The organism is Paenibacillus sp. IITD108 (genome assembly GCF_036541265.1).
Lineage (GTDB): Bacteria > Bacillota > Bacilli > Paenibacillales > Paenibacillaceae > Pristimantibacillus.
In genome coordinates, this window is record NZ_JAZHCT010000032.1 from 1 (window position 1) to 57,671 (window position 57,671).

The 57,671-nt window shown below is 44.5% G+C and carries 55 protein-coding genes and 1 pseudogene (1 of these 56 running past the window's edge); 35 read left to right on the forward strand and 21 right to left on the reverse strand.

What is annotated here, in order from left to right; genetic code table 11:
- Positions 1-219: 219 nt before the first annotated feature.
- Positions 220-594, forward strand: coding sequence for a VOC family protein (locus V1L65_RS22255; RefSeq protein WP_331701520.1), 375 nt, complete (start codon positions 220-222; stop codon positions 592-594).
- Between the two features lie 16 nt (positions 595-610).
- Here V1L65_RS22255 and V1L65_RS22260 read toward each other — a convergent pair whose 3' ends face one another.
- The 5 genes from V1L65_RS22260 to V1L65_RS22280 all read right to left on the reverse strand — a co-directional run bounded on the left by V1L65_RS22260 (position 611) and on the right by V1L65_RS22280 (position 4,456).
- Complete coding sequence (locus tag V1L65_RS22260; RefSeq protein WP_331701463.1) at positions 611-1,333, reverse strand: ABC transporter ATP-binding protein; 723 nt, start codon at positions 1,331-1,333, stop codon at positions 611-613.
- Positions 1,326-2,651 carry a hypothetical protein gene (locus V1L65_RS22265; RefSeq protein WP_331701464.1) on the reverse strand — a complete coding sequence of 442 codons (1,326 nt, stop codon included), beginning with the start codon at positions 2,649-2,651 and terminating at the stop codon, positions 1,326-1,328. Before V1L65_RS22265 ends, V1L65_RS22260 begins: the two co-directional genes overlap by 8 nt.
- Complete coding sequence (locus tag V1L65_RS22270) at positions 2,651-3,421, reverse strand: hypothetical protein (RefSeq protein WP_331701465.1); 771 nt, start codon at positions 3,419-3,421, stop codon at positions 2,651-2,653. The genes V1L65_RS22265 and V1L65_RS22270 overlap by 1 nt, the downstream gene beginning before the upstream one ends.
- Positions 3,422-3,472: 51 nt before the next feature.
- Positions 3,473-3,847 carry a GntR family transcriptional regulator gene (locus tag V1L65_RS22275; RefSeq protein WP_331701466.1) on the reverse strand — a complete coding sequence of 125 codons (375 nt, stop codon included), beginning with the start codon at positions 3,845-3,847 and terminating at the stop codon, positions 3,473-3,475.
- A gap of 135 nt (positions 3,848-3,982) precedes the next feature.
- Positions 3,983-4,456: a GNAT family N-acetyltransferase gene (locus tag V1L65_RS22280; RefSeq protein ID WP_331701467.1), complete on the reverse strand. Its 474-nt coding sequence runs from the start codon at positions 4,454-4,456 to the stop codon at positions 3,983-3,985.
- A gap of 180 nt (positions 4,457-4,636) precedes the next feature.
- Between V1L65_RS22280 and V1L65_RS22285 the strand changes: the two genes are divergently transcribed.
- The 5 genes from V1L65_RS22285 to V1L65_RS22305 are packed head-to-tail and all read left to right on the forward strand — an operon-like array spanning position 4,637 to position 11,161.
- Positions 4,637-5,647 carry a LacI family DNA-binding transcriptional regulator gene (locus tag V1L65_RS22285; RefSeq protein WP_331701468.1) on the forward strand — a complete coding sequence of 337 codons (1,011 nt, stop codon included), beginning with the start codon at positions 4,637-4,639 and terminating at the stop codon, positions 5,645-5,647.
- A 20-nt stretch (positions 5,648-5,667) separates the two neighbouring features.
- Positions 5,668-6,369, forward strand: a complete 702-nt coding sequence (locus tag V1L65_RS22290) for an ABC transporter ATP-binding protein (RefSeq protein WP_331701469.1) — start codon at positions 5,668-5,670, stop codon at positions 6,367-6,369.
- A complete protein-coding gene (locus tag V1L65_RS22295; RefSeq protein ID WP_331701470.1) occupies positions 6,350-7,363 on the forward strand; it encodes an efflux RND transporter periplasmic adaptor subunit in 1,014 nt (337 codons plus the stop codon). Before V1L65_RS22290 ends, V1L65_RS22295 begins: the two co-directional genes overlap by 20 nt.
- A gap of 22 nt (positions 7,364-7,385) precedes the next feature.
- Complete coding sequence (locus V1L65_RS22300; protein ID WP_331701471.1) at positions 7,386-10,238, forward strand: ABC transporter permease; 2,853 nt, start codon at positions 7,386-7,388, stop codon at positions 10,236-10,238.
- Between the two features lie 32 nt (positions 10,239-10,270).
- Entirely contained in the window at positions 10,271-11,161 is an 891-nt protein-coding gene (locus V1L65_RS22305; protein ID WP_331701472.1) for an ABC transporter ATP-binding protein, read from the forward strand.
- 44 nt (positions 11,162-11,205) lie between these two features.
- On the opposite strand, the gene V1L65_RS22310 is transcribed toward V1L65_RS22305, so the two are convergent.
- Positions 11,206-11,862, reverse strand: coding sequence for an SGNH/GDSL hydrolase family protein (locus V1L65_RS22310; protein WP_331701473.1), 657 nt, complete (start codon positions 11,860-11,862; stop codon positions 11,206-11,208).
- Positions 11,863-12,040: 178 nt separating this feature from the next.
- Between V1L65_RS22310 and V1L65_RS22315 the strand changes: the two genes are divergently transcribed.
- The 15 genes from V1L65_RS22315 (at position 12,041) to ald (ending at position 28,607) form a co-directional block, all read left to right on the forward strand.
- Positions 12,041-12,739, forward strand: coding sequence for a response regulator transcription factor (locus tag V1L65_RS22315; protein WP_331701474.1), 699 nt, complete (start codon positions 12,041-12,043; stop codon positions 12,737-12,739).
- A gap of 1 nt (position 12,740) precedes the next feature.
- The gene (locus V1L65_RS22320; RefSeq protein WP_331701475.1) at positions 12,741-14,135 is read left to right on the forward strand and encodes a sensor histidine kinase; all 1,395 of its coding nucleotides are present in this window, start codon (positions 12,741-12,743) and stop codon (positions 14,133-14,135) included.
- Positions 14,136-14,204: 69 nt separating this feature from the next.
- Entirely contained in the window at positions 14,205-14,891 is a 687-nt protein-coding gene (locus V1L65_RS22325; protein WP_331701476.1) for a PepSY domain-containing protein, read from the forward strand.
- Positions 14,892-15,028: 137 nt separating this feature from the next.
- Positions 15,029-15,817: a PepSY domain-containing protein gene (locus V1L65_RS22330; RefSeq protein WP_331701477.1), complete on the forward strand. Its 789-nt coding sequence runs from the start codon at positions 15,029-15,031 to the stop codon at positions 15,815-15,817.
- Between the two features lie 749 nt (positions 15,818-16,566).
- Positions 16,567-17,601, forward strand: coding sequence for an ABC transporter substrate-binding protein (locus V1L65_RS22335; protein WP_331701478.1), 1,035 nt, complete (start codon positions 16,567-16,569; stop codon positions 17,599-17,601).
- A 6-nt stretch (positions 17,602-17,607) separates the two neighbouring features.
- On the forward strand, positions 17,608-18,612 hold the full coding sequence (locus V1L65_RS22340) for a FecCD family ABC transporter permease (protein ID WP_331701479.1): 1,005 nt from the start codon (positions 17,608-17,610) through the stop codon (positions 18,610-18,612).
- A gap of 1 nt (position 18,613) precedes the next feature.
- Entirely contained in the window at positions 18,614-19,393 is a 780-nt protein-coding gene (locus V1L65_RS22345) for an ABC transporter ATP-binding protein (RefSeq protein ID WP_331701480.1), read from the forward strand.
- 52 nt (positions 19,394-19,445) lie between these two features.
- On the forward strand, positions 19,446-19,952 hold the full coding sequence (locus V1L65_RS22350; protein WP_331701481.1) for a HugZ family pyridoxamine 5'-phosphate oxidase: 507 nt from the start codon (positions 19,446-19,448) through the stop codon (positions 19,950-19,952).
- A 12-nt stretch (positions 19,953-19,964) separates the two neighbouring features.
- Positions 19,965-20,423, forward strand: a complete 459-nt coding sequence (locus V1L65_RS22355) for a DinB family protein (RefSeq protein ID WP_331701482.1) — start codon at positions 19,965-19,967, stop codon at positions 20,421-20,423.
- Positions 20,424-21,203: 780 nt separating this feature from the next.
- On the forward strand, positions 21,204-22,760 hold the full coding sequence (locus V1L65_RS22360; RefSeq protein ID WP_331701483.1) for an aminotransferase class III-fold pyridoxal phosphate-dependent enzyme: 1,557 nt from the start codon (positions 21,204-21,206) through the stop codon (positions 22,758-22,760).
- Complete coding sequence (locus tag V1L65_RS22365; protein WP_331701484.1) at positions 22,757-24,181, forward strand: xylulokinase; 1,425 nt, start codon at positions 22,757-22,759, stop codon at positions 24,179-24,181. Before V1L65_RS22360 ends, V1L65_RS22365 begins: the two co-directional genes overlap by 4 nt.
- Before the next feature lie 16 nt (positions 24,182-24,197).
- A complete protein-coding gene (locus V1L65_RS22370) occupies positions 24,198-25,256 on the forward strand; it encodes an amidohydrolase family protein (RefSeq protein WP_331701485.1) in 1,059 nt (352 codons plus the stop codon).
- On the forward strand, positions 25,253-26,653 hold the full coding sequence (locus tag V1L65_RS22375) for an L-arabinose isomerase family protein (RefSeq protein WP_331701486.1): 1,401 nt from the start codon (positions 25,253-25,255) through the stop codon (positions 26,651-26,653). Before V1L65_RS22370 ends, V1L65_RS22375 begins: the two co-directional genes overlap by 4 nt.
- Positions 26,654-26,670: 17 nt before the next feature.
- On the forward strand, positions 26,671-27,474 hold the full coding sequence (locus V1L65_RS22380) for a DeoR/GlpR family DNA-binding transcription regulator (RefSeq protein WP_331701487.1): 804 nt from the start codon (positions 26,671-26,673) through the stop codon (positions 27,472-27,474).
- A 14-nt stretch (positions 27,475-27,488) separates the two neighbouring features.
- Positions 27,489-28,607: an alanine dehydrogenase gene (gene ald / locus V1L65_RS22385; RefSeq protein ID WP_331701488.1), complete on the forward strand. Its 1,119-nt coding sequence runs from the start codon at positions 27,489-27,491 to the stop codon at positions 28,605-28,607.
- Positions 28,608-28,741: 134 nt separating this feature from the next.
- Here ald and V1L65_RS22390 read toward each other — a convergent pair whose 3' ends face one another.
- Both V1L65_RS22390 and V1L65_RS22395 read right to left on the reverse strand, forming a co-directional pair.
- Complete coding sequence (locus V1L65_RS22390) at positions 28,742-29,761, reverse strand: HAAS signaling domain-containing protein (protein ID WP_331701489.1); 1,020 nt, start codon at positions 29,759-29,761, stop codon at positions 28,742-28,744.
- A 5-nt stretch (positions 29,762-29,766) separates the two neighbouring features.
- Positions 29,767-30,111 (reverse strand): PadR family transcriptional regulator, encoded by a 345-nt coding sequence (locus V1L65_RS22395; RefSeq protein WP_331701490.1) that lies wholly within the window; start codon positions 30,109-30,111, stop codon positions 29,767-29,769.
- A gap of 294 nt (positions 30,112-30,405) precedes the next feature.
- Here V1L65_RS22395 and V1L65_RS28785 point away from each other — a divergent pair.
- Positions 30,406-30,501, forward strand: a pseudogene (locus V1L65_RS28785) (ABC transporter ATP-binding protein); the annotation flags it as partial.
- A 1-nt stretch (position 30,502) separates the two neighbouring features.
- Here the strand turns inward: V1L65_RS28785 and V1L65_RS22400 are convergent.
- The 3 genes from V1L65_RS22400 to V1L65_RS22410 all read right to left on the reverse strand — a co-directional run bounded on the left by V1L65_RS22400 (position 30,503) and on the right by V1L65_RS22410 (position 32,255).
- Positions 30,503-31,255, reverse strand: a complete 753-nt coding sequence (locus V1L65_RS22400) for an HAD-IIB family hydrolase (protein WP_331701491.1) — start codon at positions 31,253-31,255, stop codon at positions 30,503-30,505.
- Positions 31,256-31,339: 84 nt separating this feature from the next.
- On the reverse strand, positions 31,340-31,834 hold the full coding sequence (locus tag V1L65_RS22405; RefSeq protein WP_331701492.1) for a PCYCGC motif-containing (lipo)protein: 495 nt from the start codon (positions 31,832-31,834) through the stop codon (positions 31,340-31,342).
- A 31-nt stretch (positions 31,835-31,865) separates the two neighbouring features.
- The gene (locus tag V1L65_RS22410; protein WP_331701493.1) at positions 31,866-32,255 is read right to left on the reverse strand and encodes a hypothetical protein; all 390 of its coding nucleotides are present in this window, start codon (positions 32,253-32,255) and stop codon (positions 31,866-31,868) included.
- Between the two features lie 255 nt (positions 32,256-32,510).
- Between V1L65_RS22410 and V1L65_RS22415 the strand changes: the two genes are divergently transcribed.
- The 3 genes from V1L65_RS22415 (at position 32,511) to V1L65_RS22425 (ending at position 34,361) form a co-directional block, all read left to right on the forward strand.
- On the forward strand, positions 32,511-33,674 hold the full coding sequence (locus V1L65_RS22415) for a response regulator (protein ID WP_331701494.1): 1,164 nt from the start codon (positions 32,511-32,513) through the stop codon (positions 33,672-33,674).
- Between the two features lie 121 nt (positions 33,675-33,795).
- Positions 33,796-33,933, forward strand: coding sequence for a hypothetical protein (locus tag V1L65_RS22420; RefSeq protein ID WP_331701495.1), 138 nt, complete (start codon positions 33,796-33,798; stop codon positions 33,931-33,933).
- 77 nt (positions 33,934-34,010) lie between these two features.
- Positions 34,011-34,361: a winged helix-turn-helix transcriptional regulator gene (locus V1L65_RS22425; protein ID WP_331701497.1), complete on the forward strand. Its 351-nt coding sequence runs from the start codon at positions 34,011-34,013 to the stop codon at positions 34,359-34,361.
- Here V1L65_RS22425 and V1L65_RS22430 read toward each other — a convergent pair.
- From V1L65_RS22430 to V1L65_RS22440, 3 genes are all read right to left on the reverse strand, one after another.
- Positions 34,340-35,200: a pirin family protein gene (locus tag V1L65_RS22430; protein WP_331701498.1), complete on the reverse strand. Its 861-nt coding sequence runs from the start codon at positions 35,198-35,200 to the stop codon at positions 34,340-34,342. The genes V1L65_RS22425 and V1L65_RS22430 overlap by 22 nt on opposite strands.
- 199 nt (positions 35,201-35,399) lie before the next feature.
- Positions 35,400-36,455 carry an LLM class flavin-dependent oxidoreductase gene (locus V1L65_RS22435; protein WP_331701499.1) on the reverse strand — a complete coding sequence of 352 codons (1,056 nt, stop codon included), beginning with the start codon at positions 36,453-36,455 and terminating at the stop codon, positions 35,400-35,402.
- Between the two features lie 270 nt (positions 36,456-36,725).
- Positions 36,726-37,448, reverse strand: coding sequence for a FadR/GntR family transcriptional regulator (locus tag V1L65_RS22440; RefSeq protein ID WP_331701500.1), 723 nt, complete (start codon positions 37,446-37,448; stop codon positions 36,726-36,728).
- Between the two features lie 108 nt (positions 37,449-37,556).
- Here V1L65_RS22440 and V1L65_RS22445 point away from each other — a divergent pair, with 108 nt between their 5' ends.
- The 3 genes from V1L65_RS22445 to V1L65_RS22455 all read left to right on the forward strand — a co-directional run bounded on the left by V1L65_RS22445 (position 37,557) and on the right by V1L65_RS22455 (position 41,297).
- Complete coding sequence (locus V1L65_RS22445; RefSeq protein ID WP_331701501.1) at positions 37,557-38,972, forward strand: FAD-binding oxidoreductase; 1,416 nt, start codon at positions 37,557-37,559, stop codon at positions 38,970-38,972.
- A complete protein-coding gene (locus V1L65_RS22450) occupies positions 38,965-40,341 on the forward strand; it encodes a (Fe-S)-binding protein (RefSeq protein WP_331701502.1) in 1,377 nt (458 codons plus the stop codon). Before V1L65_RS22445 ends, V1L65_RS22450 begins: the two co-directional genes overlap by 8 nt.
- A 176-nt stretch (positions 40,342-40,517) precedes the next feature.
- Complete coding sequence (locus V1L65_RS22455) at positions 40,518-41,297, forward strand: squalene/phytoene synthase family protein (RefSeq protein WP_331701521.1); 780 nt, start codon at positions 40,518-40,520, stop codon at positions 41,295-41,297.
- Positions 41,298-41,450: 153 nt separating this feature from the next.
- Here V1L65_RS22455 and ant(6) read toward each other — a convergent pair whose 3' ends face one another.
- Complete coding sequence (gene ant(6) / locus V1L65_RS22460; RefSeq protein ID WP_331701503.1) at positions 41,451-42,305, reverse strand: aminoglycoside 6-adenylyltransferase; 855 nt, start codon at positions 42,303-42,305, stop codon at positions 41,451-41,453.
- A gap of 638 nt (positions 42,306-42,943) precedes the next feature.
- On the opposite strand from ant(6), the gene V1L65_RS22465 reads away from it, so the two are divergent.
- The 4 genes from V1L65_RS22465 (at position 42,944) to V1L65_RS22480 (ending at position 47,849) form a co-directional block, all read left to right on the forward strand.
- Complete coding sequence (locus V1L65_RS22465; RefSeq protein WP_331701504.1) at positions 42,944-43,630, forward strand: PspA/IM30 family protein; 687 nt, start codon at positions 42,944-42,946, stop codon at positions 43,628-43,630.
- Between the two features lie 123 nt (positions 43,631-43,753).
- Positions 43,754-44,104 (forward strand): hypothetical protein, encoded by a 351-nt coding sequence (locus V1L65_RS22470; protein WP_331701505.1) that lies wholly within the window; start codon positions 43,754-43,756, stop codon positions 44,102-44,104.
- Between the two features lie 149 nt (positions 44,105-44,253).
- Positions 44,254-45,984 carry an ABC transporter ATP-binding protein gene (locus V1L65_RS22475; protein ID WP_331701522.1) on the forward strand — a complete coding sequence of 577 codons (1,731 nt, stop codon included), beginning with the start codon at positions 44,254-44,256 and terminating at the stop codon, positions 45,982-45,984.
- Positions 45,981-47,849 carry an ABC transporter ATP-binding protein gene (locus V1L65_RS22480; protein ID WP_331701506.1) on the forward strand — a complete coding sequence of 623 codons (1,869 nt, stop codon included), beginning with the start codon at positions 45,981-45,983 and terminating at the stop codon, positions 47,847-47,849. Before V1L65_RS22475 ends, V1L65_RS22480 begins: the two co-directional genes overlap by 4 nt.
- A 35-nt stretch (positions 47,850-47,884) precedes the next feature.
- On the opposite strand, the gene nagZ is transcribed toward V1L65_RS22480, so the two are convergent.
- Together nagZ and V1L65_RS22490 are read right to left on the reverse strand one after the other, a co-directional pair.
- Positions 47,885-49,192 carry a beta-N-acetylhexosaminidase gene (nagZ, locus tag V1L65_RS22485; protein WP_331701507.1) on the reverse strand — a complete coding sequence of 436 codons (1,308 nt, stop codon included), beginning with the start codon at positions 49,190-49,192 and terminating at the stop codon, positions 47,885-47,887.
- Positions 49,193-49,309: 117 nt separating this feature from the next.
- Entirely contained in the window at positions 49,310-50,095 is a 786-nt protein-coding gene (locus tag V1L65_RS22490) for an AraC family transcriptional regulator (RefSeq protein WP_331701523.1), read from the reverse strand.
- Between the two features lie 179 nt (positions 50,096-50,274).
- Here V1L65_RS22490 and V1L65_RS22495 point away from each other — a divergent pair, with 179 nt between their 5' ends.
- Together V1L65_RS22495 and V1L65_RS22500 are read left to right on the forward strand one after the other, a co-directional pair.
- On the forward strand, positions 50,275-51,279 hold the full coding sequence (locus V1L65_RS22495; protein WP_331701508.1) for a Gfo/Idh/MocA family protein: 1,005 nt from the start codon (positions 50,275-50,277) through the stop codon (positions 51,277-51,279).
- A 27-nt stretch (positions 51,280-51,306) separates the two neighbouring features.
- The gene (locus V1L65_RS22500) at positions 51,307-52,257 is read left to right on the forward strand and encodes an aldo/keto reductase (protein WP_331701509.1); all 951 of its coding nucleotides are present in this window, start codon (positions 51,307-51,309) and stop codon (positions 52,255-52,257) included.
- Between the two features lie 91 nt (positions 52,258-52,348).
- Here the strand turns inward: V1L65_RS22500 and V1L65_RS22505 are convergent, their stop codons facing one another.
- From V1L65_RS22505 to V1L65_RS22520, 4 genes are all read right to left on the reverse strand, one after another.
- Positions 52,349-53,281: a ribose-phosphate diphosphokinase gene (locus tag V1L65_RS22505; protein ID WP_331701510.1), complete on the reverse strand. Its 933-nt coding sequence runs from the start codon at positions 53,279-53,281 to the stop codon at positions 52,349-52,351.
- 183 nt (positions 53,282-53,464) lie between these two features.
- The gene (fabV, locus tag V1L65_RS22510; protein ID WP_331701511.1) at positions 53,465-54,655 is read right to left on the reverse strand and encodes an enoyl-ACP reductase FabV; all 1,191 of its coding nucleotides are present in this window, start codon (positions 54,653-54,655) and stop codon (positions 53,465-53,467) included.
- 203 nt (positions 54,656-54,858) lie between these two features.
- A complete protein-coding gene (locus tag V1L65_RS22515) occupies positions 54,859-55,068 on the reverse strand; it encodes an alpha/beta-type small acid-soluble spore protein (RefSeq protein ID WP_331701513.1) in 210 nt (69 codons plus the stop codon).
- Between the two features lie 192 nt (positions 55,069-55,260).
- A complete protein-coding gene (locus V1L65_RS22520) occupies positions 55,261-56,559 on the reverse strand; it encodes an alpha-glucosidase/alpha-galactosidase (protein WP_331701514.1) in 1,299 nt (432 codons plus the stop codon).
- Positions 56,560-56,743: 184 nt separating this feature from the next.
- On the opposite strand from V1L65_RS22520, the gene V1L65_RS22525 reads away from it, so the two are divergent.
- Positions 56,744-57,671 carry the 5' portion of an AraC family transcriptional regulator gene (locus V1L65_RS22525; protein WP_331701515.1) on the forward strand. It continues 5 nt past the right edge of the window, so only the first 928 of its 933 coding nucleotides appear in the window; it begins with the start codon at positions 56,744-56,746; its stop codon lies beyond the right edge, outside the window.

A 57,671-nucleotide genomic window follows, 5' to 3' on the forward strand; every position in this document is an offset into this window, starting at 1 on the left:
GGCATTGGTATTGGTACTGATATTGGCATTGGTATTGGCACTGATATTGGTGTTGGTATTGGCACTGATATTGGTGTTGGTATTGGTACTGATATTGGTATTGGTATCGGTGTTGGTATTGGTATTGGTATTGGTTTTATTTGGTTTTTATTGTACAATAAAACTGCGAATATGAAACCTAGTTTCATCAAGTGGAACAGGGGGCGTGCATGCGTGCATATGACTTATCACTTTTTAGGTATTGATCATGTTCAATTGGCAGCTCCGGAGGGATGCGAAACAGCGGCCCGTCATTTTTACAATGGCTTATTGGGCTGGCCTGAAATCCCAAAGCCGGAAGCTTTAAAAAAACGCGGCGGAGTCTGGTTTCAATGCGGTACGCATCAAGTTCATATCGGAATCCAAAAACAATTTGTGCCTGCTACGAAAGCTCATCCGGCATTTCAAGTGAAAAACCTAGATGAGCTTCGCAGTCATTTAATTCAAAAAAACATTCAAGTTATCGATGATGAAGCGAGGATGCTGGAAGTAGTAAAACGCTTTTATATCAACGATCCTTTTGGAAACCGAATCGAGTTTTTAGAATGGCTTTAATACAGGCACAAATTGCTCAATCAATAAACTTATTTATTCGATTTGGCTTGTAGCCAGTAATATCAGCCATCTTGTCGGCAAGCGAAATCCCTTGCTCACGCAGCTCATCCACCGTAATATCGGCCTTCACCAAACCTTGATGCAAGATGATGGCGCGGTCAATGACATTTTCGATTTCATCTACAATATGTGTCGTTAATAAAATCGTTTCCTCTTCCTTCAAGCTGGCAATCATCAGCTTCAAAAAATCGCGCCGTGTAAACATATCTTTACCGTTAAAGGGCTCATCCATAATGATGTATTCCGCATTTTTAGAAAATCCCGCACAGATTTCAAGCTTAGACCTTTGGCCGGTAGACATTGTTTTTATAACCTGATCGGGGGCCAGTTCAAAGTATTCAAGTAAATTAGCAAATCGAGCATGATTGAAGGCAGGGTAAAAATCTGAGAGAAATAAAGCGTACTGCTCAGGTGTCATATGCGGCAAATAGCTGCCTTCCTCGGTAATAAACGAAAGCTTATGATACCTCTGTTCGGGCGGTTTGCCATCGATAAGAATATGGCCATACGGATATTTAGCGCCACCAATTCCCATAATCGTTTTGAGCAGCGTCGTTTTACCGCTGCCGTTTGCTCCTACGATTGCGACGATTTCCCCTTTTTGAAAGCTCAGCTCATTAATATTCAGGCGCATGCGTGAGCCTGGATAGCGCTTTTCCACATATTTCAGCTCAATCATTTGTTTGCCTCCTTAGGTTTAAGGATTGGAAGCTGCGGTGCTCCCTTTCATCTATACTAAAAGAAGACTGGTTGAAGTTTTTCCACATAATCCGGTCATCGTTAATGTTGGTCATTAGCTCGCCCTCGTACACTAGTTTATTTTTTTCATAAACATATACAAGCAAATGGCTAATTTGACGCTGGTCGATATGTCTCATTTCTGGGGCAATAATTTCTTTTATTTCGGCCACATAGTAGAGCTTGCCCTTAATAAAGGCGGCATGCCGCTTTCCTGTATACAGGGCGTAATCCTCTTGCATTTTTTCAGTAGTATTTGAGAACGTGGTCTTATCTACAATGGTTGCGCCTTGTGATAGATCAAGCGTGATGTAGGTTTTACTTGCGATAGAATGATCGCTGCTGAATGCCAGAATAAGCTGCTGTTCTTCTTTGTTGCGGAATGCTTCATACAGCTGATTATATTTATGTTCAGAAGACGAAGCATCATTAGGATTAGGATCCATAAGATTGAAGTGTGGGACAATTGTTTTGCCGAGCTGTTTCCCATAGGCGTTGAACACCCTTAAATGCAGCTCATTGTTTTGCTCAAGTATAAGAATGAGCTTATCGTTAACAGCTTCCAGGCCAAGTACATTGATTCCTTTCTCTAGGGCAGCGCCTTGAGGCTTTAAATCGAAAGAAACAAACTGCTCAGACTCAGGATAGTCTTGCATGTAAGGCATTGTTGATTTAAACCCTAGCTTATATATGCCATTGCTGCCAGTGTACAGCTTGGAGGTCGCTAGAGTGAAAAATACATCATCACCGATTGTAGCGACTCCGTATTCTAATGGATTAGCGAAAGTCGAGTCGTAAGAGTCAGCAAGTATAGGTATATCTACTAGCGCTTCATCCCTTTGCAAAGTTTTAAAGCCTTTTAGTTTCTCCTTTGTTATCAGAAATTCCCTTTGATATGGAGAGCCGCTAACTGAAAACGCTAAATCTTGTATTCTTTGTTTGATATCTCCGTTAATGTAGCGATAAAATGTTACCATTTCTACAGAAGGATGAATTGTGGTTTTGTTCGTTACTTTTGACCCTTCCCAGCTAAAGCTCGTTTTATGATAGCCGTCGATAATTTTGCCGCTAATTTGGATACCGTTAAGAACGGAGCTGTCGCCGGTAATATGCTCTACTTGCATATAAGCGTTATTCTTCCCGGCAATTATAGATGCGCCAATTGTGATAATAAGGGTTAATGCTGCAACTAGACAGGGAAGAGCTGCATGTCTTTTTACGGAAAACAACATCTGTTTAAATGTGAAATTTCTGTTCATCAGGCTACATCTCCTTTCTTTAACAGCCATACGGTATGCCAGATAAACAGTAGGCTTAAGCAAAGCAGGATGAGACTGGGCAAAATTAATTTGTGTTCATCATAATTCATAAGCGGACTGCTTTGAATGCCAATCATGCCAATAAGCAGCGAAGGGATCACAGCAATCGGAACAAGCCGCCAGCGTTTATTGCTTTGAATAGCCAAATGGCCGTAATATATGGCTGTTATGCTGACTAGAATAATGCTTGCTGTTGATAGCAGGCCAATAAAACTGAACGGCCATATGATCCGCATAAAATCTGAACGAATGAAGGAAAGAAAAAGGCCGTTATGCATAACGAATTGCCCATCGCCATAGCTGCTAATATGCTGCTCCATCAGCTTATAACCGATAACATAAGCGACAAGCTGTGAGCTTAGCAATAACACTATGCTTATTAAAAAAGAAGATACCTTGCTGATATATAGCCATTCGCGCCTAACCGGGAGGGTTAGAAAGGTGTATATGCTTTTCCCGCCTGTATAAGGAGCCCGTAGAGAAAGTATGAAAGCGAACATAAGAACCAGATAGCTTATCATGAAAATCAGCGGCCCATTAGCAGTCGAAAACAGATGCTCATAGCGTTCATTTACGCTGTAAGGAGTGTAATTTTTCAGTTCGGATTTAATGAATATAACAGTCATAACAATTAATCCGGCGCAAACGATCAATACTTGGCGAAGCAGCTGGCCGAATTCGTAATTAAGCAAGCGGTAAAAATGCTTCATAAAATCACCTCATCATTGTATTATTCGAGTAGTACAGTATAAGCAAAAAAATTATTCCTCCCATAGCTCGCTGATCAAATCAACGACCTTTTTGAAGGATAGATTCACTTCTTTTGCAGAACCGATAAAGCTAAGTACCATCTCTTTCATCAATTCATCTTCAATGCGAGCGATGATGGAAGTATCGGTATAAATAACACTGCCCTGCGTGCTCGTCGTATGGACAAATCCTTCCTCTTCCATCAGCTTAAATGCTTTCTGAACCGTATTCGGATTAATATTGAGCTGGGTGGCAATTTCCCGTCGCGAAGCCAGCTTATCGCCAGAAACAGCTCTTCGAAGTAAAATTTGCCGCTTAACATATAGCGCCAGCTGTATGTATACAGGATCTTTGTTATTTAAAGATAGCTCATAAAAATTCAACATGCGGCTTTCACCTGCCTTATGTATTAACTGTATTATGCGAGTAGTACAGTGATTGTGTCAAGAGTAAAACGCGGATTAGAATTAGCTCCTCCGGCAGAAGATTTAACACTTTGAAGAGAGGCAAATTCCTTTCTCTTAACTTAACTGTTTCTCCATCTTATAATTGTTTAACTCGATTCCATGCCTGTAAACGGTTTGAGCAGCGATGGTTTGGAAGCCATGCCGTTCAAAAAATGGTTTGGCTGTTATGCTCGCGTCTGTCGTAATCGTTGTAATATGTAGCTGACGGGCTCTATTTTCAAGAGTACGGAAAATAGCGGAAGCTGCGCCGCGACGCTGGTAGGCTGCATGAACGTACAGTCGATCTAAATAGCCTGTTTCCGCCATATCTCCAAAACCTATGATCCGGCCGTCTGCAACCGCAACATAAGTAATATTTTGCTCTAAGGATTGCTTCCAGCCTGCCAGCTTTTCCTTCTGCTCGTCCCAATTTGCCCAAGCATTTAGCTGTTCTTCTGTATAATCAGCCTTATTAATGGTGTGAACGGTTTTGTAGAATAAATTGATAATTTCTTCAAGATCTGATTCTTGATAAGGACGAATGAGCATAGGTACACGCCTTTCAAACGATGGATGGTTTGTATTCTTATTAGAGTACTATATATTAGTTTGCTCCAGTATAAAAATAATTGCAAACGTTTCCGAAAAAGTGGTTTACAGTCGTTGCATATTTTGTGTATGATAACTTTGCAAACGTTTGCGAAAGCGAGAAAAAGGTGGGCCGTAGCTATGCAAGTCAGTATAAAAGATATTGCCAAAGCACTCGGAATTGCACCGAGCACGGTATCGCGTGCTTTGCAGGGAGCTTATGGAGTCAAGGAAGAGACAAGACTCAAAATACAACAAAAAGCAGATGAAATGGGCTATGTCGTCAATATTGGCGCTCGTGAGCTTGTGCAGAAAAAAACAAATTTAATTGGCATCATCATTTGTGATTACGAACAAGAAGCCCGCCCGCCGCTTTTTGAAACCTTTTCGGTTATGAAGAGGCAGCTAAGTTTAAGCGGCAAGGAAACCATTATTTTGTCAGCGGGCCTATTCGATTACAAAGCAGGCCAATACGAGGAAATGTGCCGTTTGCGCAGGTTGGAGGGAACGATTATTTTGGGGCCCTTCGGTCATAAGCACCCGTTAATACTGGAGGCTCAACAATCGGCGGTGCCTTCTGTCATCCTTAATGAGCCGATTGTCGGAGTGCATTGCTCCTCCATCGGAATAAATAATGAGCAGGGTGTCTATGAAGCGGTAACGTATCTTATCCGGCAGGGGCATCGCCGCATCGGCTTTGTAAATGGTTTTCCAGGTGTATACATATGCGAGCAAAGACTTGCAGGCTATAAACGAGCTTTGGCGCAAGCAGGCTTGGCGTACGAGGAGCAGTACGTGATTGACAGTGATTTTTCTGGAAAAGGCGGAGCAAAGGCGGCAGCAGCGCTTTATGAAAGAGACAAGTCGATAACAGCGATCATGTTTGCCAATGATATTATGGCGATGGGAGCAATATCGAGCTTTCATAGGAACGGGATTTATGTACCTGAAACGCTGTCCGTTATCGGTTTTGACGGGCTGTTTATTGGAGAGTTTTATAATCCCCCGCTTACGACTGTCCAAACAAAAGCACATCAATTAAGCATGCAGATCCCTGAGATGCTTATGGAGCTGATTGCCGGTGATGCAGGTGCAAGGATTTTAATTCCATGCGATTTAACTATTCGGTCAACAGTTCGCACACTTCATTAATAATCCAAGGGGGTTGCAACATGATTTCTATTTCAAGTGAGGAAGTGCTGCTGCAGGCAGTAGCTGTTTCACGAACCTACAGAAGCGGGGCTATTGAAGTAGAGGCGCTGAAAAACGCAAACCTTTCTGTAAGGCCCGGACAGCTTGTAGCTTTAAAAGGACGCTCCGGATCAGGCAAGACAACATTGCTAAACATTCTTGCAGCTTTGGATGATCCCACAAGCGGAGAGGTGTACTATAGGCAGCAAAGTATAAAGAAGCTTACAAGCACTCAGCGAGATGTTCTCAGAAGCAAGGAAATCGGACTTGTTTTTCAGTCCTTTGCGCTTGTTCCTTATATGACAGCATATGAGAATGTCGATTTTGGTTTGCGGGTGGCAGGCGTACCGGCAGCGGAACGGAAAATAGAAGCCCGTCAATCGCTTGAATTTGTTGGGCTTAAGCAGCGCATGCATCATTATCCGCAGGAACTGTCGGGCGGGGAGCAGCAGCGGGTAGCTATCGCACGTGCTATTGCGCATAAGCCAAAGCTCTTGCTCGCAGATGAACCTACTGCAGAGCTTGATACGCGGATGGGCATTCAGGTGATGAATGTGTTCAAGCAGCTCGCACATAAGGAAGGTTTAGGCATTATTTTAACGACGCATGACCCTAATATGATGGATATTGTCGATGTTGTATACGAATTGGAGGATGGTTCTATTGTTAACCACGCTTCATAAAGGATTGGCGATACTTGGTTTAAGCCTGCTGCTGTCCGCCTGTTCATTATTGCCCAAGGAAGAAGAGGCACTGATTCCCCCGCTGGTGAAGCCGGCAGCTGTCAGCTCCACGACAGTACCAGCTAAAAAAGATAAATTGGTTAAGGCAGTGACCGGAAGCGCAGTGTTTGAGTCTAATCTGGTCGTTCATCAATATTTTCCAGAGTATGGAGGAAGATTGGATGAGCTCTATGTAAAAGCTGGCGATGCTGTGAAAAAAGGTGATATTTTGCTGCAATTAAAGACGGAGGGTTTGGATATTGAACTGCTGCAAAAACAAGTGAATGCAGAGAGAAAAAAGCTGGCGCTTGATGAGGCGAAGAGCACATCGCAAGCAAGGCTAATTAAGATAGCCGAGTTGGATCTGAAAATAGCAACGATGGAATTGGAAAAGATAGAAGAGCAAATGAGCGGCAAGCAGCTGTTGGCGGAAAAAGACGGCATTGTTACTTATGTTACCGATTTGGCTGTCGGTGAAGCGACAGTGCCTTATTCCCATGCAGTTACAATAGCTGATCCTGCTCATATGAATTTGACGCTAAGCTCATTAAGCACTGAAGCTGTCAAGGATGTGAAGGAAGGAATGAAAGTAAGCGTTACCTTTGAGTCGCAGCAATTGGAGGGAAAGGTTGTGCAAACACCTTCTTCAGCCCCATATACGGATGACGTTATGCTCAAGGAAAAATATACAAGAAATGTTTATATCGCTATGGATAAGCTTCCAGAACAAGCCAAGCTTGGCAGTCTTGCTAATGTAGAAATTATTACCGCACAGCGTGAAAATACAATTATTATCCCTGCCGCTGCCCTGCATCGCAATTTTGGGCGCACCTATGTGCAGGTGCTTGACGGCGAGAGACGCAGAGAGGTTGATGTGCAAGTTGGCCTGGAGACGGCTTCCTCTGCTGAAATATTGGAAGGGCTGGAGGAAGGGCAAGAAATTATCATCCGATAAGGTTTTGGGAGGCACAATATAGATGGCCATTATAACGATGCTGTTTAGAAAAATGGTGAAAAATCGATGGCTTGCCATTAGCATGCTTGTCGGCATGATTTTATGCACCTCATTAGCCAGCTGTATTCCAATATATAAGGATGCCATACTTGAACGTATGCTTGTAAAGGAAATGGAGCAGCAATATAAGCAGTCAGGCATATACCCAAGCAGCCTGGTTGCGGTCGCTAATCCAGCTTTTCATCCTGGCAATGTAGAGAAGCAGACAGCTTTTATAGCACAGTTTGACCATTATTGGAATGATATGATGGTTAAGTACAATCAGTTTTCTTTTATTGAATATATAAAAATCCGAGATACAGCGCCGCTGGCATTCCGATTTGCGGATACTGCAGCAGCACCTAATACTAAGCACAAAATAACTTTAAATATGCGCTCGAATATTGAGGAGCATGTTCGGCTGCTGGATGGCAGACTGCCTGCTTCTGAAGTTGTAAATGGCGTATACGAAGCGCTTGTAACGGATAGTACGCTGGTCCAGCTTAAAACTGTACTTGGGCAAGAAATAATAGTGGATACTCCGCCTGCAGCCGAGCCGCTGCGAATGAAAATAGTTGGCGTTATTGCCGAGCAAAATTTGAATGACATTTATTGGAATCACTCGAACCTGACACGATACAATGGAGCCTTTTTCTTGAATGAACAGGTATTTCAGCAGCAAATCATTGAAAAGGGAATGGTGCCTGTCCATTCGTTGGCGTGGTTTGGCGCGGTCGATTATTATGCATTAAGCAGCAAGAAAACAGCGGACTTTACTTCTATGAAGCAAGATATGGAAACCTACTATAAGAGCAAATACGCTTCAGCGTATGTACAGCAGCCGGCGCAAGATATTCTCAAGCAATATAGCAGCTATGAAACTCGGCTGAATGCGTTATTATGGATGCTGAACATTCCTTTATATGTTCTTATTATATTTTATATGTATATGGTATCGACACTGCTTATTGATATGCAAAAAAGCGAAATTGCATTGCTGCGCAGCCGCGGTGCTAGCCGTCTGGCCATAACGATGCTTTATGCTGTCGAATTTCTGCTGCTTGCTTTGGTTGCCTTTATTGCAGGACCGATGCTCGGCAAAATGTTTACTGCTGTTTTAGGCTCCAGCGATAGTTTTCTTGGCTTTGTACAAAGGACTGCTTTAAATACAAAAATTAGTCTAGAGAGTTATATATACGCATTAATTGCAGCATTAGGCGCGGTTATTATTCATCTGCTGCCGGTTATTTTCGCCACAAGGTTTTCGATCGTAGAGGAAAAAAGAAACAATGCTCGTCAGGAAAGAAAGCCGTTTTGGGAAAGATTCGGACTGGATTTCCTTATTATAGCTGTTTCATTATATGGCTTGTATAGTTATCGCAACAAACTGAGAGAGCTTGCGGAGCTTGGCCTGGACAGCCAGGAGCTATCTTCCGATCCGCTGTTATTTGTAGTGCCTTCGTTATTTATTCTTGGAGCCGGACTTTTATTTCTCAGGCTGTATCCGCTTCTGATTAAAGGGCTGTATTTGCTCGGAAAGAGCATTTGGTCTCCCGCACTATATGCATCATTTTTATTAGTAGGACGACGCAGCAAGCATTATCATATGCTGATGATTTTTTTAATTCTGACGATTGGTACGGGAATCTATAATGCGAGTGCCGCAAGAACGTTGAATCAAAATACCGAGGATCAAATATGGTATCGCAGCGGAAGCGATATCGTGCTTCGTCAATACTGGATCAATGATGCCGGAGCAGGCGGGCAGGATAGCAAGCCTGGAGCCGAGAATGCAAATCAAAAGGTGAATTATAAAGAGCCGGATTATGACGTATTTAACTTTATGCCTGGCGTAGAGCAAGCGGCCCGTGTTTTTAAGCAGGATAAGGTTTCTTTTTCGGGCGCAAATGGCAACGGAATGACACAGCTGATCGGCATCGACACTTATGAGTTTGGGCATGCGGCATGGATGAAGGAAGGACTGCTGCCTTATCACTTCAATGAATACTTAAATCTGATTGCAGGCAATCGCAGCGCTGTTTTAGTGTCGAGCTCCATGGCCGAGCAATTCGAATTAAAACCAGGTGATACGCTATCTATTTCCTACTCTGGAAGCAGATCAATACCAGTAACCGTATACGGCGTTATTCCTTATTTTCCAAGCTTTAATCCGAACCCGGCTCCCGTAGAAGGAGGCAAGCAGACTTTCGTTCCTAATTTAATAGTAGGTCATCTGGAAATGCTCCAAGACGAAGCGGGCCTTCAGCCATATGATGTATGGCTCAGCATGGAGTCGAGTGAAGCAAGAATCGCTTTCTATGAGGAGCTTGAAGCAAGAAGGATACCGCTGGAATCATTAACGGATACCTATGAGGCTATTTACAGCAGTCGCAATGACCCATTCCGAATGGCTATGAATGGCGTGCTAAGCTTAAGTTTTATTTTGTCTTTAATGGTTACTGCGATCGGATTTTTATTGTTCTGGATGTTTTCGCTAAAAGCAAGAGTACTGCAAATCGGTGTATTTCGGGCGATGGGTATTTCCTTCCGTTCACTTGTGTCGATGCTTGGCGTTGAGCAGCTTCTAACAACAGGCTCCGCTCTACTTCTTGCACTATTAAGCGGGATGCTTGCCAGTCTTCTCTTTGTTCCCTTGTTTCAACTATCCTTCGATCCTTCGCAGATCGTCCCTCCTTTTAAAGTGGTGACGGAGTCCGGGGATACTTGGCATTTATTATTGGCGACGTTCGGAATGCTTATTATCGTGCTGCTTATTTTAATTGGAATGCTGCGCCGCATCAAGGTTCATCAAGCCGTCAAGCTAGGGGAAGATTAAGGTGCTTATGCTATGTTGAAAGGGGGGAGCCTATGATTCTGTGCGAAAATTTAGTGAAAATATATAAAACCGCTTCTCTTGAAGTCGTTGCTTTACAGGGGCTTGATCTCCAGATTGAGCAGGGCGAACTGGTGGCCATTATTGGTAATTCCGGCAGTGGAAAATCGACACTGCTCAATATGCTCGGCGGTTTGACGCAGCCATCTGCAGGCAAGCTGTTTGTAGATGGCAAGGACATGTCCAAGTTTACGGAAAAGGAAATGACACGCTATAAAAAAGAAACGGTCGGATTCGTATGGCAAAATAAAGCAAGAAATTTAATACCTTACTTAAGCGCTCGTGAAAATGTAGAAATTCCAATGCTGCTGACAGGCAAACGTAAAAAAGAACGTGCCCTTGAGCTGCTTGCGGCTGTAGGTTTGCAGCATCGCAGCAATAACCGCTTGAATCAATTGTCAGGAGGCGAGCAGCAGCGGGTTGCTATAGCGATTGCCCTTGCCAATGAACCCAAGCTTTTGCTGGCAGATGAGCCTACAGGTGCTGTAGATACAAAAACAGCCAAGCAAATTATGGAGCTGTTCGAAAAACTAAACTCAGAGCTTGGATTAACGATCGTGATCGTCACACATGATCAACAGCTTGCCAAGCAGGTGAACCGAGTTGTCGCCATTCGCGATGGCCGTGTATCTTCAGAGCTGATTAGGCGCAAATCGTATGCTGAGGAGCTATTAGAACTGGAGAAGGAGCAAGATAAGCAGCACACGCTTGAAGTTGACTCTCATGAGGAATATGCGATTATGGATCAAGCTGGACGGTTGCAGCTGCCTGATCATTATATGGAAGCTGCTCAGCTTAAGGGGAAGAAAAAAGCAAAGCTTATATTAGATCAGGGCAAAATTATTGTACAGTCACCTGATCAATAAAAAATAGACCGAAAACAAACTTGTTTTCGGTCTATTTGCGTAATCTATTGCTTATTCCACTCAAAGCCGACATGATTCAAAAACGCTTTGGCAAGCACCATATGTCCAGTGTAGGAAGGATGAACGCGATCCCAGGCCAGCGCAGCAGCGTAACGGTGTTCAAGCACCTTGTCGAAGGCAGCCTGTGTGTCGACAAAAATAGCGCCATGCTCCTCCGCGACAGACTTGACGATCGCACTGTATGTATCCATTTTGCTGCGCATTTTATCCTGACGGTTTTCTTCTAAATAGAAAGGTGACATTAAGACTAGCCCTGTGACAAGCGGCTTGGTTTCCTGTACAAGCTTGCGCAATGTAGCTGCATATTCCTCTTCGTAAACATGACACTCAGGAATTAATGGAGTGTCGAATTGCCGCCATACATCATTAATGCCGATTTTGATGGCGAGCCAGTCCGGCTTTTGTTCAATAACGTCCTGCTGCCAGCGGCTATTTAAATCACGCACTGTATTTCCGCTGATGCCTTTGTTAACAATACGAATATTGAGCTCTGGATAGGTTGCTTGTATAAGTGCATCAACAAGTGCAACATAACCATTGCCAAGCGCTCCGCCACGGCCTTCGCCAATCGGCTGGCTGCGGCCGCAATCTGTTATGGAGTCCCCAATAAATAATAGCTTTTGATTCTGAGAAAATAGCATGTTTATTATATCCCCTCTCTATTAAAAGCAAATGTCACTTCAATATTTTACAGCAAATTAGTATAAAATCAATGAAATAACGTGCGGTCACAGTCAATAAACCTATTAAGTTTTTTTCATGCTAAAGTTTGAATTGTGCTAATATTAAAGGAATGCTTAAAGCGAAAGGAGCAGTTTTGTGGACTATTCATTATTAGTAGTGGAAGACGAGGAGAAAATTGCAAGACTGTTGGAGATTGAACTTGAAATAGAAGGTTATAAGGTCAAATGCTGCTCTAACGGTCTGCAGGCACTGGAAGAATTTCGAGCTGCCAAGTGGGATTTAGTGCTGCTTGATATAATGCTTCCAGAGATGAGCGGAATTGAGCTGTTAAGGCGTATTCGGGCTAATGATTCTGCAACGCCGGTTATTTTGCTTACAGCAAAAGATTCAGTAGAGGATAAAGTGTCGGGCCTGGATTATGGCGCGAATGATTATATTACAAAGCCGTTTCAGATTGAAGAGCTGCTGGCGCGAATACGTGCTGCATTAAGGCTCAGAGCTGCTGCGGTGCCAGCAGACAGCGATACGGAAGAGTGGCTTCAGGCTGCCGACCTAAAAGTAAATGAAAAAACGCGCGAGGTCATTCGCGGGGGCGAAGCGATCGAGCTTACGCCTAGAGAATTCGATTTGCTCGTATATTTGCTGAAAAATAAACGTCAGGTGCTTGGGCGCGAGCAAATATTGGAAGCCGTATGGGGTTATGATTATTATGGAGAAACGAATGTAGTTGATGTATATATTCGCTATATTCGTAAAAAAATTGACAGTGGCAAGCAGCCTGAGCTTATCCAGACGGTTCGCGGAGTCGGATATGTGATAAAGGAAACGAGCTAGAATGAGACTAAAAAGCAAAATTCATTTGTATACGTCCATTTTGTTTGCTGTGCTGATCATATTGATGAATATTTCGATTTATTTGCTCTTTAATCATTTCTCTTTGAAAAGTGAAATAGGTCAAGTGGAGACGAATGCTGCCTCCATTGCTCAAGGCATTCAATCAAGCTCTTCTTCAATCCCGTTGACTGATTTGCTGCGCGCATATGTCCCTGTTGACGGTAAGCTGCAAATCGTATCGCAAAGCAATACTCGCTATCCGCCGATTACATCGTCTTCTCAATCTAAGCTAAGCAAAAGGGAAGCTGTCTATTATGCCCAGAAAAAAACGCAAATCGTGAAATTCGGGAATGAAAGTTACGTTCTCGTATCGATTCCGGTTATTTGGAGTAATGGCGAGGTTGTCAACATTCAAATTACGGAAAGCTTGCGTGAAACGATGAGCAATTTGCAGTCTTTGCGCTTTGTGTTAGTAGCTGTTACTCTAATTGCTTTAATACCTGTGGTTATGTCCGGACGGTTGCTGGGCAAGCTGATTATGCAGCCCATACGCACGTTGACAACTACGATGCGCGATATTCAGAAAAGCGGTGAATTCAAGCAGCTGCCTCTCGATCGAAGCTCCAAGGATGAGCTAGTCGAGATGGGGGAGACTTTTAACAGGATGATTGAGCTTTTGCAAAGCAACTTTGCCAATCAGGAAAGCTTTGTTGCCAATGCTTCTCATGAGCTGCGTACGCCTTTGACTGTCATCGAAAGTTATGCAAGCTTACTGAAGCGCAAAGGGCTGGAACGCCAGGATCTGTTTCAGGAATCGATCGAGGCGATTCATTCAGAGGCGATAAGAATGAGGGAAATGACCGAGCAGCTGCTGCTGCTGGCGAGAAATAAAGAGCAATGGCTAATTAATAAGGAGCAGCTTGACGCAGCTGAGCTTGCATCTGCCAGCGCCAGCGCTTTTCAAAGCGCTTATCATCGCGATGTCCATGTGGAGGGCGAAGCGCCGCTTTTTGTACATTCAGACAGACAGCTTCTGAAGCAGTTATTGTTTATTTTTCTTGATAATGCTTATAAATACAGTAAGGAACCTATTACAATCACCTTGGGCATTGCCAATCATGCAATGAAATCAGATAAGACTGCAAAAACAAGCCCATCAGCTAAAAAGGCATGGATTCGAATAACAGACCGCGGCGTAGGCATACCGAAGACAGAATTATCCAAAGTGTTTGAACGATTTTACCGAGTCGATAAAGCAAGAAGCAGGCAAAACGGAGGCTTGGGACTAGGATTGTCGCTAGCCAGAGAAATTAGTGAAGCAATAGGAGCAAGGATTGAAATGGACAGCCTGGAGAACGTTGGCACAACAGTAACAATTATGTTGAATCAAGAATAGCATTCGCGCTGTTTTCTCATCAAATTCTCATGTTGATCCGTTATAATGGTGAGCTAAGAGGTGACGAATTTGAATAAACGATGGAGATGGATTGCCACTACCGGCATATTTGCCGCGGCCATTTTTATATTGCTGCTAGCCTTCAAGCCTTGGGAAGGACAAGCCAGGGTGTTAACGGAGGATGCAGTAAAAAGAAATTTGCTTGCGCAATATCCAGGGAAAATAAATGAATCCCTAAAGAAGGGCAGCTTGTATAGAATGGAGCTGGAAACAAATCACGGAATCTATGAGGTAGAGTTAAACGCCCACGATGGAGAAATAGTAGCACTGCATCAACTAAAAGCTTACACGCCGCAGCCGACAAAACCTACAGCGGTGCCAACAGCCACTCCAAAGCCGACTGAGGCTGTTACAACGAGCCCAACTGATACAGGAGCAACTGCAACTCCTTCGCCTACTGCAAAGCCTACCGCCAGTCCTAATAAACCAACACCTTCTCCTTCTGTCAAACCTAGCAGCAAGCCTTCTAATAATGGAAAGCTGCTGGGCGAGAAAAAGGCTGGCAAGCTGGCAGCCGCACATGTCAAGGGCAAAGTAAAGGATGTCGATTTTAAAAGGTCGAAGAATGGCAGCTCGTATTATCTTGTCGAAGTAGATGTGAAAAAACGCGGTGATGCAGTTGTGCAAGTAAATGCCATCTCAGGAGCGATCATGTCGGTCGTTTGGGAGGATGAGGACGATGATGATGATGATTAATCGTTTTTATCCAAATCAAGCATTGTCTTAATTAACGCACTTCTAATCATTTTTTAATGTTTTTCACGCACTCCTCTCATTTCTGCAGTTTAAAGTAAAGCTATACCGACAAAAGGAAAAAGGAGAGCGACTTTAATATGAAGATGAACATTCGAGCAAAAGTATTAGCATTATCTGCAGCCATTATAGCAGCTGGCGCAATAGGAATAGGAGTATCCTCTTCAAATGCAGCAGAAAATAGCACGAGCAAGACAAATACGCAAAAAATTGGTATTGAACGTGCCAATCAGATTGCGCTTGAGGCTGTGCCAGGCAAAATTAAAAGCGTAGAGCTGGAGAAAGAAAATGGAAAAACGTACTATGATTATGAAATCATTAAAGATAATAAAGAATACGATGTGCATATCGATGCGTATAGCGGACAAACGCTAAAGGTGAAAATTGATGATGATGCTATGGAACAAAAGCAGCAAGGTACAGTAGCAAACGGCAATAAGCCGGTAACGAGCCCATCAAGCAAGCCGTCGAGCACACCTGCAGCCACGCCGGCGCCAACCAGCAAACCATCAAGCACACCAGCAGCAACAACTGCTCCAACAAGCCAGCCAGCTCAAAAGCAAATGATTACAGTTGAAAAAGCAGCAGAATTGGCAGCAAAGCATGTAGAAGGAACCGTTAAAAAAATTAAGCTGGAAAAAGAGGATGGCAAGCGGATCTATGAGGTTAAGCTGAAGTCCAGCCACGGCAAGGTTGAAGTGGAAATCGATGCTTATACAGGCGAAATACTAGAAGTTGATTACGATAATTATAAAGAATATTATAAAGAACAAAATAAATATAAAAATAAAAATCCAAAAAGAGATTTCAATAACAAGAAAGACAAGGACGAAGACGACGACGATGATGATGACGATGATCGCGACTAATATGCAACGTCGTGCTTAAAAAAGAAAGCTGTGCCGCACATAGTGTGGCGCAGCTTTTTTTAAATATAAGCGTTTATAAGTTTTGAGCACACGAAGAAGAATGGACAATCCCTCATGGGCAGGATGTCCACTGTCGGAGCATTGGGTTCAACAAAGTAACAAAGCTAAATACATTTTATACATCTAGTTTCATTGAAAACTCGAATTTTGCAAATGCTCCAAACTAAATGTAGTTTTTAGTTTTTAGTTTTTAGTTTTTAGTTTTTAGTTTTTCAGGCTGTTGAAAAAGTACTTTGGAAACTCTAACGAATCCTAGGAGGGTGTCGATTAATTGTGGGCAACTATTAAAAAGCAATAAGAAAGGGGAAACGGAGAGCAAGAATGGGAATGGAGAAGCGTCAGCGTCCGCCTTTGTAGGCCAATTTTATCCTTAACAGGGTTTATTTATTAGAAAAATTGGAATACAACAGCGGTCGGAATCCTAATCTTGATCGCAGTGGCACCCCTTTTTATTGCTTGTTGCCCTATCCACAATTAATCGACATGAAATTTCTAAAAACTAAGTACAGGAAAAAATAAGCGAATATGACTTAAAAATGATCATAAAATAGGGAGAGCACGAATCGGGAAATAGTTCAAGACCAAAGCAACAGACGAAAAATATGGATTGACAAACGATAATGATTATCATTATACTGTTTTTGATAATCATTATCAAAGAAACATATACATATTTGGAGGGATTGGTTTTGAGAAAGGGTCTATTGGCATTATTTATTATATTTACATTGGTGCTGTCAGCATGCTCCTCTAATAGCAAGGAAGGGGGAGCTAATAAGCCGACGGAATCTCCCAATGCACAACAAGAGCAAAACAATGGAGAAGCGGATAAAGATAAAGAAAAAGACAAAGAAAATCAAGGAACTGACACTGGTCAGACATTCGATGATGGCGTCGATGAAGCCAAGCTGAAGGAGACGCTGGACCAATTCCCGGCAGCTGCAGTGGAGCGAGTAGTCACAACATCTGTACCTATTACTGAAATGCTGCATGTACTAGGCGTAACGCCAGTTGGCGTACCTACTTCAACGAATCCGATCCCAGCGGCATTCGATCAAGTGGAGCGTATCGGCTCCCCTATGCAGCCTGACCTAGAGGTTGTTACAGCACTGCAGCCTCAGCTGCTTATCGGTGCAGAATCGCTGCGCAGCACGCTTGAGAAAAACTTGGAAGGCATTAAGCTCGAAAGAGCATATATGCGCACAGAATCTTTTGATGATCTAAAGCTAAGCTTTAAAGCGCTCGGCACTTATTTCAACAAACAAGAAGAAATGAACGCAGTTCTAAAATCCATCTCCGATAAGGAAGCAGAGCTTGAGAAAAAAGCTGAAGGCAAGCAGCTGCCAACAGTTATGCTTATTATCGGCACCTCGGATTCCTTTATGGTGATGAGTGAGAAATCTTATCTTGGCAGCCTTGTGAATAAGCTTGGCGCAGATAATATTGCGACTTCTGTTCTTAAAGTGTCAGATACTTATTCTCCAATCAATATGGAAAATGTCGTTGCGGCTGACCCGGATATTATTCTAGTGCTGGCATCCGGCGACCATGGCGCTACGGAAGATAAGTTCCAGAAGGAAGTTGAGAAGAACGAAATCTGGACGAAGCTGTCCGCGTATCAAAATAAAAAAGTCCATATTTTAGATTACAGCATGTTTGGGGTAACATCGATCAGCAATGTTGAGAAGGCCCTAACCAAAATATCGGAGTATTTCTATCAATAATTGAAGGTGAGTGCAGTGCAAGTAGTTACGAAATCGAAAGGCTGGAGCATTATACTTGTAACGGCTTTGCTTGTATTCATCGCAGCAGTTATTGCGATTGGATTAGGCAGTGTTACCGTACCGGTCCCTGAAATTATAAAAACGATATTCGGCATTACGACGGAGTCTGTTCATCGAACGATTATTTTGGATATTCGATTGCCCCGTGTTCTGCTCGCTATTATTATCGGTGCTAATATCGCAATTTCAGGCGCATTGTTGCAAGCTGTCATGGGCAACCCGCTGGCAGACCCGGGTCTTACAGGGGTAACGAGCGGAGCCGCCTCGATGGTTCTGCTGATTATGCTGGCAGCTCCGCAATTTGTAGATCTTATTCCTATCGCAGCGTTTGTAGGCGGCATTATAGCCGCGGGAATCGTATATGCACTGGCTTGGCGCAAGACGGGCATATCTCCTATAACGATTATTTTGTCCGGTGTTGCAGTTAATGCGATGTGCGGCGGTCTAATTGGATTTCTCTCCATTATGTACAGTGACAGATTGCCCTCTGCCGTGCAATGGATGAATGGGAGTCTTGCTGCTAAAGGCAACCACACGCTTTATATGGTTTTACCTTATGCTGTTGCAGGCTGGATTCTATCGATTTTTGCAATACGCAAAGCAAATATTATAAAGCTTGGCGATCAAGTAGCATCCAATCTGGGGGAGAACGTTAATCGCATTCGCATTCTGTTATCGCTGCTCGCCGTTTTTCTGGCAGCTATTTCTGTAGCAGCTATTGGCATGATTGGCTTTGTAGGTTTAATCGTACCGCATATGGCCAGAATATTAGTCGGCTCCAACTACAAATTTATGCTGCCGATGAGCATGGTGCTTGGCGCGCTTGTACTGCTGATTGCCGACACAGGAGGAAGAACGATATTTGCTCCGCTTGATATTCCTTCGGGGATATTAATGGCGGCAATTGGGGCGCCTTACTTTTTATATTTAATGCGCAGGAGGTCATTCTAACATGTTTACTGTTGATTCCATTTCGATACGATATGAAAAAAAATGTGTCATCAACAATTTTTCGTTTTCTGTGAAAAAGGGCGAGATTGTATCGATTATTGGACCAAACGGCTCTGGCAAGTCCACTCTGCTGAAGGCAATGAATCGCATGCTGCCTTGCGATGCGGGAAGAGTAGTTTTGGAAGGTAAAAATATGAAGGAAATGAACGCCAAGGAAGTTGCGCGCGTCATGTGCATGCTAAGCCAGAAAAACCAGGCACCCGGCGATATGTCTGTTGCAGATTTAGTGTCATATGGGAGATTCCCTCATAAAAAATGGTATGAGAAGCTTAATAAAGAGGATATGGACATTGTAGATTGGGCGCTTGAAAAAACCTCGTTGACGGAATACCGAGACAGGCCAGTCGGCGCATTGTCAGGCGGGGAATCACAGCGGGCATGGATTGCCATGGCGCTTGCTCAGCGTCCAAAAATCTTGCTTTTGGATGAACCGACAACCTATTTGGATATTTCGCATCAGCATGAAGTATTAGAGCTCGTCCGTGAGCTCAACCGCGATATGGGGATGACGGTTGTCATGGTGCTGCATGATTTGAATCAAGCGTCTTATTATAGCGACCGGATTATCGTTGTGCAGGGCGGACGCAACTGCATGTGCGGAACGCCGAAGCAGGTCATGACCTCCGCGATGATTCGTGATGTATACCGTATGGATGCCGACATTCAATATTTGGGGAAGGAAGCATCGCCGCGGATTCATTTGTTAAGCACAGCGAAGTAGCTGATGAATGGAGATTAAATTAGTTCGGCAAAGAATGAAGGGGGAAGAAACATTGAAAAAACCGGTTGATATTGAGAAACAGCGCAGCAATTATGAGCAATTTTTGAAATCACGCAAACAGGTTATACTATCATTGATAGACGAGGAGGGCAGGCCATTTACTAGTTACGCGCCATTCGTAATGAAGGACGGCAAGTTCTATATTTACATAAGCAAAATTGCTGATCATTATAGCTTGATGGAAAAAAATGAATTTGCAGATGCATTTTTTATTGCGGATGAAGCTGAGACGCCGAACAAATTCGCTGCTGAACGGGCTCGCTGGCGCTGTACTTCTGCTAATATTGGCAATGAAGGACATGATGATATTTTCGATTTATTTAATGAATCATTTGGAGAAAAGATGATGGATGTATTGCGCGGGCTGGATTTCTCCTTGTTTGAGCTGACACCGATTAAAGGACGTTATGTAGTCGGCTTTGGGCTGGCGTTTGATTTGGATGTGGAGTCAGGCGGCTTCCATCATGTTGTCATTGATAAAAAAAATGATAATCAGTAAGGAGCGATTAGCTTGAGTTTTGAAACGGTGCTGCCCATTTGGGAGTCAATTCAACAACGATTTTACAAGCTGGTAAAAGCGATTCCAGAAAATGACTTAACGCTTAGGCTTGATTCAGTTTCTATTATTTCACTTGTCCGGCATACGGCTGAGGCGGAATTTATTTTTATGGAGTGGTTTTTTGGCAAAAGTATTCCGGAAGGCATGAAAGAGCGAATGAGCGGCAAACCCGATCCCGCGAATGCCGGCAAGGAATGTTTGGAAGAATTATTGGAGCTGCTGAGCGCCTCAAATCGCAATGTTATCGAAGCGATGCGCAGCTTGCCTCAGGAATCATGGCATAAGCTGGTTGAGTCGCCAATGGGCACATCCACGCCTCTCGAAGCGATCGGACGCCTTATGTATCATACAGGCATTCATGCCGGTCAAATATCACTTATTCAAAAAACTGCGAAAAGCGCGCATCAGTAAAATTAATAATTGTTTGTTGCCCTAGCCCTTTAGCTGCTTAGATGCAGTTAAGGGGCTTTTTTGAAATATAAGAAAGTATAAGTTTTTGTAACCTTATATCTGTTCTTATATTTCATCGGTAAACGCGCCTGTCCAAAGGACGGCGGAGCCGTTTATCCTTGGTTGATTAGGACAAGCAAAGCTGCAAATGGCGGATAGTGTGAAGGGTAATGCTACCAATGTATATGATGTGAAAAGCAAGACTACCTAAGTATATGGTCAGTCGTTCCGTTATTTTGATGAAAAGGCTAGTTTAGCCAGGTGAAAGTGACAGACGTTCCGCTATTGACCCGAAAAGCGGTGAAAAAACCGATAATTAAAGCGAATAGCGGAACGTGTGACCACGAAAACTTAAAAAGTGCTGTTTTGATAGGAATAGCGGAACGTGTGACCACGAAAATCCCAAAGCGGTGCTATGAGGCGAATAGCGGAACATGTGACCACGAAAACTCAAAATCGGTGCTTTGAGGCCAATGTGTAATGGGTGACCGCCGAATCCACAAAACCTGAGTTTTCTGGTGTAAAGCTGAACAAAAGTTCGTCAAACTCCAATTCAGCATGTTAGTCGTTTTGAACTGGTTGGGTACTATTTCGCAAACTTGAACTTGGCATGAAGTTTCGATCACATTGCGTCCTATAAATAAAATAGAAACAAAAGAGAAACTAATTGACAACATAAACGAAACATAATAATATTTTAATCATAATACAAACGGAAATTAAAGGAGTGGGGAGAACAAAATGAAAACGGTTAAAAAAACGTTGGCGCAGCTGCTTGGAAAGGAATATACGGATTCGGTAGTTGGCGGAGCAGTGCTGCTTAAAGATATGAATCAAGCAGAAGCCGAGAGGCTTGCGCATGAAGAAGTAGAGTTTATGCCTCAGGCATTTCAAGAGAAGATGGATCGATTATTAACTAAGGTAGGCACTCAGGTTATTCCCGAGCTGCAAACATCCAGCCCTGGCGCACCTACGATTTCCTTCGGCAAGGCTGCTAATCGAAAGGCGAGCCCGCTGGGCGGATTGGGCTATCTTCGACTCGGTGAGGACGGCAGGTTGTATCTTGCCGCCAAGAGCGAGCATTATCATACACCGCTCGGGCATCAGTTTCCAGGGTATAAGCTTATCGATATCGCAAGAAAGCTGGGCATTACGAATGCAACACATAACAATACTAGAGGTCATATAACGCGACTGCTTGAAAGAGAGCTGATTCGAACAGCGAACGGTTTATCGAAGGAAAGTACAGAATCGCTTGACGAGCTGATTGAAAGCCAAGAGCCGCATGTGCTGAACCGGGTTATTAATTTGGATACGGGGTCACTTGCCTGCGAAGCAGGCATAAAGATGATGCTGTCGAGATTTTATAAGCTTGAGGAACAAAGCGAAGAGCCGAAATATAACGGGCGCACACCGGTATTTTTTGTAATGGGAGATAAGGAAGGCAAAGGGAGAGCCAATTATCATGGCACGACTGTCATAGCCCAGACGATGCGCAATCTATGGCCGGACATGTACGACAAGCTGGAAGCGGCAGGAATTATGCAGGTTTGTCCCGTAAATATAAATGATATCGAGGATTTTAAAACTAAATTCGAACAGTATAATAAACCTCCTTTCAAGGTTGCCGGATTCATACATGAGATTATTTTGATGAACTATGGCGGAATTAAACTTGAGCAGAATTATTTGAAAGAAATTTATGAGCTGTGCCATGCAAATGATACGCCTGTAATGTGCGATGAAATTCAATCCTGCATGTGGTATCCAGGCATGTTTTTATTTAAAGAATATAAGCTCAATCCCGATTTTGTTATTATTGGCAAAGGCTTCCCGGGCGGCGAATATTGCGCCTCTCGTATTATTACCACCTACGAAATGGACACACTCAGCCAATTTGGCGCGCTAGTCACGAACGGGCAGGAGGAGCTGGCAGCGCTGGCATATCTGATTACGATGTGCTTTGCAGAAGAGAACGCGGCTTACACGCAGCAAATCGGAGATAAGTATGAGATGAAGCTGAGGGAACTAGGCGCACGTTATCCATCGCTCATAGAATGCGTTGAAGGCAAAGGGCTGCTATCTACGATCTTCTTCTATGAAGCAGCGAAGACTGTCGCTTTCACAAATGATCTAAACAATCAGTGCATCGATGTCAGCGCTCAGACCTATAAAGCTAAATGTCCGCCAACAGCGCTGACGAAGCCGCCTATTATTGCAACTCCAGTTATGATTGATTATTTAATAGATAAAATGGAGGCAGCACTAATCAAAATAAATGGAGAAGCCTCATTATGACGTATTTAATTGGACTTGATATCGGCACATCAGCAATCAAAGGAGTGCTTATCAGCTCTGAGGGGAAGATTGTATCAAGAGAGCAGAGCAAAACACAGATTGAAATCCTGAAAGATGGACAGATGCAGTTCGATGAAGATGACTTATATAGATTGGTAACAACAGTAATAAGAGGATTAATACAACTACTTCCAGCAGGAGCTTCTGTTGCGGGTATCAGTATATCATCAGCAAGCGGCAACACGCTGCTCGTTGATCAAGAAGGGAAGCCGATGACTCCCGTGTTTAGCTGGATGGATACACGTGTGAAGGATGAGATTGCGACTGTATTCGGCAAGCTCGATGAAGAGGAAGTACATCGGCTCATAGGCTGGCCGCTTCTCAATACGTTTCCGCTCGCTCATCTATCCTGGCTCAAATGCCACCAGCCTCAGCTATTGCAGCAAGCGGCGCGGGTTTGCATGAGCACAGACTATATCCTGTACCGGCTTACTGGAAAATGGGGCATTGATAGCTCGACAGCGACTACGTTCTACTTGCAAGATCAAAGCTCTTCAAGCTGGCATCTTCCTTATTTGCAGCAGCTCGGGATAGACATAGAAAAGCTGCCAGTCATTCATAAGCCGGGCAAGAAACTAGGGCAAATATTGCCTGAGGCTGCAAAGGAAACAGGTCTTTCTACCAAAGCTGCCGTAATACTAGGGTCATTTGACCACCCGAGTGCGGCTAGAGGAGCAGGAGTACTGGATGCAGGTCAACTGCTTCTCTCCTGCGGAACATCTTGGGTAGGCTTCTACCCATTACTGAAAAGAGAGACGGCAATCGGACAGAAGCTGTTGACTGACCCCTTTCTTCAGCCGGAAGGAGCGTGGGGCGGCATGTTTTCTCTGCCGGCTATTGCGGCCTCTGTAGACAAATTTGTATGCCAATATATATCTGATGCATCAGATCGCAATGAGCAGTTCAGCAAACTGGCTGCTGCGGCAGATGCAGGAGCAGGCGGACTGATGATTCATCCGTTGCTGGAGTGTGACAACTCCGCGTTGGAAGGACGAGACCCAGCACATATTGCGCGGGCACTCATGGAAGGAACAGCCTATTTGCTTCGAATGAAGCTGGAGCAATTGCAGCATGCAGGATTGCCGGCACATACCATAACGATGGTAGGCGGACCATCGGAGACGTTCCCTTGGCCGCAAATTGTGGCAGATGTGATAAGTAACGAGCTGCATATTGTTAATGGTTCCTGTGCAGGCGCGGTTGGAAGCGCTATATTGGCTGGGATTGGTATAGGGCTATACAAAGATGAGAGAGACGCTTGGCAGCGAGCGGCATTTGATAGAACGACAAGAACACCTAATAAAGAAGTAACTCAGAAATATGAGGAGCTGTATCGAAAGTTTTTAGCGAAGTACAATTAAAATGGGGGTGCTTAGTATGGGAAGCTTGTTTGAAGTGAAAGAAGTAGATAAATTGTTTTACGAACAAAAGCTTAAGGATTTTTTGCCTAATCGGATTATTGATATTCATACTCATGTATGGCTTGGTGAATTTATTAATGAAGCGGCTGGTGAGCCCGTTAGAGCAGTTACTTGGCCTTGGCTTGTGGCGGCAACGAATTCCGTAGAAGACCTGATGGAAACCTATGAGCTGATGCTGCCAGGCAAACAAGTAACACCGCTTCTTTTTTCACAGGTTTCCACGAACACGAATCTTACCTTGGGCAATGACTATGTAAGTGAATATGCTGCTAAAAATAATTTCCCGTCTCTTTTGGTTGCCAAGCCAGACCAAAGCGCCTCCGAATTTGAAGAAAGCATCGAAAAAGGCGGCTTTTTAGGCTGTAAAGTGTACTTGAATTATGCCGCTTCCTATATCCCTGAGAAGGAAATTAGAATCTATGACTTTTTACCGCCGCATCAGCTGGAGGTGTTGAATAGAAGAGGCTGGATTGCCATGCTTCACATCCCTCGAGATGGACGGCTTAAGGATCCGGTCAACCTTGCGCAAATGCTGGAAATCGAGCATCAGTATCCGAATGTAAAGCTTATTATTGCACATGTCGGAAGAGCATACTGTAACGAGGATTTAGGCAACGCTCTCGAAATTTTAGCAGAAACACGCAATATGTTGTTTGACTTCAGCGCTAATACGAATGCTTACGTTTTCCAACAGCTAATTAAAGCAGTCGGTCCAAAACGAATCTTGTTCGGAAGCGATCTTCCGATCGTCCGAATGAGGATGCGGCGAATATATGAGCAAGGAAAATATATTAATCTTGTTCCAAAAGGGTTGTACGGCGATGTATCAGGCGACAAGAACATGCGTGAGGTCGAGGGGGCTGAGGCTGATGCGCTATCCTTCTTCTTGTACGAGCAGCTGGAAGCATTTAGAGTGGCTGCTGAAGCTGAAGGGCTCACAAAGCAGGATATTGAGGACGTATTTTACAACAACGCAGCCGCTATGATTCAACAGGTAAAGGAGGCGCTCGTATGAAAAAGCTGAAGATCGGTCTTTTGCCGTTATATATTAAGCTATATGATGATTTTTTTCCGGAAATGGAAGAAAGAAATTATTCATTTTATGATACGATAGCTAAAAAACTGGAAAAGAAAGATATTGAGGTCGTACCATCATCGATTTGCAGAATAGAGCCGGAATTTGCTGCTGCGGTCAAGCGATTTGAAGCCGAAGATGCCGATGCGATTGTTACACTTCATTTGGCTTATTCGCCTTCGTTGGAATCTGCAAGTGTGCTTGCTGCAACTAAGCTGCCTATCATCGTGCTGGATACTACACCGACATTTGACTATAGTCCGTCGCAGCATCCTGATGAGCTTATGTTTAATCATGGCATTCACGGCGTGCAGGATATGTGCAATTTGCTGCTGCGCAGCGGCAAGCCCTACATTATTGAAGCGGGGCACTGGTCAGAATCTGATGTGTTAGATAGAGCTGCACAAGCTGTACAGGCGGCTCGCATTGCCAAAAGCCTGCAAAATGCCAAAGTAGGCAGATTCGGCGGCACCTTTACCGGGATGGGAGATTTCGATGTGCCGGCACAGACGTTGCGAGAAACGATTGGTATTGAAACGGTAGAATACGATATACGAGACCAAGCTTTGTTCGGCCAGCCTATTGCAGAAGGGCAAATAGAGGCAGAGATGTCCCAAGATATCGCCAGCTTCTATGCACCAGATTTGGAAGCAACGGTGCACCGCCAATCCACACTAGCTAATCTATCCATCAGGAAATTAATCGATGAACATCAATTAACGGCGTTTACCGTCAATTTTATGAATGTTACCGCAGAGTCAGCGCTAACCAGCATGCCTTTTTTGGAGGCAAGCAAATCGATGGCAAGGGGAATAGGCTACGCTGGGGAAGGGGATGTGCTGACAGCAGCTTTTGTAGGCGCTTTGCTGTCTGTATATCCGGATACGTCTTTTACTGAAATGTTTTGTCCCGACTGGCAGCATAACAGCATTTTTCTAAGCCATATGGGAGAAATGAACATTCAATTATGCTCGGAGAAGCCCGTTATAAAAGAGATGAATTTTGCATTTACCGATGCACAAAATCCTGTCGTCGCTTATGGAAGATTCCGCGGCGGAGAAGCAGTGTACGTTAATTTAGCACCTGGAAGAGATAAAAAATATACGTTTATTGTATCTCCAATAGAGATGCTCGATATCGAAGGAACAGACAATATGGCTGGCAGTATTCGCGGCTGGTTTAAGCCTCAGCAATCTGTCGCGGATTTTTTGGCGGCATACAGCAGGCATGGAGGCACCCATCATGGCGCCATAGTATATGGTGAAGCCCAGCGTCTAATACGTGTTATGGAGGAGCTAGGAAATCTGATGAAGTGGGACATAGTAGTCATTAATTAAATAAGGTGGCAAATAATATGGAAGATGTAAAGACGGACAGCAGGCGGCTGGAGGAGCTTAATATTGAGGAAAGAAGAAAGAAAATACTTGAGCTGCTTCATCAGGAAGGCAAGGTCAAGGTAGTTGAGCTTAGCAAGCTGTTCGCTATTTCAGAAGTAACGATTCGCGGCGATCTTGATGCGCTTGAGAAGGAAGGGCTGCTTGAGCGTGTACACGGTGGAGCAACGAGTCAATACAGAACGTATTATAATATGAACTTTCATGACCGTATGGAAACGAATGAAGAGGAAAAAAGAAGGGTAGCGGTAGAAGCTGCTTCTATGATTAATGATGGCGATACGATTATACTAGGTTCTGGTACAACGCCGTTATATGTGGTTAGAGAATTGAAAGATAAAAAAAATATTATTATAATAACGAACTCGCTGTCTGTCGCGCAAGAAGCGGGACATAATAAAAATATAAAATTTGTTTTACTGCTTGGCGGCAACTTTAATACGGAATATCAATTTACGTCCGGTGATGATGCGATTAGTCAACTGGCGATGTACAAAGCGGATAAATTGATTTTGTCCTCAGACGGTGTCAGCGCGGAGTACGGAGTGACTACTTATCATCATCTTGAGGCAGAATTAAATAGACAGATGATTGCGAGAGTGAGCAAAACGATTGTTGTTGCGGATTATACCAAAATTGGAAGAGCCAGCTTTGCGCATATTATAGGGACAGACAAAGTTGATTGTCTAATTACGAATCAAAACGCTAATAAGGATGAGCTTGCAGCTTTTATGGATCGTGGAGTTGAAGTGCGTCTTGTTTAGATCGGGGGGATAATATGATTATCGGCTTGGCAAAAGAAATAAAAAATAATGAAAATCGAGTAGCGCTCACACCTGGCGGAGCTGGAGAGCTTATAAAACATGGGCATACTGTGCTCGTAGAAAATGAAGCAGGTGCCGGCAGCGGGTTTGAGGATAGCGATTATATGTTAGCAGGTGCTTCTATTATTGGCCGCAAGGAGCTGTTCGAGCAGGCGGATATTATAGTGAAGGTGAAGGAGCCGATCGAATCGGAATATGAGCTTTTCCGGCCTGGGCAAGCTCTCTATACCTATTTGCATCTTGCGCCGAATCGTCCCTTAACCGAGCTGCTATTGCAGAAGAAAGTAACGGCAATCGCCTATGAAACGGTGCAGTTGCCTAATGGACAGCTCCCGCTGCTCGCTCCAATGAGCGAGGTGGCAGGGCGCATGTCCGTGCAAATTGGAGCTGCGCTGCTGCAAAAGAACAACGGCGGAAGAGGCGTGCTGCTAGGCGGTATTCCCGGCGTAAACCGAGGCGAGGTCGTTATTGTTGGAGGCGGCATGGTCGGCACCAACGCGGCTAAAATGGCAGTCGGCCTCGGTGCAATTGTAACGATACTTGATGTAAGCAAGCAGCGGCTCGCTTATTTGGATGATTTATTTAAAGGAAGCGTAACGACGCTTATTTATAACGACTTCAACGTTGCGCAAGCTGTCAAGCGCGCTGATTTGCTAATTGGCGCGGTGCTTGTAGCTGGAGCAAAAGCTCCGAAAATTGTTTCAGAAGAAATGGTGCGTTCGATGGCGAAGGGCTCCGTTATAGTCGATGTGGCAATTGATCAAGGCGGCTCGATCGAGACGGTAGACCGTGTTACTACGCACGATAATCCTTATTACGTGAAGCATGGTGTGCTGCATTATTCTGTTGCTAATATGCCTGGCGCTGTTCCGCGTACCTCTACGTTAGCGCTGGAATCGGCAACATTGCCATATTTGGTGCAGCTGGCCAATAAAGGTGTCAACCGTGCTCTATTGGAGGATGCAAGCCTATTAGCAGGCTTGAACACCTATGCCGGCAGCATTACTTATAAGCCGGTTGCCGAGGCGATGAACGCAGCATTTGTTGATCCGAAAACATTGCTAGCAGAGTAGACGTCCGCCTTTGTAGGCCAATTTTAACCTTTACAGGTTTTATATATTCCAAAAAATTGGCGTACAACAGCGGTCGGAAGCCCAAACTTGATTGCAGTGCCCACCTTTTTTATTGCTTGTTGAAACTTTTATCCTCACTGATACTTATACACCCTATAGGCTCTGTAGGAAAGAACAGCGAGCTCGATAAAAGTAATTAAAATCGATAGAGGGATTAGCTTGCTTTTCGCGCTCTCCCAAATGTCCAGCGCCTTTGCGAAGGAGGCGGGATCGCTGTCAATCATATTGAACTGGGCAAGCTGCTCGACAAAATTGGCATTCCATATAGCGTCATTGGAGAAAGCGATACATATAAAGACAAGTATCGCAATGGCGTGCAGAGCTTGCAAGGCGATCGTGCCATAGCTCCACTTGCGCTGAATAAGCTTGATGCATGCGATTACGATGCCGAAAAGTGCAAGCCCCCATATATAAGGCAAATACTTTGAAAAATAGTCTATATTCAAGAAGGAGATTACATTCCAGTTCCATTCTGTGTCCGACTTGGACATTATGCCGACATATTGTATAGAGTACGTAAATAAACCAAGCACTAATACAATCATTATGATTTCAATTAAAGAGCTGCTTTGTTTAATAAGCAAATTTTTATGAAGCGGAGCAGGGAGCTTGCTCGGATCCCAAGGCTTCTTGCTTGAATGCCAGGAAGCCGGGTTGACTTGAGCAAATTCTATAATAGCAAATACGATAGTTACCCAAGCGAAAGCCTGCAGAGCCCCTTCAAATATGGAGGCGAAATACTCAGCTACATCCATTGGGCCCGCTTCAAAGTCAATAATGAATTGCAGGGCGAAGGCTACTGAAATTCCAATAACCGTAACTATAATGACAATCCGCAAAATAACCTTGTATAAATCGATTAATCCCGGTCCGATCAAATAGCGCGGTTTATCCCTATATTTATCGGCCATCGCGTGGGGAGGGCCAAGCTCCTGCAAAATACGAAAGATTGCCTGCTCTTCAGGCTCTCCCATAGCTGTACGTTCCTCCAGCATATCCATAATTAAGCTGTGCAGTTCTGCTCTAATTTCGTCACGCTGCTTGGGCGGCAGCAGGTCAGTAACGGCACTAGTATAACGTGAAATCATTTCCATTTCACCTAATCCTCCTTGGAAGTAATAATTTGCTCTACACTTGAAATCATGCCTCTCCACTCTACACAGAGCTGCTCATAAACCTCCTTGCCGAGCGGGCTGAGCAAGTAATATTTGCGGGGTCTTGCTTCTGTTGTATCCCACTCGCTGGCGAGTATCCCTTGCTTCTCTAATCTGCGCAGGAGTGGATATAAGGTGCCAGCATCAACAGACATCCCTTTTTCTTCAAGTACAGCAACGAGTGAATATCCATATTGCGGCTGCTGCAGCTGACTTAGCACGCCGATAATGATGGTGCCGCGGCGCAGCTCCAGCATAAAGCCGTTTATGATGGTTGAAATATTTTCCATATCATCATCTCCTGTTGTCATTATACTGTGTGGTGCACACTATTGTAAATAGACCAATATGTAAAATTTTATAATATAGTTTTTATCAACATATTATTTGCATAAGAATATGAATTGTTTCCTGGCGGCTTGTCCATCTTCTAGTTGTAGAAGATGATCGATAAAACGTATGGAAGCAGTGCCGAGAAGGGCTGACGGCAAAGAAAAGGAGAAGCATCAGCTTGTGTTGGGGTCAATTACTTTGAATTGCAGTAATAAGTAAGAAGCTGCGCTGCAGCTGCTTGCGCAGGGATGTCGTGTGAGGTTGACTTAGTTTTGGCGGATGAACCGACAGGCAATCTGGACAAGCAGACAGCTGCCGGTATCATCCATTTGTTTAAACAGCGGGCTCTTAGCCAAGCATAGTAATTTTTTTGCTTATTCGTTCTATATAGTCATCATCAATAGGAATAGCTGAGGTTGCCAGATCGATCAGCATTTCATGCTCGCCGATCATTACCGCTTCGCCTGCATGCTGGAACATCGTAACATCGTTTGCATCATTGCCAAATGCAATAAATTGGCCGGGCGAAACTCCGAGTTTCTGCAGGGCACTCCATTTATGAATGCCCGGCGGGCTTATATCAAGCGCCTGCTCATGGCGATGGCGATGAATAACGATCGGCAGGCCGCTTAGCTCTTGCTCCAAGCCGTCCATATCGTCGGCATGCAATATTAACAGCTTGACAAGTGAGGAAAGCTGCTCGCGCATTACGCGCTTTGCCAGCTTATTAGGATCTACACGTTCGAGTATGGGATGATTATCTGGTCCGCGATAAGCGTAATCCCAAGGGCTGTCGGCTAAATAATGTGCCTGATATTGATCAAGCAGCTCACTAAGCTGATTTGCAGCAGCTGGGTCAAACGAAACGGCATGCGTTATTTTGCCTTCCTGTTGAATGAGCGAACCGTTGCCGCCGATCAAGCTATGATGATGAAGGTGCTGTGGAAGAACGGGCAATAAATCGCGAATAGGTCTTGCAGAAGCGAAGATCACATCAGCCCCTTTGGAAATGACATGATCGAGCGCTTGAATAATTGGCTCGGGAATGGTCTGGCCATTGAAGCAAATTGTACCGTCAATATCGAAAACAATCGTTTTCATATAAATCACCTGTTAGCCGAACAAGCCTTCAGCTCCACTATAGTTGTGGGGCTAAAGGCTTGTTGTTATTTTTTAGTCCAGATGTTACATCGCAGGCATTGGCGTATCGGTCGATGGGCCGTAGTCGCTGCCGTAAGTCTCATCGATAAAATTGCGAATTTCCAAATCTGATTTGCCTTCATGCTTCATACCAGCTGCCACTACTGTTATTTCCATACATAAGCCGCATCTTGTGCCATGGTCATCCCAAACGACAGAACCATCGCTATTAATGGAATGGATAAAGCAGTTTTTGTTATTTTTATGACCGGCTGTTTCACCGCAGCCGCAGAAGCAAGGCATATACTCAAGAAGCTCAGCGTTCGCGCCGGCAATACCGTAAATTGCTCGAACCTGCTCCGGCTGGCTGTCTAAAAATTTAGGCAAAACAGAAGCCGAGGCTGTTGTCTCTTGAATATCGGATACAGCGTGATCGCCGTGCTCGGCATGCGTGTCCGGATTTTCTTCTTGCGGTGCTGCCTTTTGTCCGCAGCCAGCAACAAGCAGCACAAGAATCACAAGCGTAAACCATTTTTTCATATGCGGTCCCCATTCTGTCCCGCACATAAGATTAGTCGCGGGAAAATATGTTTTTGTCGAAAAATACAATTACTAAAAATAATAAAATGGCAAGCAGCAAAATCGATGCCGGAATAATAAATGCCAGTAAAGTAAATGTATTGTCCATTTTATAGTACAACAACATTCCCAGCGGCATCAAGCCGCCGCCGATCAAACTCGTAATAACTTGCCACTTGGCTGTTTTAACCATGCTGATTTTTTTGAAAACCTGATAGAATATCCCATATGCAAACAATGTCAGCCAGCCTACAACCAGAATATGGGCATGAGCAGGAACCATAGTATAGTCTTTTCTTCCTGCAATATCAGAGCCCATAAATGCACCAATCAAAGAGTAGAGCGCAGCTATTCGAATCAGCCATTTTGTATAATTGGTCAATTTGTTTCACCTCTATATTTATGATTGTTAATCATACACAAGTTATATGAACATCATATGAACAGATATTGAACGAATCGTGAAATCGTTTAAAATGAATATATAAATACGTCTGCAGGAAAAAGAAATAGTTGTAGAATATCAGAAAAAATACTATGATAAATAGAAAAATTTTCAATTTTAATGTACTCATGTAAAGGAATGGACGATTTTAATAATATTAATAAATCGAGTAGCTTGGATGGTGAGAGATTTATGATACGAACGATACTGGTTGATGATGAGTCTTTGGCACTTATATATTTGGAGCAATTACTGAAGGAATTTGCAAATATACAAATAGTTGCAGCATTTACTGATCCTATTGAAGCTGTACAGTCCGTATCAGAGCTGAATCCGGAGCTGATATTTTTAGATATTGATATGCCGGGCATGCACGGGATGCAGGCTGCAGATCAAATTCAGCAGCAGCTGCCTGATTGCGAGATCGTTTTTGTAACGGCTTATAATCAATATGCTCTTGAAGCTTTTGAAATCAGCGCGCTTGATTATGTTTTGAAGCCTATTCAAAAAAACCGCCTAAAAAAAACGATTGACCGCTTGCAGCGCAGGCGAACGCAGACATTGCCGCCGCAGGATGAGCAATCAAGTGAATCTGTTATCCGCTGCCTGCATATGCTGCAATTTGAAAAGACAGGAGAAAAAGCGCAAAGCTTGCGCTGGCGCACCTCAAAGTCGGAGGAGCTTTTTTCTTATTTGCTTCATCATCGCAAAGGCTTTGTCAGCAAAGAAGCGTTAAGCGATATTTTATGGCCGGATGTAGATTCAAAGAAAGCGATGACTTCACTGTATACAACTATTTATTTAATTCGAAAAACATTAAGCGAAGCAGCGATCCCAGTAACAATATCCAATGTAGGCGGACATAGCGGTTATGCCTTGGAGCTTGACCATTATAAGATCGATGTGGATATTTGGGAAGAGGCGCTGCAAAAATTAGAGCCGATCGATGCGGACAACGTGCTTGAACATCAAAAATGGCTTGATTACTATAACGGCGATTATTTTGGCGAGCACTATTATGTATGGGCCGAGAATGAACGACAGCGGTTAAGCTGGTTATGGCGAAATCATGCGGGACAATTGGCAGAATATTATTCTAAGCAATCGATGCTTACAGAAGCGATTGCTGTGTATCAAAAAATAATCGATATTCAGCCATTAAATGAAACAAATTATTGGCAGCTTATGAAGTTTTATGACAAGCTTGGCGAGTCGGAAGCGATTGAAGTATGCTACAGGCAGCTAAGAAGAACATTGCAAGAGGAATTGGATGAGGATGTTACGGAAGAGCTGCAGGAATGGTATGAAGCCTGGAAAGCGGGCCGGAAGGAAAATCAAGTCATGAAATTTGATTAGTGGATGGGTTGACACAGCTGCAATTGTGACAATGCATCGACAAAACGAAACAAGCGGTGTAACCACATACAATTCAGTAGTATAATACAAAGGAGTATGCGCAAGATTAAGGAGGGAGAACATGCTTGGGGTACCAACAAGTGTTTGGGTTTCTTCAATCATTGTAGTAATAGTTGTATCCTGGATGACCTTTTGGATAACCAATAAAGCTTATTCTAAGCGCTGGGAAGATCATGATGATCGTATTGATGGTGTTTAAAGCGATTGAAATATAAATAAAAGAAAACCTATTCTGACGATGTGCAGAATAGGTTTTTTTCAAAACGGGAGGCTATAATGGATCATCCAGATTTATGCCGGGTGGACGACGCGTTAGGAATACTTGTAGGCAAATGGAAACCGATTATTTTATTGTTTTTGCTGCAATCGGACAAGATGAGATTTAACGAATTAAAGCGCAATATGCCCGGGATCACCCAGAAGATGCTGACGCAGCAGCTTAGGGAGCTCGAGGAGGAAGATATAATTGCCCGCAAGGTCTATCCTCAAGTCCCCCCAAAAGTAGAATATTCTATCACGGAGTATGGCAAAAGCTTAAAGCCAATACTCGAGGCGATGCATGAATGGGGAACGAGGCATACACTGCATAAGTTGAAAAAAAACAATCAGGGCAGCTTGCCATTGTGAAAAAAACCGTTTCTATAGTCATCATAGGCTTGCACTATTTCTTCTTCCGTATTCATTACGAACGGACCGCGAGCAACAACAGGTTCACGCAAAGGCTCTCCAGCAAATAAAATCAGCTGTAATTTTTCCTTGGCGGATATGACAATGCTGCTTGGGCTATTAGCTGGTGCCGTATCTATCCACAGTGCCTGTCCTTTCTCAGCTTCTGTTTTATTGAATCCGAACACACCGCTGCCCTTCAAAATATAAATAAAGCCGTTGTAACTGCCGGGAAGCTCTTGGCTTATCGTTTTTCCGCTGTCTACTGTAATTTCTACGAACGTTACTGGCACGTAGTTTAAGGTGCTTGAAACAAAGTCACCAGATGAACCGGAATACACGCGTACAATAGCGCCGTCTTCCTTTATGACAGGCATATCCTTAGCCTTCAGGTTTTGGTAGCGAGGGGCTGTCATTTTATGCTTGCGGGGCAAATTAACCCAAAGCTGCAGCAGATGAACCGTATCCCCCTCATTTGGCGTTTCATTGTGGACGACACCTCTGCCAGCTGTCATAAACTGCAAATCTCCTTGTTGCAGCGTTCCTCCTTCACCTGTCGCATTATCATAATGCGTTATTGATCCGTCTATTACGTAGGTGACGGTTTCGATCCCGCGGTGAGGGTGTATATCGAAAGCTCCTCTTTTAAACGTATCTTCCATCATAAGCAAAAAAGGGTCAAAATCGTCCCAATAACCGGGCTGCAGTATAGGGGCAGCATAATGAATAGGACTGACCTGACGGCCCTGCACGGTCCATACTTTTTTAATGCCGCGCTGGAAGCTATTGGTTATTTTCATATGGATACAGCTCCTTTTGTTTGAACGTATAATTAGCGGATTTAAAAGTCATATTTATCATCAGCGGCCTTGCGAATTGAAGCATAGGTTTGCGTCAAAACGAATGTATCCTCTACAAGCCGATTAATGCGGAATATTACATCGTCAACCCGACAATCGAGCCTGATAAGCCAACAATTTTCATTATAGCTGCCCCCTGTTAATTCGCCGTATATTTTTTGATTTCAGGTAATATTTTTGTGCCTATAAGTTCTATATTTTTTAATACTTTATTAAATGGGACTCCTCCAAAATCAAGCTGTGCCAAATAACGCTGATGTCCGAACAGCTCATGCTGATAAAGTATTTTTTCGATAATTTCCTGCGGGCTGCCTACTACAAGAGCTTCGCGTTTGTCCGAAGCTTGAGCAAACAATTGCTTCGGAAATCCCCGCCCGTTGACCAGCGTAATGCCAGAGTTTACATAAGGATAATATTCACTCATCGCCTGCTGCGAGGTTTCAGCTGCATAGAACAGCCCGGTAGTTCCTACAGGCAAGATGCTTGGATCGAAGCCGCTCTGCTCCGCAGCCTGGCGATAAGCATCAATCGATTGCTTGAAGGTCGTTGCGGGGCCTCCAAGCGTTGCCAGTATCATCGGTACGCCTGCGCGCCCTGCTTTAATGGCGCTGGCAGGCGGTCCGCCTACCGCTCGCCAAATCGGAAGCGAGCCGTTCACTGGTCTAGGCAATACTTCAGCATTTTTAAGGGGAGAGCGGAATTGGCCGCTCCATGTTATTTTTTGTTGCTCATTTATTAAATTAAGCAGCTCGAATTTTTCTTCGTACAGCTCCTCATAATCGCGCAGATCATATCCTAGCAATTCAAAAAGACCAACTCGGGAAGCTCGTCCAGCAACAATCTCAGCCCTTCCGCCAGATATTAGATCGATGGTTGCAAAGTTTTCAAAGACGCGCACAGGATCAGATGTGCTGACAATAGTGGAAGAGCTGATCACTTTGATTTTTTCAGTTGCTTGAGCAATTGCAGCAAGAATGACAGCATGCGCTTGTGAAGCAAAAAATGGCTGATGGCTTTCTCCTACGCCAAAAACATCAATGCCGGCTTGATCGGCAAGCTTTGCGGCTTCAATAATTTCATAAATACGCTGTTCTGCAGAGATACGCTTTCCTGTCAGCGGATCGGGCGTATGATCGCCTAATGAGTAGAGGCCAAATTCCAGGCCTTTGCTTTGATCGATTCTATATTTATTCATGTGAAGCACAGCTCCTATCTATATTTTTGTTAGTAACTTTAATTATTGATTGTCTTTATATTGCTATTATCATATATGGATTTCATTTATGTAAGTACGCACTTAAAAGTGCTATAGTATCCAAAAAGAAACCTTTTGATTTTACTGGACTTTAAAGACTGCAGGGATAAAAAAGTTTGTATTTTTGTAATTAAAAAGACGCCGTTATCATGTGAGACAAGATAACGGCGTCTTTGACGAGGTCCTAACTATATTTGTATAACTTGACAATCATAGTTCTGTCGAAGCTAGCTTCAAGGCAACTTCATTTACTTTTTGAACATGCTGCTTGAGCAGGTCGGCGGCCAGCTCGGTCTGCTGCTCGCGTACAGCCTCATAGATGCGCTGATGCTCTGCGAGCAGCGCTTCGGCCGTTGTACGGTCGGCGAAATACCATAACCTGCGGGAATCCTTCATGCTCGCTTGCAGCCGCTCGGCCATGGATTCCATCAAGGAAATGAATAACGAATTATGCGATGCATGGGCAAGCCGCAAATGGAACAACATATCGGCTTCCTCGCTTTTTTGTTCGTCGCCTATACTTTCGCTCATCAGCTGAAGCGCTTGGGCAAGCTTCTCCAGATCTTGCTCTGTTCTTCGCGCAGCTGCAAGCGCCGCGCAGCCAGCCTCGATATATTGCCGCACCTCAATCACTTCTTTAAGCTCCGCCGCATTATTGAACAGCTGCACGGCGGCAGATTCCTGCTTATCCAGCGCTGGAAGCACATCGACGACGAAGGTTCCTCCGCCATGGCGGATCGACAGCAGCCCCTTGGCCTTCAGTCCGCTTAGCGCCTCTCTAATCGTTGAACGCCCTACCTGAAATATCTCGGCATATTGCACAACAGTCGGCAGTCTTTGTCCAGGCGCGTACTCACCTGACTCAATTTGTTTTTGTATATGCTCCATAACGATATCTGAACCTTTTTGCGGCTTGATAAAAGGCAATGTCATAGTAAACCTCCACGATGAAAAGTATATACATCTATTCAATCATAAGCTATACTAAAGAAAAAGTCATCAGATGACATGATCAATTATATTTGCCAACGGAGGGACAGTATGATAAACGAGCAGGTAAAGCAAGAATTGCGCTCAATCGTAGGTAAAGATTATTTTAAGGATGATATGGAATCATTAGTTACTCATTCCTTTGACGGAACCCCAATGCTGCAGCATTTGCCGGACGGCGTCATATATCCAGCTTCGACTGAGGAAGTTTCCAACATTATGCGCGTATTAAGCAAGCACCATATTCCTTTGATAGGGCGCGGCTCAGGCACCAATCTATGCGGCGGCACTGTCCCTGTTCAAGGCGGCATTGTAATGGTGATGCACCGTATGAATCGCATATTGGAAGTGGATCTGAATAACTTGACGGCTACAGTTCAGCCGGGCGTTATTACAAGCCAGTTTATTGCTCATGTTGAAGCAGAGGGCTTGTTCTATCCGCCAGATCCGAGCAGCATGTCCATCTCGACAATTGGCGGCAATATCGCAGAATGCTCGGGCGGCCTCCGCGGATTGAAGTATGGCACGACGAAAGATTATGTGCTGGGACTTGAATGTGTGCTTGCTTCCGGCGAGGTGCTCCGTACAGGCGGCAAGCTGATGAAGGATGTTGCAGGCTACGATTTGACCAAGCTGCTGGTCGGTTCGGAAGGTACGCTTGCTATTATTACGGAAGCGACGCTCAAGCTTATTCCCAAGCCTAAATATAAAAAGACGATGCTTGCCATGTTCCATGATTTATATGATGCGGCGCGCACCGTTTCTGCCATTATCGAAAATCGTATTATTCCAGCGACACTTGAATTTTTAGATAACCCGACTATCCGCGTTGTTGATGATTTTGCCAAGCTTGGACTGCCGCATGATACAGAAGCGATGCTTATTATTGAGCAGGATGGAGACGAGCAAATGGTTGAGCGCGATATCGCGCTTATTGCAGAGATTTGCCGCAAGCACAATGCGGATGCAGCAACGATTGCCGAAACCGAGGAGGAAGCGACCAAGCTGCTTACGGCAAGAAGAAGTGCGTTCACGGCGCTTGCCCGCCTTCGCCCTACGACTATTTTGGAGGATGCAACAGTGCCTCGCTCCAAAATCGCGGATATGGTGATGGAAATTAATCGGATCGCTAAAAAATATAATGTGCAAATATGCACCTTTGGCCATGCTGGCGACGGCAATTTGCATCCAACGGCAACGACAGATGCAAGAGATAAGGATGAGGTGCATCGCGTTGAGCAAGCCTTTGCGGAAATTTTTGAGGCCGCTATTTCGTTAGGCGGTACAATTACAGGCGAGCATGGCGTAGGCATGGTCAAGGCGCCGTTTTTGGAGTGGAAAATGGGGGAGAGCGGCATTATGGTTATGAAAAATATTAAAGCTGCCTTTGATCCTCAGCACTTGCTTAATCCTGGAAAAATATTCGCCAAGGAATCTCGCCGCAGGGTGGTGATTGAACGTGGCTAATGTTGCAGAGCGCAATGAAGCGCCTAAAAAACAAAAGGGCAATGTAGAGGCACTGCGCCAAACCTTGAAGCTGCAGCTAGATTATGATCAGCTAACTAACTGCATGCGCTGCGGCTTTTGTTTGCCGGTGTGCCCGACGTTCAAAATAACAGGCATTGAGGCGGAATCGCCGCGCGGCCGGATATCGCTTATGAAAGCTGCTGTGGACGGCATAATGGAGCCGGGAATCGCTTTTGAAGACCAAATGAATCACTGTCTTGGCTGCCGCGCCTGCGAGCCTGCTTGTCCGGCTGACGTGAAATACGGCCATCTCATCGAGCAGGCTAGAGATGCAATCGAAAAGCATACAACACATCGCGCTTGGGTGAACGGCGTGCGTCATGTATTGCTTAAGAAAGTATTCCCAAATCAAAAGCGCATGAAGCTGCTTGGCAAAGGGCTTGAAATTTACGAAAAATCTGGCTTGCAAAAATTTGTACGAAAAACAGGTTCGGCTGGTATTTTGGGTGAGCACATGAAAAATATGGAGGCCATTATGCCGCAGGGCTCAAGCAAAGGCGTTGTCGAGCTAATGGGGACACGCATAAAGGCAAAGGGCGAAAAAGTAGCAACGGTAGCCATGTTCCGCGGCTGCATGATGGACTCCATGTTTATTGAAACCAACAAAAATACGATAGCGCTTTTGTCTGAGGCAGGCTTTGAGATTGTCATTCCAGACGATCAGCAATGCTGCGGTGCGATACAGGCGCATAGCGGCGAGGTAGCGCAGGCGGAGCTTCAAGCGATTAATAATGTAAAGGTGTTCAAGGATAGCGGTGCGGATTACATCGTTTCTAATGCTGGCGGCTGCGGCGCTTTATTAGTGGAATATGATCATTTGCTGCGAAATAATAACGATATGCGCGAGGATGCCAAGTGGTTTGCTGGCCGGGTGAAGGATGTGAGCACACTGCTTGCAGATTATGGAAGGCCGCTTAAGTATGCTTTTAAGCAAAACGAAGCCGGTGCAGTTATTACGTACCAGGATTCCTGCCATTTGCGAAATGTTATGAAGGGTGGAGCCAATCCTAGAAAGCTGCTTAAGCAAATAAAAGGCGTGCAGTATGTCGAAATGAAGGCTGCTGAATCATGCTGCGGCTCGGCAGGCACCTATAATTTGACTCAGCCTGAAATGTCCAATAAAATATTGCAGAATAAGATGGTGGATGCGCGCGCTACAGCTGCGCAGTATATCGTAACGAGCAATCCCGGCTGTCTATTGCAAATGAAACTGGGCATCCACAAGCATGCGGAAGGCAAAGCAATGGAGGCCGTTCACATTGTTGACTTCTTATACGATTGCTTGCAGCGTGAGGAAAGTGTAAAATAATAGTATCCAAGCTTAGAGGAGGACCTGAGAGGCCCTCTTCTTTTGTGAATTTAAGATGGTATACGGTAAACACACATCTGTCCCGAGGACAGCAGAGTTGTTTATCCTTGATAACATTTCAAATTAGCTGCTGCGAAAGCTAGTGAAACAAAGGAGCTATTACTTTGAATGACGCAATGAAAATGTTGAAAAACACGAGCCGCACCTTTTTTATCCCCATCTCCAAGCTGAAAGGCAGCTTGCAGGATGCTGTTGCCTCTGCATATTTATGTATGCGCGCAATTGACGAAATTGAAGATCATCATGAGCTTAGCGATGAGTATAAAGTAGATATGCTCAACAAGGTGCATGATGCTTTGCAGACTGGCGAACCGCTTGCAAGCGTCCGCCATCTGTTTGCTGATCAAAAAGCACAATTGCCTGAAGTTACTTATCGAATGGATGAATGGGCGGAGCTATGTCCTGAATCAGCAAGAGAAATCGTATTCCGTCACACTGCCAGCATGTCCAAGCAGATGGCACAGTGGGTGCATGTGGACTGGAACATCGAGACGGAGCAGGATCTGGACAACTATACTTATAGTGTCGCCGGGATGGTTGGCGAATTGCTGTCCGAGATTTGGTACTGGCATGACGGCACTGTAACAGATCCGCAGAAAGCGGTTGCTTTCGGCAGAGGCCTGCAGGCCGTCAATATTTTGCGCAATCGTAAAGAGGATTTGGAGCGCGGCGTCGATTTCTTCCCGAAAGGCTGGGATATGAAGGAAATGCTGCAATATACGCGCCGCAATCTTGGCGTAGCTGATGAGTATGTTAAAGACTTGAAGGATGGGCAAGCGCGCACCTTTTGCAAAATCCCGCTAACCTTGGCGCATGCGACGGTGAAGCTGATCTCGGCAGGCGGCAATAAGCTGACGCGAGATACCGTGCTGCGTCTTGTCAACAGCATAACATAGCGTGTGCGATGGCGGAGCTGATCTCGTTCGGCGGCAATATGCTGGAGAATGATACCGTAAAGAAAGGCGTTTGAGCAGTTGTAGAAATAGCTGCCCGAACGCTTTTCTTGTTTGGCTACTTTAATTTTCGAAGAGAGCGGTCATTTGCATTGTTCATGACAATGAAGCATAGATACTTTCCGTATACTTAGTAATAGCTTTATCATAATCTGGATACTTATATCCGAGACTTTCTGACACAGCTTTTGAGTAGGTTCTAAATAACTCATAACAAATGAATAAAGACTGCCACATTTCCTGGTACCCATTCTCAGAATAGGTTGACAGAAGCTTTCCCCAATCTTCTTCTGATAGGTAACGATTTATAAACTTATAGTTCTTCCCTACACTAAAGTCGTATCCTTGCTTTGATCCGATTCTCCAAGCCATCATTCTCAATAAATTAGGCCTTGATACGTTGTTTAAATGATCAATAGCAAAAAGTATTTCTTTTCTGGCCAATCCTTTTACTACATAAGTTGAAACCATCCAGAACTCATTACAGCAATCATCAAATTCTTTTGCAGTTGGCTTTTTAATCCAATATTGACGATCATTTGCGGTCAACTCGTGTTTGATCAGATTATCCTTATCAAGCAACACACCAACTAAACCGTCGCTATTGGTAAAATAAACTTCCACCTCGTTAATTGGGATGAGTGTTAGGTCTAATTTATTCCCATCCTCAAAAAGGATTAAATATGAAAACCAATTACCTAATTCTGATGGAAAAAGCTCCATATCTTCGGGTTTTTGTATCATTACAGATTTTCCAAATACTTGAATCCACTGATCATTCTCCTTGAAAGAATTAATATCCTTTACAAAATAAGATATGTCATAATCTTGAAATGAATCAGGAAGGATATTTTTGTTTGTACGTGACCCTTCTAAAGTTACCAATCGAATTCTATCATCATTTTTAGCAAAGTCGATAAGGATATTCATCATTTCTTGTTCACTTCTCAATACAGTATCCTCCGTTCCACTTTTTCCTTTGACTCAGGCGAAAATGACCTTCGTTTTTCTTAAAATATAAGAAAGTATAAGTTTTTGTAACCTTGTATCCGTTCTTATATTATATTTCATCGGTAAACGCGCCTGTCCAAAGGACGACATAGCCGTTTATCCTTGTTCGACATTGTGTTCTCGTAATCCTTGCTGACTAAGTAACTTATCCAAGTTAATGTTGAGTCGATGTATAAATTCAAAGGCGAGGTCTTCTGGTGTGTTGAAATTCGTCGTTCACCGAATCGGTAGATTCGCCAGGTAGGTCAGACGTTCCGTTATTATGCGAAAAAGCGCAGTTTTGAGGTATCAAAGTGACACACGTTCCGTTATTCGTTAAAAAAGTGGTGAAAAATCAGGCATTAGGGCCGAATAGCGGAATGTGTGGCCGCGAAACTTAAAAAAAGAGAATTTTAAGGTGAATAGCGGAACGTGTGGCCAGCAAATACAGCACATTAGCAATGATCCATAAATTTTTCATAATGAAAACATCAACAAATATTGTCAACTTTTGTAATGTTGTTTATGATGAAACCATACACTTTTATTCACGTAGTATTTGAATAGATAATAGTTTATGAATAAAGGGAGGAATTGTAATGGGGATTTTTGATCGTATTTTTAGAATAGGAAAAGCAAATGTCAATTCGGCATTGGATAAGATGGAAGACCCGGTTAAAATGATTGATCAGATTTTAAGAGAGCTGGATGAAGACGTGGCAAAGGTGACAACCGCTGTCACTTCGCAAATTGCTGTGGAGAAAAGATTTGAGCGCGAGCTTAATGAAGCGAAAGAAGCAGTAGCCAAGCGCGATTCCCAAGCGCGTCAAGCGCTCTCTATGGGCAATGAAGATTTGGCTCGCGAAGCGTTGGGTGATAAAAAACGCCATGAGGAGAAGGTTGCTAAGCTCCAGGTCAGCTATGACGGCGCCAAGCAAAGCTCGGATAGACTTCGCACACAGCTTCAAGAAATGAAAGACCGCGTGCAAGAGATGAAATCTCAGCGCGGCACGCTTATTGCCCAGGCGGAAGCTGCCAAGGCTCAGGAAAGAATCAATCAAACGATGTCAGGCGTCGGAACAGATGATGCAGCTGCATCCTTCGCCAAGATGGAAGAGAAAATTTTGAAAATGCGAGATCAGGCAGAAGCTGCGCAATCTCTTGCAGAGGGTAATCGAGATTTGGACAATAAATTAGAGCAAATGATGCGCACAACCAGAGATACGGAAATCGATGATGAGCTTGCTGCTTTGAAGGCGGAGCTAAACGAGAAAAAGAACGGCTAATAGATTCACGAAGCTTGGAATATCCCATTCCAAGCTTTTTTAAAACATAAGAAAGTCGCTTGAGGAGAGAGACTTAGCCAAGGCTATTATGCTGATGCGGAAGATTATATCCAGAATGGCCGAATGCTTATTGCTGCAATGAAAAATGACTTTGAAGAGCAAGAGCGGGCAAGAAGAGAGTATGAGCAGAAGCTTAAGATGACTGAAGCATCCATAATACATACTCATACTAATATTACTATTAATGATAGGCATAAGTCGCGCAATAACGGCAACTCCTGGTTTAGCGGTTCATCAAGCAGCAGCTGGTCTAACAGTTCGTCATCAAGCAGCAGCAGCTCCTCAAGCTCTTCTCGCGGCGGCGGCGGCTCATTCAAAGACGGCTCTGGCGGCAGCAGAAGCGGCAGTTCCGGAGGAGGCGGGGGTTCCTTTGGTTCGGGCAGCTCTCGCGGCGGCGGCGGAAAATTCAAATAAGCATTCTATAATAATAACGCTCATGCAAAACAGCGTAAGAGGCCTGTCTCTTACGCTGTTTTCTATCGGTTTGACTTCAAGGATGAACAATACTTATAATGAGTTCACAGTTAGAGCAATGTTATTTTAACTAGAGAGAGGGAATGGAATTGATTGCTTTATTCAAGTATCTAAAGCCCTACCGATTATTCATTGTTACCGTACTTACCCTAATGTTTTGCGGCATTATGCTCGAGCTCTATTTGCCCACGTTAATGGCGGATCTGGTCGATAAAGGTATTGCGGACAATAATATCGGCTATGTATGGCGAACTGGCGGGCTTATGCTGCTATGTGCGGTAATTTCTGTAGCGCTTACCATTCTGGTATCCTATTTATCCTCCAGAATTACGCTGGGCTTCAGCCGGGATGTGCGAAAAGCTTTATTTGTACAAGTAGAAGGTTTATCCTTGCAGGAATTTGACCGTTTTGGCACAGCTTCTTTAATTACAAGAACTACGAACGATATTAAACAGGTGCAGGACGTTACTTCCATGATTCTGGGCATGATGACTAGAGCGCCGATTATGCTCGTTGGCGGCATAATACTGGCCATATCCAGAGACGCCAAGCTTTCCTACATCTTTCTTGCCTCGTTGCCAGTATTATCACTGCTTATCTTTTTAATATCCCGCAGGGCGATTCCACTGTTTGGCTTGCTTCAAAAAAAGACGGATAAATTGAATTTGCTGCTGCGCGAGACTTTAATAGGAACGCGGGTAGTAAGAGCGTTTAATCGCGTCGGCTATGAGCAAACGAGATTTAATGAGGCGAATGAGGATTATCGCGATACAGGTATTCGCGTTAACCGCATTCTTGCGCTTTTGTTTCCGGTCATGATGCTGGTTATGAACTTTACGAGTATTGCAATCATATGGTTTGGCGGGATTCGTATCGACCAGGGAGAGATGCAGGTCGGCAATCTGATGGCATTTTTACAATACGCCATGATGATCTTAATTTCGCTAGTGATGCTGTCCATGGCATTCGTATCGATACCGCGCGCACAAGCATCAGCGAAAAGAATTAACGAAGTATTGAACATAAACTCATCCATTCAAGATAACGAGCAGGCGATCGATATGCCCGCTGCTGACGGCGTGGATGTAGCCTTTGACAAGGTTACGTTTCACTACGCAGGCGCTGAGAAAAGCGCGCTCCATAATGTCTCCTTTACTGCGAGAGCTGGCCAGACAACCGCAATTATCGGAAGCACAGGTTCCGGTAAATCGACGCTTTTGCGTATGATTCCTCGTTTTTATGATGTGGAGTCCGGAAAAATTATGTTTAACGGAATCGATATCAGGCGCATTAAGCTTGACCAGCTGAGGGCGCAGCTCGGTTATGTCCCGCAAAAAGCAGCATTATTTCGCGGAACGATCAGAGATAATATCCGCTTCGGCAATGGCGATGTATCGGACCAGCAGGAGCAGGATGTGCTGGAAATTGCCCAGGCAGCGGATTTCGTCAAAGCAAAGGAAAATGGTGTGCTCGACGAAGTAAGCCAGGGCGGCGGAAATCTGTCCGGTGGGCAGAAGCAGAGGGTATCGATAGCGAGAGCTTTAGCAAGAAAGCCGAGCATTTATTTATTTGACGACAGCTTCTCGGCGCTTGATTATAAAACGGATGCCAGGCTGCGAAAAGCGCTTAAGCAAGTAACAGGAAAAGCTACTGTTATTATCGTGGCGCAAAGAGTAAGCACCGTTATGGATGCCGACCAGATTATCGTACTGCATGAAGGAGAAATTGTTGGAAGCGGCACGCACAAGCAGCTGATGGAAAGCAATTTGATTTATCAGGAAATCGTGCAGTCCCAGCAATTGGAGGAGGAAAGCGTATGAGTGCGAACAGAGGACAAGCTGCAGGCCATCGGCGCGGACCTGGTCCAGGAGGCGGTCACGGCGGTTTCCGCAAGGTGGAAAAGCCTAAAAACTTCAAGCAATCGTTGAGGCGGTTAGCCGGATACTTAAAGCCGCAGCGGTTCAATATAGCGTTAATCGTACTGGCTTCCATTCTAGGAACCGTATTTAGCGTAATCAGCCCTAAGCTGCTCGGTGATGCAACCTCGTCGTTGTTCGAGAGCTTTACAAAAGGAATTGGAGTAGATTTCAATTTTTTAGCGAAAATATTGCTTTGGCTAAGCGCGCTTTATTTATTTTCGGCTTTATTTACGTTTCTCCAGCAATACTTAATGGCAACTATTGCACAAAAAACAGCTGCCAAAATTCGCAGAGAAGTATTTGACAAGCTGATGCGGCTTCCGCTGCGCTACTTCGACAAGCATCCGCATGGCGATGTGCTTAGCCGGGCTGTAAATGATGTAGATAGTATTAACAGCTCGCTGCAGCAAGCGATTACTCAGCTTGTTTCGTCGGTTATAACTATTTTGGGCATTATCATTATGATGCTTTATATTAGTCCTTGGCTGTCTTTGGTTGTCTTGCTTACATTGCCGCTCAGCGCTTTTGCGATTTCTTTTATTGCGAAACGCTCGCAAAAGTTTTTTGTCGGACAGCAAGCCGAGCTGGGGGCGGTCAATGGTCATATTGAAGAAATGTACAGCGGCCATCAAGTTGTAAAAGCTTATGGCTATGAGAAGCAGGCGGTAGGCACATTCAATGAGATGAATGAAAAATTGTATGAGGCGGGCAGAAAAGCGCAATTTATGTCCGGAATTATGATGCCGATTATGATGTTTATCGGAAATATAAGCTATGTTCTCGTCAGTTTAATAGGCGGCTTATTAGTTATTAACGGCAATATACGGATCGGTGACGTACAGGCTTTCATTCAATATACCCAGCAGCTTAATCAGCCCATGGCGCAGGCTGCAGGCTTGTCAGGTATGATTCAGACGGCGCTTGCCGCTGCTGAACGTATATTTGAATTGCTGGATGAGGAGGAGGAGCCTCAGCAGCAGCCGCATTATGACGGAATAAACCAATTGGCCGGTCGCATCGCTTTTGACCATATTGGCTTTGGCTATGAGAAAGATAAGCAGATTATCAAAGATTTAAATATTGAGGTAGAGCAGGGGCAAACGATTGCGATTGTAGGGCCTACTGGGGCTGGCAAAACTACGATGATTAATCTGCTCATGCGCTTCTATGAACCGGATGCTGGTAAAATTATGCTGGACGGCGTTGATTTCAGCAGAATGAGCCGCGAACAGGTTAGAAGCAGATTTGCAATGGTTATCCAGGATACATGGCTGTTTCAAGGCACGATATACGATAATATTGCCTACGGCAAGGAGAATGCTGCGGAGGAAGAGATCATACAGGCGGCAAGAAGTGCTTATGCCGATGATTTTATACGCAAACTTCCTGAAGGCTACAATACACAGCTGAGTGAGGATGCCTCTAATATATCGCAAGGACAGAAGCAGCTCATTACGATTGCTCGCGCCTTGCTGGCTGATCCGCTTGTGCTTATTTTGGACGAGGCGACGAGCAACGTGGACACCCGGACCGAAATGAATATTCAACGAGCGATGAAGGTGCTTATGAAGGGCAGGACAAGCTTTGTCATTGCCCACCGTCTCTCCACGATCCGTGATGCCGATCTTATTCTTGTTATGAATAAAGGCGAGATAATCGAACAGGGTACGCATGAGCAGCTGATGGAGCAGCACGGCTTTTATGCTGAGCTGCACAACAGCCAGTTTGAAGGCGCTGAGCTCGACATGGCAAGCAGCAATCAATAGCGACAGCTCGCATGGCAAAAAGACAGTCTGCTGGATTACTTCAGCAGACTGTCTACTTTTTTATTCAGTTCAGCAACATCCAAGACTGGCGTCGCTTCATCGCTCAGCTCGTATTTTTGCTTTAGCGTTAAAATTCTTTCTACACTCTCATTAATTCTTTCCTCCGTCAGAATGCCGTCAGCAGCAGCCTGATTCAGGCGATCCCAAACCTTAAGCTGCAGCTTGGGATCGTGGCCGATCAAGACGATATCTGTGCCTGCCAATATAGATTGCAAGGCAGCCTCTGCGATATCACGATGCTTCGTAATGCCTCCCATCGTCATATCATCCGTAATAATGACTCCGTCATAATCGAGCTCGCTGCGCAGCCAATCCGATACTATTTTCTCAGATAATGAAGCGGGAAATTCCTCATCAATAGCCGGTATGAGCAAATGCCCTACCATAATGGAATCGGCATCCTCCGCAATAGCTTCAACGAAAGGCTTGGTTTCAAAGCTCTCCAGCTCACTTTTACTTTTTTGGATAACAGGAAGATCCTGATGCGAATCAACAGTTGTATCACCATGGCCGGGAAAATGCTTGACGGATGTTGCAACCTGCTCCGACTGTATTCCCTTCATCGCTTCAAGGGCGTAACGGGCAGCTTGCTCCGGCGTCGTACCGTAAGCGCGATTGCCGATAACCGGATTTTTGGGGTTGCTGTTAATATCTAGCACTGGAGCGAAGTCAAAATTAAAGCCAAGAGAACTAACTTCTAAACCGATTGCTTGTCCGGTGCGATACGCATAATCTGGATTTTCCTTGCTGCCTACAATATTTGGAGAAGGAATTTTGATGAATTCTTCCGGCATACGGCTTACTTTTCCGCCTTCCTGATCTACGCCCAGCCAAAGCGGAATTTCGTACGCTTGATTGCGTTGTTTCAAATCGTTAAGTAGCGTCCAGGCTTGCTCTGCGGATTTGATATTGTTTTTATATAAAATAAAACCGCCGATCTTGTTATTAAGCATCGCTTCTGTATCGCTGTTAACCGCAGTGCCTTCCAAACCTATCAGCATCAATTGGCCGATTTTTTGTGAAACGGTCATGCTTTCCAGCGTTTGCTTGACTTGCTGATTAGCTTGCTCCGGCTCGGCTGTGCTGGCTGCTGACGGGACAGGCTTGTCTGTCGGCTGCTGAGGCACGGCCGTTTTGCTTGGCTCCTTGCCAGGCTTCTGATCATCCGGCGGATGGGATGAGGAATTGCTGCAGCCAAATAGTATAAATAGACAAGAAAACATTAGCAGTATCCAGCTCAAAACCTTGCTGTTAGTCATTGAAATGGGTCTATATCGTTTCATTTCTGGTATACACCTCCGTGTTTCCGCTGCTTGCAAGCTGCTCATTCTGTTATTGGTTCACAAATGGTTGCCTCAATGATTCGACATTATTCTATACTTGCTATTATACACGAATTATTATACATCAAATAATTGACGATATGCGCTCGGCGTAACACCTTCATGCTCTATGAAGCGTTTGTTAAAATAACTTACACTCGGATAGCCTGAATCATTGGCAATCTGCCCGATCGAAACCTCCTTGCGCTCCAGCAGCCACTGCTTCGCCATTTGCAAGCGGCAGCGTGTAATAAATTCTATCGGCGTCATTTCCATTACGCTTTTGAATAGCTTGCAAAAATAATGAGTACTTACGCCAGCCTCATCCGCCCATCTTTCCAGCGAAAACGGCTCAGCGGCTTCATGCTGCATGATAGGCAGCAGCTCATGGATGCGCTGAGAGGCATTATTTGATTTATGCTCAGACAAGGGGATAGCATTCTCTACAAACAATGTAATGAGCGCATAAGTAAGGGTAGACAGCTTGCCAGGATGCAGCATGCGGTTTTTTTCTGTTTCTTTAAGCAGCTCTTCGTGAGCTGCAAACCAAAGCTCGGGCTGGCGTATTTTCCATAAAGGGCTGCGATGCAAATTTCTTGCTATGAAATAGTCAGACAAGCTTTCGCCGTAAAAATGAACCCAGCGAATGTTCCAGGGATCGTCCTTGCTGCTGTAATAATGTTGTTTTTGCAAAGGAAAATAAAGAACAGCATCACCTGCTGTAAGCTCGTATTTCTGATCATCAATTTCTATATAGCCCTTACCTGATATAACAAAGTGGATATTGAAATTATTTAAAGCTCCTGCGCTGCGAAATACGTGATGACTAGGCCAATTGACATAATGTCCTACTGATTCGGGCATGCAAAAATAAGGATTTTGCAATAGAGTTAATAAATGGCTTTGTCTCTGATTGGTGTGCACAAGCATCCTCCTATGACAATTTAGTGCTAATACGGTTCAAAATAATATCATTTTAATTTTAATACTCTCAATCTATAATAACAATATATTCTTAAATAACTGTTTGAGGTGATGGTGAAATGAGCACTCAAAAATTAAAATGGGGCATTATGGGCTGTGCAGGAATAGCAAAACGGGCAGTCATACCAGGTGTGCATTTATCTGAATGGAATGAAGTGGCTGCTATAGCAAGCAGAAATATGGAGCAGGCCAAACAGACGGCTTCCGAACTGAATATTCCTGTTGCCTATGGCAGCTATGAGGAATTGCTGCAGGATTCATCACTGGACGTAATATATATTCCGCTGCCTAATCATTTGCATAAAGAATGGGCAATCAAGGCTTTGGAGGCGGGCAAGCATGTGCTGTGCGAGAAGCCGATCGCATTGACGGCAGAAGAAGCTGAGGAAATGGCTGATGTCAGCGAAAAGACTGGCAAGCTGCTTGCGGAAGCTTTTATGTATCGCTATCATCCGCGTTATGAGCTGATTAAACAAATAATAGACTCCGGCAAAATCGGAGAGCTGCGAGGCATTCATAGCACCTTTACCTTTAATAATGCCGCTGATACGAATAATGTGCGCTACAAAAAGGAGTGGGGAGGCGGCTCCTTATATGATGTAGGCGTATATCCAATTAGCGCGGCCAGACTGCTGCTGGAGCGCGAGCCGGAGGCGGCAACGACGCAAGCGATGTTCTCAGATGCCCATGGCGGCGTTGATATGATGATGTCCGGTATCATTGAATTTCCAGGTGATATCGCATTAACTTTCGACTGCGGCATGTGGACGGCTTTTCGCAATCCGCTGGAAATTGTCGGTTCAACAGGCATTATCCAGGTACCGTCCGCTTATGTAACACCTAAGCCAGGCAGCGGAAATTTCTTTGTGGAAACCAGCGATGGGCGCAGAGAAGTTGCTGTGGAGCATATTAACGCTTACACGGCGCAGGCCGATCATTTGGCAAAAGCAATTAAGGGAGAGGCAAAGCTGGCATTTGGCATGTCTGATTCGATTCGCAATATGAAAGTAGTAGACGCTTGCTTGCGTTCCGCTGAGGAAAGAGCAAGGATTGTTATTTCATAAAATAAAGAAGCAAAGGAGGCCAAAAGGATGGATTATATTACAATACCGGGTATTGCTAAGCCGGTCAGCCGACTAATGAAGGGCACGGACTATTTTTATCCTGCCAGCTATGAGAAGGCTGCAGCGAATATGGATGCTTTTCTTGCTATTGGCGGCAATTCGCTGGATACTGCACATATTTATTGCGGCGGTCAAAGCGAAGAGGTCATTGGGAAATATATGAAAGAACGGGGAAACAGAGACAAGCTGGTTATTTTAACGAAGGGGGCTCATCATGATCAAACGGGTCCTCGAGTAAATAAAGAAGCCATTGATGCTGATATTGCAGACAGCATCAAGCGGCTGCAAACGGATTATATTGATATGTACGCGCTGCATCGCGATGACCCTTCCAAGCCGGTAGCAGAAATAATCGATGCCCTTAATGCCCATATTAAGGCAGGCACTGTAGGCGCGATTGGCGTTTCTAATTGGACCTGGCAGCGTATTAAAGAGGCTAATGAATATGCAGCCGACAGAGGACTGACGGGTTTTACCTTCAGCAGCCCAAATTTGAGCCTGGCTAAGGCGAATGAGCCGTTCTGGGCAGGCTGTGTGTCTGCTGATGAGGAGACCTGTGCTTGGCATGAGCGCGAGCAGCTGCCGCTGCTGTCCTGGTCATCGCAAGCTAGAGGCTTCTTTACTGGCCGTTTTTCGCCAGAGGATCGCACTAATGCGGATCTGGTTCGAGTTTTTTATAGCGATGACAATTGGGAGAGACTGCGCCGCGCCACACTGCTGGCTGAACAAAAAGGCGCGTCTGCTATCCAAATTGCATTGGCATATGTGCTGAATCAGCCATTTCCAACCTGTGCATTAATTGGAGCGCAGTCGGAAGCGGAGCTTCATTCCTGTCATGAGGGTGCGTCCATTAAATTGACAAAAGAGGAAATGGAATGGCTGGATTTAACGAATCGGGCCGAACTGATTCGTAGTTAGTCCAAATGACAACAAGGGGCTGCCTCTCTTTACACCATCGCAAAATGGCGTAAAGGAGGCAGCCCTTATTATCCTTGATTCTGCACAGCTGTTATTCTGTTTTGAATAGAGTTGCAATCGAACCGCCGCGAGTAATAATGTTGATGGCTGTAGCCAGCAGGTCGGCAATCGACAGCACATGAAAGTTTGGCGGCGGCGCTTCCTCCGCTGCTATCGTATCGGTGATAACAACTTCGGCAATGCTTGGATGCTGCAGCTTTTTCATCGCTTTTTCTGAAAATAATCCATGCGTAGCGCAAATATAGGCATCCTTTGCTCCCCGCTTTTTCAATGCCTCAACTACATTTACAATCGTACCGCCTGTATCGATTAAATCCTCAATAATAATCGGAGTCATCCCGTCGACTTCTCCAATAATATGTGTTATTTCGGTTTTATTGTGGGCAGGCCTGTTTTTGATCATTATCGCAAAAGGCCAGTTGAGCAGATCAGCAAGCTTCTCAGCCGTGGCGGCACGCCCGGCATCAGGAGAAACGACGACAGGATTTGGAATGTTTTTGAGCCTTAGGTAGTCAATAATTAAATCCAGAGCTGTGAGATGATCGACCGGTATTTTGAAAAATCCTTGAATGGGGTCTGCATGCAAATCAATCGTTATAATCCGATCCGCGCCTGCTGTTGTCAAAATGTCAGCCACCATTTTGGCCGATATTGGCTCGCGGGGGGCGGATTTTCGTTCCTGACGAGCATAACCGTAGTATGGCATGATAACATTGATCGTTCGAGCTGATGCTCTCCTGGCAGCATCTATCATAATGAGCAGCTCGACCAAATGCTCATTCACAGGATGAGATAGAGATTGGACGATGAACACATCATAGCCGCGTACTGTTTCTTGATAGGCTACATAAATCTCTCCGCTTTCCATTTTTGACAAGGAGACGTCCCCAAGGGAAACGCCTAATTGGTCGCATAGTTTCTCAGCCAGCTCCGGATTGGATGAACCAGCGAAAATTTTGAGCATAAGCGAGCTCCTTCCAGCGTGACTTCCTATAGATTACACAATTTCATTATACTATATGAGTTTTTAATATCAAATAATGGAATTTTGGGTATGGCTGCAAAATCAATTTTGACAAGACAACGTCAAAAAAAGGGTTGTCAACACATCGGCCGACAACCCCGTTATTAGTATTATCTTTATAAATTAGCGAAGATTTATGACAGCTACAGCTGGATCTGTATCTTTCTCATAATCGATGCCTTCCGTTTCAAAGCCGAACAATTGGAAAAACTCGCGGCGGTAGCCTTCAAGATCGGACAGCTCATATACATTTTCAGTAGTAAGGTCCTGCCATAGCTGAGCAACCTCGCTTTGGATGTCTTCTTTCATTTCCCAATCGTCAATGCGAATAAGCCCTCTGCTGTCTACAGGCACTTCTTTGCCAGAGTATAGTCTTTCCGAGAAAAGACGGTACATTTGCTCAATACAGCCTTCATGCAGCCCTTTTTCTTTCATCACCTTGTACAATGCGGAAATATAAAGCGGAACAACAGGGATCGCCGAGCTGGATTGCGTAACAAGCGCTTTATTAACGGATACGAAAGCCCGTCCGCCTGCAGCGCTTAGCTGCTCGTTAATATTTTTGGCCGCTTTTTCAAGGTCCATTTTGGCAGCGCCGATCGTCCCGTCCAAATAAACAGCATGTGTAATTTCTGGGCCAAGATAAGAGTAAGCAACTGTTGTAGCCTGATCAGCGAGCACGCCAGCCTTTTTGAGCTCGTCGATCCACATTTGCCAGTCCTCGCCGCCCATTACAGCGATCGTTTGGCGCAGCTCATCCTCTGTTGCAGGCTCGATTGTAGCAACCGTAACCTCGCCGCTATGGAAATTAACGGTTTTGTTGCTGTAAGTTTCGCCAAGCGGCTTAATGACGGAGGAGAAGGTTTCGCCTGTTTTTGGATGCGTGCGGCGAGGTGAAGCTACACTGTATACGAGCAAGTCGATTTGGCCAAGCTCCGTTTTAATAAGATCAATTGTTTTTGCTTTAATTTCATCGGAGAATGCGTCGCCTACAATGCTGTAGGATTTAAGACCGGCTTCTGCCGCAGCCTGTTCAAATGCAGCTGAATTGTACCAGCCTGCTGTTGCAGTGCGGGAGCCTTCCGCTTCTTTGTCAAAATATACGCCTACCGTATTTGCGCCAGCTCCAAAAGCAGACACAATTCTCGAAGCAAGGCCGTAGCCGGTCGAAGCGCCGATTACAAGCACATTGCGCGGACCTTCAAGCTTGGGCTGGGATCGAACATAATCTATTTGACGTTGGACTTGTTTAGCGCAGCCCTCAGGATGGGCTGTAGTACAAATAAAGCCACGGGTTTTTGGTTGAATAATCATAAACATATATTCCTTTCCATATAAAATTCAGAAGTTATGTAGTTCAGTAAAGAGGCATATTATTCATTTTACCGATTTTTCAGTTCAAATGGAAGCTATATTAATATCGTTGTTGCCAGAAATGAAAAATGGCGTGCAGAGCCAGGCTCTGATCGCCATTTTTTTCCAATGTTCTATACAAGTTATTGCTTGTGATGTAACGATTAGCGGCGTCCAGAAAGCTGCTGCTGAGCCATTTGAACAAGGCGACGAGTAATGGAACCGCCGATGGAGCCCATGTCGCGAGTCGTCATGTTGCCATAATAACCATCTTGCGGCAGCTGAATGCCAAGCTCTTGAGCTACTTCGTATTTCATTTGCTCAAGTGCTGCTCGCGCTTGAGGTACTACGAGCTGGTTTGTGTTCCTAGCCATTGATTATCATCCTCCTTCTGAAGTTATTATGCAACTTGTCCAAAAGTATTATTCGCTAATTAGCCCTTAATTTTCCTAAATGTGAAAAAACTTTTAAGCATAAGAAAAAGCACGCTTAATCCATGAAAAAAACGCTGCAGGAGCAAGCTCTTGCAGCGAGGGGATGAGAAAACGTACAAATTGCTGAATGTATTATTTATATTCAGGCAGCCAATTGCCGTGCGCTTCAATAAGATCATCGCATAACGATACGATATCGTCCATGGACAGCTCAGCACCTGTATGAGGATCAAGCATGGCAGCGTGATAAATATGCTCACGCTTGCGTGTAACTGCGGCTTCAAGAGTTAGCAGCTGTGTATTGATATTGGTACGGTTAAGAGCTGCAAGCTGCGGCGGCAAATTGCCGATATGGATCGGCTGGATGCCGTTGCGGTCTACGAGACAAGGCACCTCGACACAGGCTTCTTTCGGCAGATTCGTAATGAGGTCTGTATTCATAACATTACCGCCGATTTTGAATGGCTTATTCGTCTCAATTGCCTCAAAGATGTACGACGCATATTCATGGCTGCGGCAATGCTCCAAATTAGCATTATTAACGAGCGATTCGCGCATCGATTTCCAGCCTTCGATTTGATTGATGCAGCGGCGCGGATATTCATCCAAAGGAATATTGAAGCGTTCGATAAGCTCAGGATAATTGCGCTTAATAAAATACGGGTGGTATTCTGCATTATGCTCTGAAGATTCGGTAATGTAGTATCCGAATTTCAGCATCATTTCAAGGCGAACCATATCATGATGCTTCTCTAGCTGCTTCTCGGCAGCTCTTCTTTTAATCTCCGGATATAAATCTACGCCATCCTTGCTAACTTCGAGCAGCCAGGCCATATGGTTAATGCCCGCAATATTCCATTTCACACCTTCGGCGTCCATGCCAAGCAGCTTGAATAATTCCGGCACGCAAACCTGCACGCTGTGACAAAGTCCAACAGTTTTTACGCCGCCATAAGTGTTCATCGCATTCGTAAGTACTGCCATTGGATTCGTATAGTTGAGGAACAACGCGTCTGGACATACTTCGTTAATATCCTGCGCAATATCAAGCATGACAGGAATCGTTCTAAGATTGCGGAAGAGCCCGCCGATCCCTACAGTATCGGCAATTGTTTGGCGCAGGCCGTATTTCTTCGGTATTTCAAAATCTGTAATTGTACACGGATCATAGCCGCCTACTTGAATTGCGTTCACGATATACTTTGCACCGCGCAGCGCATCCTTGCGATTGCTATAGGCTTTAATGACGCAGCTGCTGCCGCTTGTTTTCTGCAAATTCAGCAGCATTTTCTCTGAATCCTTTAATCTTTCCGCATCAATATCAAACAAGGCCAGTTCAAAGCCCTGCAAGGCAGGCGTCTGCATAACATCACCTAGAATATTTTTAGCAAATACAGAGCTTCCAGCACCGATAAATGTAATCTTGGACAAAATAAACTTCCTCCTTTAGAATAAGTGTTATAAAAAGAGTGCAATCCTATAAACATTGGAATAACAAGCTTAATTCACTTTTAGTATAGTTGAGATTATAATTGTTGAATATGGAAGTATCGCATAGCAATATGGAGGAATGTTGCATCATTTTTGTGTAAAGCTGATAGGGAGGCGGCGGCATATGACAATACCACAGCATCATTATTTTTCGGTTTCATTGAATGAAGCCCCGCTCAAGCAGGAAATGTCTGTATTATTTAGCGGGGAAGGCGGTCCGATTGCTGGTCATTATATCGGTCCTGCGGTACATGATTACTATTTAATTCATATCGTCCTTTCGGGCACAGGGAAATTTGAAACACTGGGAACATCGGTTTCTTGCGAAAGAGGAGATGTGTTTGTCATATTTCCTGATATTCTAGTGAAATACGAAGCGGATGAGCATAATCCCTGGACCTATGCTTGGGTTGCTTTCAGCGGAGAGGTAGTAGAAACTGCCCTGCGTTCAATTGGGATTACACCGGACCGGGCTATTATTAAAAATTGCTTCGAGAGCAAAATTACCGGTTTATTGCAGGGGATTAGAGCCAGCCTTGAGGAGGAGCTTTATCCGGCATTAGGCAATATGAAAGCTGCTAGCCTGCTGCGCAGGATCTTCTATGAGCTGGGGCTGCAGGCTGCGCAAAATGAGCAGGCGCTGGCTGAAAGCAAGGGAGAGCAGGTACAATATCCGGCCGTTCAGCTAGACATTGCAAACACGGCTAATGCACATACCTACCGCCAGGTGGAGCAGGCTATACGCATGTTTTCTTTGCAGTATTCGCAGCAGTTATCAATTGAGTCTATCGCTCGAACACTGGGCTACCACCGTGCCCATTTAACGAAGCTGTTCAAAGAAGCGACCGGCTTGTCGCCGCAGCAGTTCCTATTCAAAACACGGATGAAAAAGGCTGAGGAGCTGCTGCAGGGGGATTTGACAGTCGCCCAGGTTGCAGCATCGATAGGTTATAATGATCCGTTGTTTTTCACTAAACAATTCCGCAAATGGAGCGGACATTCGCCCACCGAATACCGCCAGCAATACAAGGAGCCTGCCAAGCAGACTGTCG

Excerpts from the sequence above, each read along its gene's own strand:
- V1L65_RS22345 (WP_331701480.1), top strand. The coding sequence starts at position 18,614 with ATGTTTACTGTTGATTCCATTTCGATACGATATGAAAAAAAATGTGTC.
- V1L65_RS22380 (WP_331701487.1), top strand. The coding sequence starts at position 26,671 with ATGGAAGATGTAAAGACGGACAGCAGGCGGCTGGAGGAGCTTAATATT.
- V1L65_RS22390 (WP_331701489.1), bottom strand. The coding sequence starts at position 29,761 with ATGGAAATGATTTCACGTTATACTAGTGCCGTTACTGACCTGCTGCCG.
- V1L65_RS22300 (WP_331701471.1), top strand. The coding sequence starts at position 7,386 with ATGGCCATTATAACGATGCTGTTTAGAAAAATGGTGAAAAATCGATGG.
- V1L65_RS22320 (WP_331701475.1), top strand. The coding sequence starts at position 12,741 with ATGAGACTAAAAAGCAAAATTCATTTGTATACGTCCATTTTGTTTGCT.
- V1L65_RS22305 (WP_331701472.1), top strand. The coding sequence starts at position 10,271 with ATGATTCTGTGCGAAAATTTAGTGAAAATATATAAAACCGCTTCTCTT.
- V1L65_RS22505 (WP_331701510.1), bottom strand. The coding sequence starts at position 53,281 with ATGCTCAAAATTTTCGCTGGTTCATCCAATCCGGAGCTGGCTGAGAAA.
- V1L65_RS22430 (WP_331701498.1), bottom strand. The coding sequence starts at position 35,200 with ATGAAAATAACCAATAGCTTCCAGCGCGGCATTAAAAAAGTATGGACC.
- V1L65_RS22415 (WP_331701494.1), top strand. The coding sequence starts at position 32,511 with ATGATACGAACGATACTGGTTGATGATGAGTCTTTGGCACTTATATAT.
- V1L65_RS22375 (WP_331701486.1), top strand. The coding sequence starts at position 25,253 with ATGAAAAAGCTGAAGATCGGTCTTTTGCCGTTATATATTAAGCTATAT.
- V1L65_RS22275 (WP_331701466.1), bottom strand. The coding sequence starts at position 3,847 with ATGTTGAATTTTTATGAGCTATCTTTAAATAACAAAGATCCTGTATAC.
- V1L65_RS22330 (WP_331701477.1), top strand. The coding sequence starts at position 15,029 with ATGAAGATGAACATTCGAGCAAAAGTATTAGCATTATCTGCAGCCATT.
- V1L65_RS22440 (WP_331701500.1), bottom strand. The coding sequence starts at position 37,448 with ATGACATTGCCTTTTATCAAGCCGCAAAAAGGTTCAGATATCGTTATG.
- V1L65_RS22495 (WP_331701508.1), top strand. The coding sequence starts at position 50,275 with ATGAGCACTCAAAAATTAAAATGGGGCATTATGGGCTGTGCAGGAATA.
- V1L65_RS22270 (WP_331701465.1), bottom strand. The coding sequence starts at position 3,421 with ATGAAGCATTTTTACCGCTTGCTTAATTACGAATTCGGCCAGCTGCTT.
- V1L65_RS22455 (WP_331701521.1), top strand. The coding sequence starts at position 40,518 with ATGAAAATGTTGAAAAACACGAGCCGCACCTTTTTTATCCCCATCTCC.
- V1L65_RS22425 (WP_331701497.1), top strand. The coding sequence starts at position 34,011 with ATGGATCATCCAGATTTATGCCGGGTGGACGACGCGTTAGGAATACTT.
- V1L65_RS22400 (WP_331701491.1), bottom strand. The coding sequence starts at position 31,255 with ATGAAAACGATTGTTTTCGATATTGACGGTACAATTTGCTTCAATGGC.
- fabV (WP_331701511.1), bottom strand. The coding sequence starts at position 54,655 with ATGATTATTCAACCAAAAACCCGTGGCTTTATTTGTACTACAGCCCAT.
- V1L65_RS22310 (WP_331701473.1), bottom strand. The coding sequence starts at position 11,862 with ATGCTATTTTCTCAGAATCAAAAGCTATTATTTATTGGGGACTCCATA.
- V1L65_RS22405 (WP_331701492.1), bottom strand. The coding sequence starts at position 31,834 with ATGAAAAAATGGTTTACGCTTGTGATTCTTGTGCTGCTTGTTGCTGGC.
- V1L65_RS22360 (WP_331701483.1), top strand. The coding sequence starts at position 21,204 with ATGAAAACGGTTAAAAAAACGTTGGCGCAGCTGCTTGGAAAGGAATAT.
- V1L65_RS22395 (WP_331701490.1), bottom strand. The coding sequence starts at position 30,111 with ATGGAAAATATTTCAACCATCATAAACGGCTTTATGCTGGAGCTGCGC.
- V1L65_RS22500 (WP_331701509.1), top strand. The coding sequence starts at position 51,307 with ATGGATTATATTACAATACCGGGTATTGCTAAGCCGGTCAGCCGACTA.
- V1L65_RS22445 (WP_331701501.1), top strand. The coding sequence starts at position 37,557 with ATGATAAACGAGCAGGTAAAGCAAGAATTGCGCTCAATCGTAGGTAAA.
- V1L65_RS22290 (WP_331701469.1), top strand. The coding sequence starts at position 5,668 with ATGATTTCTATTTCAAGTGAGGAAGTGCTGCTGCAGGCAGTAGCTGTT.
- V1L65_RS22265 (WP_331701464.1), bottom strand. The coding sequence starts at position 2,651 with ATGAACAGAAATTTCACATTTAAACAGATGTTGTTTTCCGTAAAAAGA.
- V1L65_RS22480 (WP_331701506.1), top strand. The coding sequence starts at position 45,981 with ATGAGTGCGAACAGAGGACAAGCTGCAGGCCATCGGCGCGGACCTGGT.
- nagZ (WP_331701507.1), bottom strand. The coding sequence starts at position 49,192 with ATGAAACGATATAGACCCATTTCAATGACTAACAGCAAGGTTTTGAGC.
- V1L65_RS22370 (WP_331701485.1), top strand. The coding sequence starts at position 24,198 with ATGGGAAGCTTGTTTGAAGTGAAAGAAGTAGATAAATTGTTTTACGAA.
- V1L65_RS22260 (WP_331701463.1), bottom strand. The coding sequence starts at position 1,333 with ATGATTGAGCTGAAATATGTGGAAAAGCGCTATCCAGGCTCACGCATG.
- V1L65_RS22280 (WP_331701467.1), bottom strand. The coding sequence starts at position 4,456 with ATGCTCATTCGTCCTTATCAAGAATCAGATCTTGAAGAAATTATCAAT.
- V1L65_RS22490 (WP_331701523.1), bottom strand. The coding sequence starts at position 50,095 with ATGCCCGAATCAGTAGGACATTATGTCAATTGGCCTAGTCATCACGTA.
- V1L65_RS22285 (WP_331701468.1), top strand. The coding sequence starts at position 4,637 with ATGCAAGTCAGTATAAAAGATATTGCCAAAGCACTCGGAATTGCACCG.
- V1L65_RS22470 (WP_331701505.1), top strand. The coding sequence starts at position 43,754 with ATGCTTATTGCTGCAATGAAAAATGACTTTGAAGAGCAAGAGCGGGCA.
- V1L65_RS22435 (WP_331701499.1), bottom strand. The coding sequence starts at position 36,455 with ATGAATAAATATAGAATCGATCAAAGCAAAGGCCTGGAATTTGGCCTC.
- V1L65_RS22365 (WP_331701484.1), top strand. The coding sequence starts at position 22,757 with ATGACGTATTTAATTGGACTTGATATCGGCACATCAGCAATCAAAGGA.
- V1L65_RS22465 (WP_331701504.1), top strand. The coding sequence starts at position 42,944 with ATGGGGATTTTTGATCGTATTTTTAGAATAGGAAAAGCAAATGTCAAT.
- V1L65_RS22515 (WP_331701513.1), bottom strand. The coding sequence starts at position 55,068 with ATGGCTAGGAACACAAACCAGCTCGTAGTACCTCAAGCGCGAGCAGCA.
- V1L65_RS22255 (WP_331701520.1), top strand. The coding sequence starts at position 220 with ATGACTTATCACTTTTTAGGTATTGATCATGTTCAATTGGCAGCTCCG.
- V1L65_RS22420 (WP_331701495.1), top strand. The coding sequence starts at position 33,796 with ATGCTTGGGGTACCAACAAGTGTTTGGGTTTCTTCAATCATTGTAGTA.
- ald (WP_331701488.1), top strand. The coding sequence starts at position 27,489 with ATGATTATCGGCTTGGCAAAAGAAATAAAAAATAATGAAAATCGAGTA.